This window comes from Micromonospora sp. RTP1Z1, from assembly GCF_033804685.1.
GTDB lineage: Bacteria > Actinomycetota > Actinomycetes > Mycobacteriales > Micromonosporaceae > Micromonospora.
The window spans coordinates 56,144-113,814 of record NZ_JAPFQV010000008.1 but is presented as its reverse complement, the minus strand read 5'-3'; the positions used below and the strand labels follow the sequence as shown (position 1 = coordinate 113,814).

The 57,671-nt window shown below is 72.4% G+C and carries 53 protein-coding genes (1 of these 53 cut by a window edge); 26 read left to right on the top strand and 27 right to left on the bottom strand.

Translation table 11 applies throughout. The annotated features are described in order from the left end of the window. Together SLP03_RS06735 and SLP03_RS06730 are read left to right on the top strand one after the other, a co-directional pair. A protein-coding gene (locus tag SLP03_RS06735; RefSeq protein ID WP_319459635.1) for a glycogen debranching N-terminal domain-containing protein crosses the window boundary here: on the top strand, positions 1-1,332 show its 3' portion. 723 nt of this gene lie to the left of the window's left edge; the window shows 1,332 of its 2,055 coding nt (coding positions 724-2,055); the start codon falls outside the window, past its left edge; it ends in the stop codon at positions 1,330-1,332. A 317-nt stretch (positions 1,333-1,649) separates the two neighbouring features. Further along, positions 1,650-2,693: a zinc-dependent alcohol dehydrogenase family protein gene (locus tag SLP03_RS06730; RefSeq protein ID WP_319459634.1), complete on the top strand. Its 1,044-nt coding sequence runs from the start codon at positions 1,650-1,652 to the stop codon at positions 2,691-2,693. A gap of 9 nt (positions 2,694-2,702) precedes the next feature. Here the strand turns inward: SLP03_RS06730 and SLP03_RS06725 are convergent, their stop codons facing one another. Together SLP03_RS06725 and SLP03_RS06720 are read right to left on the bottom strand one after the other, a co-directional pair. After that, positions 2,703-2,909, bottom strand: a complete 207-nt coding sequence (locus tag SLP03_RS06725) for a hypothetical protein (RefSeq protein WP_319459633.1) — start codon at positions 2,907-2,909, stop codon at positions 2,703-2,705. A gap of 259 nt (positions 2,910-3,168) precedes the next feature. Then, positions 3,169-3,348 carry a hypothetical protein gene (locus SLP03_RS06720; RefSeq protein ID WP_319459632.1) on the bottom strand — a complete coding sequence of 60 codons (180 nt, stop codon included), beginning with the start codon at positions 3,346-3,348 and terminating at the stop codon, positions 3,169-3,171. A 186-nt stretch (positions 3,349-3,534) separates the two neighbouring features. On the opposite strand from SLP03_RS06720, the gene SLP03_RS06715 reads away from it, so the two are divergent. Then, positions 3,535-4,461 carry a diacylglycerol kinase gene (locus tag SLP03_RS06715; RefSeq protein WP_319459672.1) on the top strand — a complete coding sequence of 309 codons (927 nt, stop codon included), beginning with the start codon at positions 3,535-3,537 and terminating at the stop codon, positions 4,459-4,461. Here SLP03_RS06715 and SLP03_RS06710 read toward each other — a convergent pair. After that, complete coding sequence (locus SLP03_RS06710) at positions 4,424-5,383, bottom strand: EamA family transporter (protein WP_319459631.1); 960 nt, start codon at positions 5,381-5,383, stop codon at positions 4,424-4,426. The two genes, SLP03_RS06715 and SLP03_RS06710, sit on opposite strands and share 38 nt — an antisense overlap. A 70-nt stretch (positions 5,384-5,453) precedes the next feature. Continuing rightward, positions 5,454-6,218 carry an HAD family hydrolase gene (locus SLP03_RS06705; protein WP_413644480.1) on the bottom strand — a complete coding sequence of 255 codons (765 nt, stop codon included), beginning with the start codon at positions 6,216-6,218 and terminating at the stop codon, positions 5,454-5,456. A gap of 86 nt (positions 6,219-6,304) precedes the next feature. On the opposite strand from SLP03_RS06705, the gene SLP03_RS06700 reads away from it, so the two are divergent. Further along, entirely contained in the window at positions 6,305-9,106 is a 2,802-nt protein-coding gene (locus SLP03_RS06700; RefSeq protein WP_319459630.1) for a DEAD/DEAH box helicase, read from the top strand. 45 nt (positions 9,107-9,151) lie between these two features. Here SLP03_RS06700 and SLP03_RS06695 read toward each other — a convergent pair whose 3' ends face one another. Continuing rightward, positions 9,152-10,072, bottom strand: coding sequence for a 5'-3' exonuclease (locus SLP03_RS06695; RefSeq protein WP_319459629.1), 921 nt, complete (start codon positions 10,070-10,072; stop codon positions 9,152-9,154). Positions 10,073-10,176: 104 nt separating this feature from the next. Between SLP03_RS06695 and SLP03_RS06690 the strand changes: the two genes are divergently transcribed. Then, entirely contained in the window at positions 10,177-11,250 is a 1,074-nt protein-coding gene (locus SLP03_RS06690) for a DUF4037 domain-containing protein (RefSeq protein ID WP_319459628.1), read from the top strand. Positions 11,251-11,324: 74 nt separating this feature from the next. Here SLP03_RS06690 and SLP03_RS06685 read toward each other — a convergent pair whose 3' ends face one another. The 13 genes from SLP03_RS06685 to SLP03_RS06625 form a co-directional block, all read right to left on the bottom strand. Beyond that, entirely contained in the window at positions 11,325-12,656 is a 1,332-nt protein-coding gene (locus SLP03_RS06685; RefSeq protein ID WP_319459627.1) for a low temperature requirement protein A, read from the bottom strand. A 145-nt stretch (positions 12,657-12,801) separates the two neighbouring features. Further along, positions 12,802-13,857: a GGDEF domain-containing protein gene (locus tag SLP03_RS06680; RefSeq protein ID WP_319459626.1), complete on the bottom strand. Its 1,056-nt coding sequence runs from the start codon at positions 13,855-13,857 to the stop codon at positions 12,802-12,804. A gap of 358 nt (positions 13,858-14,215) precedes the next feature. Beyond that, entirely contained in the window at positions 14,216-15,028 is an 813-nt protein-coding gene (locus SLP03_RS06675; RefSeq protein WP_319459625.1) for an ABC transporter permease, read from the bottom strand. Next, complete coding sequence (locus SLP03_RS06670; RefSeq protein WP_319459624.1) at positions 15,025-15,942, bottom strand: ABC transporter permease; 918 nt, start codon at positions 15,940-15,942, stop codon at positions 15,025-15,027. The genes SLP03_RS06675 and SLP03_RS06670 overlap by 4 nt, the downstream gene beginning before the upstream one ends. A 5-nt stretch (positions 15,943-15,947) precedes the next feature. Further along, the gene (locus SLP03_RS06665) at positions 15,948-17,147 is read right to left on the bottom strand and encodes an ABC transporter substrate-binding protein (protein ID WP_319459623.1); all 1,200 of its coding nucleotides are present in this window, start codon (positions 17,145-17,147) and stop codon (positions 15,948-15,950) included. Positions 17,148-17,187: 40 nt separating this feature from the next. Further along, positions 17,188-18,219: an ABC transporter ATP-binding protein gene (locus SLP03_RS06660; RefSeq protein WP_319459622.1), complete on the bottom strand. Its 1,032-nt coding sequence runs from the start codon at positions 18,217-18,219 to the stop codon at positions 17,188-17,190. A 791-nt stretch (positions 18,220-19,010) separates the two neighbouring features. Further along, a complete protein-coding gene (locus SLP03_RS06655) occupies positions 19,011-20,282 on the bottom strand; it encodes a hypothetical protein (protein ID WP_319459621.1) in 1,272 nt (423 codons plus the stop codon). A 183-nt stretch (positions 20,283-20,465) separates the two neighbouring features. After that, the gene (locus tag SLP03_RS06650) at positions 20,466-21,092 is read right to left on the bottom strand and encodes a response regulator transcription factor (RefSeq protein ID WP_319459620.1); all 627 of its coding nucleotides are present in this window, start codon (positions 21,090-21,092) and stop codon (positions 20,466-20,468) included. Next, positions 21,089-22,360, bottom strand: a complete 1,272-nt coding sequence (locus tag SLP03_RS06645) for a sensor histidine kinase (protein ID WP_319459619.1) — start codon at positions 22,358-22,360, stop codon at positions 21,089-21,091. Before SLP03_RS06645 ends, SLP03_RS06650 begins: the two co-directional genes overlap by 4 nt. Positions 22,361-22,365: 5 nt before the next feature. Further along, on the bottom strand, positions 22,366-22,821 hold the full coding sequence (locus SLP03_RS06640) for an ABA4-like family protein (protein WP_319459618.1): 456 nt from the start codon (positions 22,819-22,821) through the stop codon (positions 22,366-22,368). Next, positions 22,818-23,747 (bottom strand): hypothetical protein, encoded by a 930-nt coding sequence (locus tag SLP03_RS06635; RefSeq protein WP_319459617.1) that lies wholly within the window; start codon positions 23,745-23,747, stop codon positions 22,818-22,820. Before SLP03_RS06635 ends, SLP03_RS06640 begins: the two co-directional genes overlap by 4 nt. A gap of 445 nt (positions 23,748-24,192) precedes the next feature. Next, a complete protein-coding gene (locus SLP03_RS06630; RefSeq protein ID WP_319459616.1) occupies positions 24,193-24,639 on the bottom strand; it encodes a DUF1801 domain-containing protein in 447 nt (148 codons plus the stop codon). Between the two features lie 290 nt (positions 24,640-24,929). Continuing rightward, the gene (locus SLP03_RS06625; protein WP_319459675.1) at positions 24,930-25,127 is read right to left on the bottom strand and encodes a hypothetical protein; all 198 of its coding nucleotides are present in this window, start codon (positions 25,125-25,127) and stop codon (positions 24,930-24,932) included. 85 nt (positions 25,128-25,212) lie between these two features. Between SLP03_RS06625 and SLP03_RS06620 the strand changes: the two genes are divergently transcribed. Continuing rightward, on the top strand, positions 25,213-26,094 hold the full coding sequence (locus tag SLP03_RS06620; RefSeq protein WP_319459615.1) for a winged helix-turn-helix transcriptional regulator: 882 nt from the start codon (positions 25,213-25,215) through the stop codon (positions 26,092-26,094). A 99-nt stretch (positions 26,095-26,193) separates the two neighbouring features. On the opposite strand, the gene SLP03_RS31540 is transcribed toward SLP03_RS06620, so the two are convergent. Genes SLP03_RS31540 through SLP03_RS06600 form a run of 3 tightly spaced genes read right to left on the bottom strand, consistent with a single transcriptional unit; the run spans position 26,194 to position 28,635 of the window. Beyond that, entirely contained in the window at positions 26,194-26,385 is a 192-nt protein-coding gene (locus SLP03_RS31540; protein WP_413644479.1) for an ATP-binding protein, read from the bottom strand. A gap of 41 nt (positions 26,386-26,426) precedes the next feature. Further along, positions 26,427-26,558, bottom strand: coding sequence for a hypothetical protein (locus tag SLP03_RS06605; RefSeq protein WP_319459613.1), 132 nt, complete (start codon positions 26,556-26,558; stop codon positions 26,427-26,429). 37 nt (positions 26,559-26,595) lie between these two features. Then, positions 26,596-28,635, bottom strand: coding sequence for a glycosyl hydrolase family 28-related protein (locus SLP03_RS06600; protein WP_319459612.1), 2,040 nt, complete (start codon positions 28,633-28,635; stop codon positions 26,596-26,598). A gap of 257 nt (positions 28,636-28,892) precedes the next feature. Between SLP03_RS06600 and SLP03_RS06595 the strand changes: the two genes are divergently transcribed. From SLP03_RS06595 to SLP03_RS06565, 7 genes are all read left to right on the top strand, one after another. Then, on the top strand, positions 28,893-29,900 hold the full coding sequence (locus SLP03_RS06595) for a LacI family DNA-binding transcriptional regulator (RefSeq protein ID WP_413644478.1): 1,008 nt from the start codon (positions 28,893-28,895) through the stop codon (positions 29,898-29,900). Between the two features lie 243 nt (positions 29,901-30,143). Further along, complete coding sequence (locus tag SLP03_RS06590; protein ID WP_319459611.1) at positions 30,144-31,523, top strand: ABC transporter substrate-binding protein; 1,380 nt, start codon at positions 30,144-30,146, stop codon at positions 31,521-31,523. A gap of 86 nt (positions 31,524-31,609) precedes the next feature. After that, positions 31,610-32,566, top strand: coding sequence for a sugar ABC transporter permease (locus SLP03_RS06585; protein WP_319459610.1), 957 nt, complete (start codon positions 31,610-31,612; stop codon positions 32,564-32,566). Positions 32,567-32,579: 13 nt separating this feature from the next. Continuing rightward, positions 32,580-33,467 carry a carbohydrate ABC transporter permease gene (locus SLP03_RS06580; RefSeq protein ID WP_319459609.1) on the top strand — a complete coding sequence of 296 codons (888 nt, stop codon included), beginning with the start codon at positions 32,580-32,582 and terminating at the stop codon, positions 33,465-33,467. A gap of 170 nt (positions 33,468-33,637) precedes the next feature. After that, positions 33,638-35,293: a glycoside hydrolase family 13 protein gene (locus SLP03_RS06575; protein ID WP_319459608.1), complete on the top strand. Its 1,656-nt coding sequence runs from the start codon at positions 33,638-33,640 to the stop codon at positions 35,291-35,293. 288 nt (positions 35,294-35,581) lie between these two features. After that, complete coding sequence (locus SLP03_RS06570; protein WP_319459607.1) at positions 35,582-35,815, top strand: hypothetical protein; 234 nt, start codon at positions 35,582-35,584, stop codon at positions 35,813-35,815. 32 nt (positions 35,816-35,847) lie between these two features. After that, complete coding sequence (locus SLP03_RS06565; RefSeq protein WP_319459606.1) at positions 35,848-36,972, top strand: SPFH domain-containing protein; 1,125 nt, start codon at positions 35,848-35,850, stop codon at positions 36,970-36,972. Positions 36,973-37,039: 67 nt separating this feature from the next. Here SLP03_RS06565 and SLP03_RS06560 read toward each other — a convergent pair whose 3' ends face one another. Next, positions 37,040-37,516 (bottom strand): hypothetical protein, encoded by a 477-nt coding sequence (locus SLP03_RS06560; protein ID WP_319459605.1) that lies wholly within the window; start codon positions 37,514-37,516, stop codon positions 37,040-37,042. After that, entirely contained in the window at positions 37,509-38,891 is a 1,383-nt protein-coding gene (locus SLP03_RS06555; protein WP_413644477.1) for a molybdopterin-dependent oxidoreductase, read from the bottom strand. The genes SLP03_RS06560 and SLP03_RS06555 overlap by 8 nt, the downstream gene beginning before the upstream one ends. Positions 38,892-39,135: 244 nt before the next feature. On the opposite strand from SLP03_RS06555, the gene SLP03_RS06550 reads away from it, so the two are divergent. After that, positions 39,136-40,197, top strand: a complete 1,062-nt coding sequence (locus SLP03_RS06550; RefSeq protein ID WP_319459604.1) for an NAD-dependent epimerase/dehydratase family protein — start codon at positions 39,136-39,138, stop codon at positions 40,195-40,197. Positions 40,198-40,252: 55 nt separating this feature from the next. Here the strand turns inward: SLP03_RS06550 and SLP03_RS06545 are convergent, their stop codons facing one another. Beyond that, positions 40,253-41,650, bottom strand: coding sequence for a hypothetical protein (locus SLP03_RS06545; protein ID WP_319459603.1), 1,398 nt, complete (start codon positions 41,648-41,650; stop codon positions 40,253-40,255). A 134-nt stretch (positions 41,651-41,784) separates the two neighbouring features. Here SLP03_RS06545 and SLP03_RS06540 point away from each other — a divergent pair, with 134 nt between their 5' ends. The 4 genes from SLP03_RS06540 to SLP03_RS06525 all read left to right on the top strand — a co-directional run bounded on the left by SLP03_RS06540 (position 41,785) and on the right by SLP03_RS06525 (position 48,508). Beyond that, entirely contained in the window at positions 41,785-42,459 is a 675-nt protein-coding gene (locus SLP03_RS06540) for a glycosyltransferase family 2 protein (protein ID WP_319459602.1), read from the top strand. Next, positions 42,456-43,136: a DUF2064 domain-containing protein gene (locus SLP03_RS06535; RefSeq protein ID WP_319459601.1), complete on the top strand. Its 681-nt coding sequence runs from the start codon at positions 42,456-42,458 to the stop codon at positions 43,134-43,136. Before SLP03_RS06540 ends, SLP03_RS06535 begins: the two co-directional genes overlap by 4 nt. A gap of 20 nt (positions 43,137-43,156) precedes the next feature. Continuing rightward, positions 43,157-43,864 (top strand): class I SAM-dependent methyltransferase, encoded by a 708-nt coding sequence (locus SLP03_RS06530; RefSeq protein WP_319459668.1) that lies wholly within the window; start codon positions 43,157-43,159, stop codon positions 43,862-43,864. A gap of 207 nt (positions 43,865-44,071) precedes the next feature. After that, positions 44,072-48,508, top strand: a complete 4,437-nt coding sequence (locus SLP03_RS06525; protein WP_319459600.1) for a HAMP domain-containing protein — start codon at positions 44,072-44,074, stop codon at positions 48,506-48,508. A 666-nt stretch (positions 48,509-49,174) separates the two neighbouring features. On the opposite strand, the gene SLP03_RS06520 is transcribed toward SLP03_RS06525, so the two are convergent. Beyond that, complete coding sequence (locus tag SLP03_RS06520) at positions 49,175-49,993, bottom strand: SAM-dependent methyltransferase (RefSeq protein ID WP_319459667.1); 819 nt, start codon at positions 49,991-49,993, stop codon at positions 49,175-49,177. Between the two features lie 366 nt (positions 49,994-50,359). Here SLP03_RS06520 and SLP03_RS06515 point away from each other — a divergent pair, with 366 nt between their 5' ends. The 5 genes from SLP03_RS06515 to SLP03_RS06495 all read left to right on the top strand — a co-directional run bounded on the left by SLP03_RS06515 (position 50,360) and on the right by SLP03_RS06495 (position 53,279). Continuing rightward, positions 50,360-51,076, top strand: coding sequence for a DedA family protein (locus SLP03_RS06515; protein ID WP_319459599.1), 717 nt, complete (start codon positions 50,360-50,362; stop codon positions 51,074-51,076). 153 nt (positions 51,077-51,229) lie between these two features. Then, positions 51,230-51,703 (top strand): molybdenum cofactor biosysynthesis protein, encoded by a 474-nt coding sequence (locus SLP03_RS06510; protein ID WP_319459598.1) that lies wholly within the window; start codon positions 51,230-51,232, stop codon positions 51,701-51,703. 95 nt (positions 51,704-51,798) lie between these two features. Beyond that, positions 51,799-52,311, top strand: coding sequence for an ATP-binding protein (locus tag SLP03_RS06505; protein WP_319459597.1), 513 nt, complete (start codon positions 51,799-51,801; stop codon positions 52,309-52,311). Beyond that, entirely contained in the window at positions 52,308-52,631 is a 324-nt protein-coding gene (locus SLP03_RS06500) for an STAS domain-containing protein (protein ID WP_319459596.1), read from the top strand. The genes SLP03_RS06505 and SLP03_RS06500 overlap by 4 nt, the downstream gene beginning before the upstream one ends. Before the next feature lie 303 nt (positions 52,632-52,934). Beyond that, positions 52,935-53,279, top strand: a complete 345-nt coding sequence (locus tag SLP03_RS06495; RefSeq protein WP_319459666.1) for an SRPBCC domain-containing protein — start codon at positions 52,935-52,937, stop codon at positions 53,277-53,279. A gap of 59 nt (positions 53,280-53,338) precedes the next feature. Here SLP03_RS06495 and SLP03_RS06490 read toward each other — a convergent pair whose 3' ends face one another. After that, entirely contained in the window at positions 53,339-54,541 is a 1,203-nt protein-coding gene (locus tag SLP03_RS06490) for a D-alanyl-D-alanine carboxypeptidase (protein ID WP_319459595.1), read from the bottom strand. A gap of 42 nt (positions 54,542-54,583) precedes the next feature. Between SLP03_RS06490 and SLP03_RS06485 the strand changes: the two genes are divergently transcribed. Continuing rightward, the gene (locus SLP03_RS06485) at positions 54,584-55,096 is read left to right on the top strand and encodes a VOC family protein (protein ID WP_319459594.1); all 513 of its coding nucleotides are present in this window, start codon (positions 54,584-54,586) and stop codon (positions 55,094-55,096) included. Positions 55,097-55,195: 99 nt separating this feature from the next. Here the strand turns inward: SLP03_RS06485 and SLP03_RS06480 are convergent, their stop codons facing one another. After that, entirely contained in the window at positions 55,196-55,714 is a 519-nt protein-coding gene (locus SLP03_RS06480; RefSeq protein ID WP_319459593.1) for a MarR family winged helix-turn-helix transcriptional regulator, read from the bottom strand. Positions 55,715-55,921: 207 nt separating this feature from the next. Here SLP03_RS06480 and SLP03_RS06475 point away from each other — a divergent pair, with 207 nt between their 5' ends. Both SLP03_RS06475 and SLP03_RS06470 read left to right on the top strand, forming a co-directional pair. After that, complete coding sequence (locus tag SLP03_RS06475; protein WP_319459592.1) at positions 55,922-56,803, top strand: class III extradiol ring-cleavage dioxygenase; 882 nt, start codon at positions 55,922-55,924, stop codon at positions 56,801-56,803. A gap of 53 nt (positions 56,804-56,856) precedes the next feature. Beyond that, entirely contained in the window at positions 56,857-57,648 is a 792-nt protein-coding gene (locus tag SLP03_RS06470) for a maleylpyruvate isomerase family mycothiol-dependent enzyme (RefSeq protein WP_319459591.1), read from the top strand. The last annotated feature ends 23 nt before the right edge of the window (positions 57,649-57,671 follow it).

Genomic DNA, 57,671 nt, shown 5'->3' with positions numbered 1-57,671 from the left:
ACCACCACCTATCAACGGAGCCTGGTCGACCTGGCCGCGCTGCGGTACTCCCCGCTGACCCTCCCGGACGAGGCGATGCCGGCCGCCGGCCTGCCGTGGGCCGCCACCGTCACCGGGCGGGACAGTATCCTGACCAGCTTCCAGGCGCTGCCGGTCGCCCCGGAGCTGGCGGTGGCCACCCTGCGGATGCTCGGCATCGACCAGGGCTCGGTGCTCGACGACTTCCGCGACGAGGAGCCGGGCAAGATCCTACGCGAGTTCCGGTACGGCGAGCTGGCGGCCTTCGAGGAGTGTCCCGAGTCGCCGTACTACGGCAGCGCCGACGTCACTCCGCTCTACGTGGTGCTGCTCGACGAGTACGAGCGGTGGACCGGCGACGCCGACCTGGTGCGGGAGTTCGAGGACGAGGCCCGGGCGGCGCTGAACTGGATCGACGAGTATGGCGACATTCTCGGCGACGGCTACGTCCGCTACCGGCGGCGCAACGAGCGGACCGGGAGGGAGAACCAGGGCTGGAAGGACACGGCGGAGGCGATCTGCTACGCCGACGGGCGGCTGCCGGAACCGCCCCGGGCCACCTGCGAGCTGCAGGGGTACGCGTACGACGCGAAGCTGCGGGGGGCCCGGCTGGCCCGCGAGTTCTGGGGCGACCCGGCGTACGCGGACCGGCTGGAGCGGGAGGCGGCGGCGCTTCGGGAGCGCTTCGAACGGGACTTCTGGATCGCCGACCGGGGCTACTACGCGCTCGCGCTGGACGCCGACGGCCGGCAGGTCGACGCGCTCGCCTCCAACATGGGGCACCTGTTGTGGAGCGGCATCGTCGACGCGTCCCGGGCCGCGCTGGTCGCCGAGCACCTGCTCGGCCCGCGGCTCTTCTCCGGCTGGGGGGTGCGGACCCTCGCCGAGGGGCAGGCGCCGTACAACCCGCTGGGCTACCACCTCGGGGCGGTCTGGCCGTTCGACAACGCGCTGATCGCCTGGGGGCTGCGCCGGTACGGTTTCGCCGAGGAGGCCGGCCGGATCGCCGAGGGGATCATCGACGCGGCGCATTATTTCCAGGGCCGGATGCCGGAGGCGTTGGCCGGCTATCCCCGGGAGTTGACCCGCTTCCCGGTGCGTTATCCGACGGCGAACAGCCCGCAGGCGCTGGCCACCGGCGCGACGTTCCTGCTGCTGCGGGCCCTGCTCGGGCTGGAACCGGCCGGTGAGCACCTGGTGATGGCGCCGCGGGTGCCGGCCCGGTTCGGCCGGGTGGAGCTGCTGGACGTCCGCGGCCGGTGGGGCCGGATCGACGTGATCGGCAGCGGGTTGGCTCACGTGGACCGCGGATGACCGAGGGTCGGGTTGACGGTGCTCGAGGCCGGCGCCGCCGGTGACGAGGATCCTCAGGTCCGGCGGCCCCCTCGGCGGCCGGACCATGTCGTGCCGGCTGGTCCGCTCGCGGCATCACTCGTCGGACGGTTTCGGCGCCGGTCAGCGGGCCCGGTCCCGCTCCCTGCGCGTCGTGCTCGAAGCCGGTGGGCAACGGTGAGACCTGCCACCCTCGCGGCGCGGCGGGTTGGCGGTCGCTCCGGGCCGCGTCTAGCGTTCGCCGGGGCGCTCCGCTCGCGCCCGACAGCCCACCTCGCCCGACCGGAGGACATCCCTTCATGCGCGCCACCGTCATCCACGGACCGAACGACATCCGGGTCGAGGAGGTGCCGGACGCCGCCGTCCGCACCCCCACCGACGCCGTCGTACGCGTTGTGCTCGCCTGCATCTGCGGCAGCGACCTCTGGGCGTACCGCGGGGTGGCCACGCGCCAGCCCGGGCAGCGGATCGGCCACGAGTTCCTCGGCGTGGTCGAGGCCGTCGGCGCCGAGGTGACCTCGGTCCAGGCGGGCGACCTGGTGGTGGCCCCCTTCGTCTGGTCCGACGGGGTCTGCGACTTCTGCCGGCAGGGCCTGCAGACCTCCTGCCCGCACGGCGGATTCTGGGGTGAGCCCGGCTCCGACGGTGGTCAGGGGGAGGCCGTCCGCGTCCCGTACGCCGACGGCACCCTGGTCAAGCTCCCCGCCGAGGCGGCCGGCGACGAGCGGCTGCTCAACGCGATGCTCGCCCTGTCCGACGTGATGTCCACCGGCCATCACGCCGCCCTGGCCGCCCGGGTCCGCCCCGGCGCCACCGTCGCCGTGGTCGGCGACGGCGCGGTCGGCCTCTGCGGGGTGCTCGCCGCCAAGCGGCTCGGCGCCGAGCAGATCATCGCGCTCGGCCGGCACACCGCCCGCACTGACATCGCCCGCTCCTTCGGCGCCACCGACGTGGTCGCCGAGCGGGGCGACGCCGCGATCGCCGCGGTGAAGGAGCTGACCAAGGGGCAGGGCGCGCACGCCGTCCTGGAGGCCGTCGGTACCGAGGAGTCGATGCGTACCGCGATCTCCATCGCCCGCGACGGCGGCGCGGTCGGCTACGTCGGCGTGCCGCACGGCGGCAGCGCCGGCGTCGACATCGGCCAGATGTTCGGCCGCAACGTCGCGCTCGGCGGCGGCGTCGCGCCGGCCCGGGCGTACATCCCCGAGCTGCTCGCCGACGTGCTGGCCGGAACCATCGACCCGTCGCCGGTCTTCGACCGGTCGGTGACCCTCGATCAGGTGCCGGACGGCTACCGGGCGATGGACGAGCGCACCGCGCTCAAGGTCCGCATCACCTTCTGACGAGGGCCGTCACCGGTCTGCGGCGAGCAGGAATCGCGCGACCTGGCGACCCGTGGCGGAGGTCAGATCGGGCGTGGCCCGCAGCAGGTCGTCGAGCAGGCCTGGAAGGTGCTCCAGGGTGTACGCCCGGAAGTTCCGTTCGACGCCTCGGGTCGACATGTCGAACCGGGCGTCGACGGCGGGCTGGGGTGAGCGGGCCCAGTCGGCGCGTCGCAACGCACCTGCGCGGCCGGCGGCCCCGGGGCCCGGCGGACGCGCGGCCTCGGTGGTGACGTCCTTTGCTCTGCTGCAGCCCTCGCAACACTCGGCGTCGCTCGGTGTTGCCTCCGCTGCAGCAGAGCAAAGGACGTGAGGGAACCGTCCTGGGTGGTCGCCGGTGCCCCTGACCACGCGCCGGCCGTTGCTGAGCATGCGGGCCGCCCGAGCGCCGAGTGGCGCACCGGCGGGGGCCGGGGCGCGCGCCGATCGTGAGCCCTCAGCGGCCGCTGGAGCGGCGGCGCCGGGCCCGCTCGTAGTCCTGGAACCGGGCCTTGGCGATCACCGACCGATCCGCCGTACGCAGCTCGGTGAGGGTGACCGGGCCGGCGAAGGCCACCACCTCGTCCCGCAGCCCGCCGTCGCGCAGGTCGGCGGTGCGGATGTCGAAGCTCGGCATGGTTCCTCCCCGTGGCGCCGCGCGAGCCCGCGGCGGGGCCGGAGGTATCCCGGCCGGACGCGTGGACGCCCGCCGATTTCCGGGCCCGCCGGAACGAAACGGTGGGGGAGATACGGGCCACGCCGCGACCCGCCGGGCGACCGGAGGGGCATCTCCCCTGGTGGACGGCGCGGGTTGTACCGTACGGTGCTCGCCGTGACCGCGCACGATCATGTTCCGCCCGGCCCCGTCGCCGTGCTCGCCAACCCCACCGCCGGCCGGGGCCGGCACCGTGGCCTGCTGCCCCGACTGCTGGACCGGTTGGGTGCCGGCGGCCGGCCGGTGGAGCTGCTCACGGCGGGTACCCCGGCGGAGGCGGAGGCGGCCTGCCACGCCGCGGTCGCGGACGGCGCCGGCGCGCTGGTCGCGGTCGGTGGCGACGGCACGGTCCACCGGGCGTTGCAGGCCGTCGCCGGTACGGCTGTGCCGTTCGGCCCCGTCCCCGCCGGCACCGGCAACGACTTCGCGGCCGACACGGGATTCCCGGCCGACCCGCTCGCCGCCGTCGACGTGATCGCCGCCGCGCTGCACGACGGCCGGACCCGCCCGGTCGACCTGGCCCGAATGACCGCCCCGGACGGCGGCGACCGCTGGTACGGGGCGGTGCTGGCCGCCGGCTTCGACTCGATCGTCAACGAGCGGGCCAACCGGATGCGCTGGCCGCGCGGCCCGCGCCGCTACGACCTGGCGATCCTGGTGGAGCTGGCCCGGCTGCGTCCGCGCAGGTACACGCTGCGCCTCGACGGCGAGGAGTTGACGCTCGACGCCGTTTTGGTGGCGGTGGGCAACTGCGCCAGCTACGGCGGGGGCATGCGGATCTGCCCGAACGCCGACCCGACCGACGGGCTGCTGGACGTGGTGGTCGGCGGGCGGTTCGACCGGCGCACGCTGATGCGGGTGAAGCCGCGCATCTATCAGGGCACGCACGTCGACCACCCGCTGGTGCGCAGCTACCGGGCGCGGACCGTGGAGCTGGCCGCCGAGGGCATCACCACGTACGCCGACGGGGAGCGGTCCCTCGACCTGCCGGTGCGGATCAGCGCCGCGCCGCGGGCGGTGCGCCTGCTGCGCTGAGCGACGCCTCGGCGTCGGGCCGGCCCGCCGGTTCAGTGGTCGGCGTGCCGGCCCGGACCGCGCCGATGCTGGCGGCGATCACCAGGCCGATCGCGAGGATCTCCACCAGGCGCAGTTCCTGGTGCAGGACCAGCCAGCCGGCGAGGGCGGCGATGGCCGGGCCGAGGCTCATCAGCACGGCGAAGGTCGCGGTGGGCAGCCGGCGCAGCGCCACCAGTTCCAGGGTGTACGGCAGCACCGAGGCGAGCACGGCGAGCCCGGCGCCCAGCCCGAGCACGGCCGGATGCCACAGCCGGGCGCCGGCGCCGACCAGCCCGATCGGCAGCGTGACCAGGGCGGCCACCGCGAGCGCCAGGGCCAGCCCGTCGGCGCGCGGGAACCGGCCGCCGACCCGCGCCGAGCAGACGATGTACGCCGCCCACATCGCCCCCGCGCCCAACGCGAGCGCGGCGCCGACCGGGTTGAGCCGGTCGAAGCCGCCCTGGCCGAGCAGGGCCACCCCGGCCAGGGCCAGCCCGGCCCAGCACCAGGCGGCCAGCCGGCGGGCGGTGCACACCGACAGCGCGAGCGGTCCGAGCACCTCCAGGGTGACCGCCGGACCGAGCGGGATGCGGTCGATGGCCTGGTAGAAGATCGAGTTCATGCCGGCCAGGGCCAGCCCGAAGGCCACCACCGACGCCCAGTCGGCGCGGTCGTGGCCGCGCAGTCGCGGCCGGCACACCGCCAGCATCAGCAGCGCGCCGATGGTCAGCCGCAGCGTCACCGCCCCGGCCACCCCGGTACGCGGGAAGAGCAGGGCGGCGACCGCCGACCCGAACTGCACCGACAGCGCGCCGCCCAGTACCAGCCCGACCGCGCCGAACTGACCGTCGCGCGGGCGGCGCGGGGCGTGGGTCGCCGACGGGTGCGGCCTGGTGGTCATGCCGGTGACGCTAGACGGGCAGGTCGGAACCGGGCTCGCCGGGCCTCGGGTTGGCGCCGGAAACCGCAGCTCAGGAGCCCAGTGCCAGGTCGAGCACCGCGCCGAGCCCGGTGGCCCGGCCGGCGTCCGCAGCCGGCAGCACCAGCACCGCGCAGCCGGCGTCCACCGCGCCCGCGTCGGCCGGCGTGTCGCCGACCATCAACGCGTGCTCGGGGTCGACGCCCAGCATCCCGCAGGCGCGCAGGAAGATCCCCGGGTCGGGCTTGCAGCGCCCCACCTCGTAGGAGAGCGCGTACGCGTCGACCAGGCCGTCGAGGCCCCAGGCGGCGAAGAGCGGCCGGATGTCGAAGCCGATGTTGCTGACCACGGCCACCTTCACCCCGGCGCGCCGCAGCTCCTTGAGGACCGCCTCGGTGTCCGGGTACGGCAGCCAGCCCTCGGGGACCAGCACCCGCTCGTAGAGCGCCTCGGCGAACCCGTCGATGCCGGCGTCCACCGTCTCCGCCAGCCCGGTGTACGCGCCCCGGTGGGCGTGCTCGTAGAGATCCCGGTCGGCCCAGACCTCGGCCAGCCGGGGCGGGACCCGCGCCGGCAGCGGGCCGCCGGCCCGCCCGGCGGTGAGCAGCCGGTCGGCCAGCGAGGTGGCCCGCACCCGGTCCAGCTCCACCCCGCACGCGGCGGCGGCCGCCAGCACCCAGTCGCGCGGCTCCTCCACCTGAGCGAGCGTGCCGTGGAAGTCGAAGAGGACCGCCTCCACGGGCCGGCGGGACATGCTCGGGCGGACGGCGTCGTCGGCGCCGCTCGAGGCGTGGGGCGGTTCGGCATGGTCCGGCACGTCGTGCACCCTACCGACCCCCTCCGACCGTCCCGCCGGACGGCCTTGTCAGGTGGCGGTCGGTCATACCGATTAATCTTGTAGGCATGTCGAGCCCCGCCGAGCGGTACGCAGCGGCACGCCGCCGGGCCGCGCAGGCCTCCGCCTTCCCGGCCCTGGACGAGTTCTCCTCCGAGCTGGAGTTCGATCTCGACGACTTCCAGCGGGAGGCGTGCCAGTCCCTGGAGCGGGGCAGCGGCGTGCTGGTCTGCGCCCCCACCGGCGCCGGCAAGACGGTGGTCGGCGAGTTCGCCGTACACCTGGCCCTGCGCGGCACGCCCGGGCGGCCGGCGGCGGCCGACGCGGCCGAGGCGCCGACCACCCGGCGCAAGTGCTTCTACACCACGCCGATCAAGGCGCTGTCCAACCAGAAGTACCACGACCTGGTGGACCGCTACGGCGCCGAGCAGGTCGGCCTGCTCACCGGCGACAACGCGATCAACGGCGACGCCCCGGTGGTGGTGATGACCACCGAGGTGCTGCGCAACATGCTCTACGCCGGCTCCAGCACCCTCGAGGGCCTGGCGTACGTGGTGATGGACGAGGTGCACTACCTCGCCGACCGGTTCCGCGGTGGGGTGTGGGAAGAGGTGATCATCCATCTGCCCGCCTCGGTCACCCTGGTCAGCCTCTCCGCGACGGTCTCCAACGCCGAGGAGTTCGCCGACTGGTTGGTCACCGTGCGGGGCGCGACCGCCGTGGTGGTCAGCGAGCATCGGCCGGTGCCGCTCTGGCAGCACATGCTGGTCGGCAAGCGGATGTTCGACCTGTTCCACGACGCGGATGCCGCCCGCAAGCACGACGTGCATCCGGAGCTGCTGCGCTACACCCGGGACACGGTGCGTCGCCTGGAGCTGGGCGAGGGGCGTAGCGCCGGCCCCGGCGCCGGGCGCCGCGGGCCGCGCTGGCGCGGACCGATGCGGCCGGACATCGTCGAGCGGCTCGACCGGGAGAACCTCCTGCCGGCGATTCTGTTCATCTTCAGCCGGGCCGGCTGCGCCGCGGCGGTCCAGCAGTGTCTCGCCGCCGGGCTCCGGCTCACCTCGCCGGAGGAGCGGGCGGAGATCCGCCGGGTGGTCGAGTCCCGGGTCACCGCGATCCCCGGCGAGGACCTGACGGTGCTCGGCTACTGGGAGTGGCTCGACGGGCTCGAGCGCGGTCTGGCCTCCCACCACGCGGGCATGCTGCCGGTGTTCAAGGAGGTCGTCGAGGAGCTCTTCGTCCGGGGACTGGTCAAGGCGGTCTTCGCCACCGAGACCCTCGCCCTGGGCATCAACATGCCGGCCCGCTGTGTGGTGCTGGAGCGGCTGGTCAAGTACAACGGCGAGGCACATGTCGACCTGACCCCGGGGGAGTACACGCAGCTCACCGGGCGGGCCGGCCGGCGGGGCATCGATGTCGAGGGGCACGCCGTGGTGGTCTGGTCCCCGGAGACCGACCCCCGCCACGTGGCCGGGCTCGCCTCGACCCGCACCTATCCGCTGCGGTCCAGCTTCCGGCCGTCGTACAACATGGCAGTCAACCTGGTCGGCACGGTCGGCGCGGAGCCGGCCCGGGCGCTGCTGGAGTCCTCGTTCGCCCAGTTCCAGGCGGACCGCTCGGTGGTCGGCCTGGCCCGCCAGGTGCAGCGCAACACCGAGACCATCGAGGCGTACGGCGTCGAGGCGGCCTGCCACCACGGCGACTTCGACGAGTACTTCGCGCTGCGGGTGGCCATCGCCGACCGGGAACGGGCCATCGCCCGGCAGGGCCAGACCCAGCGCAAGGCGGCGGCCGTCGCGTCGCTGGAGCGGCTGCGGATCGGTGACGTGATCCGGGTGCCGTCCGGGCGGCGGGCCGGCCTGGCCGTCGTCCTCGACCCGGCCACCGGCGGCTTCGGCGAGCCGCGCCCGCTAGTGCTCACCCAGGACCGCTGGGCCGGCCGGGTCAGCCCCGGCGACTTCACCACCCCGGCCGAGGTGCTCGCCCGCATCCGGGTGCCCAAGCATTTCAACCACCGGTCCCCGGCCGCCCGGCGGGACCTGGCCGCCGAGGTCAGCGGCGCCGGTCTGGACCGGCACGGCGGTCGCCGCGGCGGGCGGTCCCGGCAGACGGCCGGCGAGGACCACCCACTCAGCCAGCTCCGCACCGAGCTGCGCCGGCACCCCTGCCACGCCTGCCCGGAGCGGGAGGAGCACGCCCGTTGGGCCGAGCGGCGCCGCCGCCTCGAACGCGACACCGAGGAGCTGCGGCAGCGGGTCTCCGGCCGCACCGGTTCGCTGGCGCGGACCTTCGACCGGATCGTCGCGCTGCTCACCACCCGGGGCTACCTCTCCGCCGACGGCGGGGTCACCGACGCGGGCCGGATGCTCAGCCGGATCTGGACCGAGGCGGACCTGCTGGTCGCCGAGTGCCTGCGCCGGGGCGTCTGGGACGGGCTCTCCCCGGCCGAACTCGCCGCCGCCGTCTCCGTGGTGGTCTTCGAGGCCCGCCGCGAGGTCGACGAGCGGGCCTCGCTGCCGCGCGGTGCGGCCGCCGACGCGGTCGACGAGACGCTCAAGCTGTGGGGCGACATCGAGGCGGACGAGGCCGCCCGGGGGCTCACGGTCACCCGGGAACCGGACCTGGGCTTCGCCTGGCCGATCTACCGCTGGGCCCGGGGCGAGGCGCTCGCCAAGGTGCTCGCCAGCGGCCACGAGATCGACGGCGAGATGCCCGCGGGCGACTTCGTGCGCTGGGCCCGGCAGGTGGTCGACCTGCTCGGCCAGCTCGCCGACTCCGGCGGCGCGTCGAGAGAGCTGCGCGCCACCGCCCGGCAGGCCATCACGGCCGTCAACCGGGGCGTGCTGGCCTACCACACCTCCGCCTGACCGTCACTTTCGGTCATGGCGGCCGATCCCACCCCCGGCGTCTGATCAGGAACGGGCGGCGAGCGCGTCCACGAGGCGACGGCACGAGCCGGCCAGGTTCCACCGCTGCGCCAGCTCCAGCAGCCGGTCCGGGTCCGCGGGCGCCGTCGGCAGCGCGGTGCGCAGCTCCGGCAGCGGTACGTCCCGCGCCACCTCCACCACCTTCGGCGCGACCGCCAGGTAATCCCGGGCCGCCTCCAGCTTGGTCCGCAGCCCCGGCGCGAAGCCGGACGTCGGGTCATCCAGCGCGGCGAGGATGCCGGGCAGCCCGTCGTACCGGTCGATCAGCCGGGAGGCCGTCTTCTCGCCCACGCCGGGCACCCCGGGCAGCCCGTCGCTCGGGTCGCCGCGCAGCGCCGCGAAGTCGGCGTACCGGTCGGCGGGGACCCCGTACCGAACGCGGACCGCCGCGTCGTCGCAGTCCTCCAGCTTGGCCACCCCGCGCCCGACGTAGAGCAGCCGGACCTGGCGGGCGTCGTCCACCAGCTGGAACAGGTCCCGGTCGCCGGAGACCACCTCGACCGGGCCGGGCTGGGTCACCGAGAGCGTGCCGAGCACGTCGTCGGCCTCGTAGCCGGTGGCGCCGACGTAGGGGATGCCGACCGCGTCCAGCACCTCCAGGATCATCGGCACCTGCGGGGAGAGGGTGTCCGGCACCACCTCGCCGCCCTCCGGCGCCACCCGGTGCGCCTTGTACGACGGCAGCAGCTCCACCCGCCACGCCGGCCGCCAGTCGTAGTCCAGCGCGCAGACCATCCGGTCCGGCCGGCGGGTGCGGACGAGCTGGGCGAGCATGTCGAGGAAGCCGCGCACGGCGTTGACCGGCTGGCCGTCCCCGGTCTTCGCGGCCGACTCGGGGATGCCGAAGTAGGCCCGGAAGTAGAGGCTGGGGGAGTCGATCAGCAGGATCGGGGGTTGCTGTGCCACCCGGACAGCCTGGCACAGCCGTACGACGAGGTGGGGGACGGCCGGTTCGTGCCGAGGCGTCCGCGGCGGGAGACGGGTGAGTCACGGGCGGGGAGACTGACGGCATGACCTTCGTACCCGGGCTGGCGCTCGCCCGGCGGTTCCACGACGAGGTGGTGGCGCCGCTGCTGACCCGGCGGCTGCCCGGGCTGCACTACGCCGCCGGTTTGCTCGACGGCGGGTCGGAGCTGCTCGGCCTGGACACCGCGCGCTCCACCGACCACGACTGGGGCCCGCGCGGACAGCTCTTCGTCGCCGACCCGGGCGACGTCGCGCCGGTCCGCGCGCTGCTGGACGCCGAGCTGCCGGCGGAGTTCCTCGGCTGGCCGACGCGGTTCGTCGGCGGCCCCGACGTCCGGCTCGGCGTCGTCGACGCCGACGGGGATCGGCACGGGGTGAGCGTTGACGAGCTGGGTGGATGGCTGCGCGGCCGGCTCGGCTTCGATCCGCTCACCGGCGTGGGCGTGTCCGATTGGCTCTCGGTGCCCACGCAGCGGTTGGCCGAGCTGACCGGTGGCGCGGTCTTCCACGACGGCCTCGACGGGGCGCTCACCGCCACCCGGGCCCGGCTGGCGTGGTACCCGGACGACGTGTGGCGGCACGTGCTGGCCGCCGTGTGGACCCGGATCGGTCAGGCGGAACACCTGGCCGGGCGGTGCGCCGAGGTCGGCGACGAGCTGGGCAGCCGGGTGGTGACCGCCGGGCTGGCCCGCGACCTGATGCGTCTCGGCCTGCTGGCGCACCGCCGCTGGCCCCCGTACGCGAAATGGCTCGGCACCCTCTTCGCCCGGCTGCCGGGGGCGGCCCCGGTGGTCGGCGCGCTCTCCGCCGCCCTCGGACCCGGCGGCTGGGCGGACCGGCAGGCCGGGCTGGTCCGGGCCCTGGCGGCGGTCGCCGGCTGGACGAACGACACCGGGCTGGCCGCGCCGGTCGACCCGACGGTCCGGCAGTTCCACGGGCGGCCGTTCCTGGTGCTCGACGCCGGACGGTTCGCCGCCGCCCTGCGCGCCGCGATCGGCGACCCGGCGCTGCGCGCGCGTCCCCTGGTCGGCGCCGTCGACCAGTACCTGGACAACGTCGACGTCCTCACCCACCCGCAGCGGGTACGCCGGGTCGCGGCGGCAGTCCTTCCCGACTGAGCGGGCGGGTCGGCCGGTCGGGCGTGGGGGTGAGGCCTGCCGCTGAGGTCGCTGGTCACGGCCGTGCTGGCGGGTCACTCCGCCGACTGCTGCGGGCCGTCCTCGTGCCAGCGGGCGCGCCACGCGGCCTCGTTGGCCTCGTGGTTGGTCCGCTCCTCGAACACCGCTCTGCGCAGGGCGCGTCGGGAGTCGGCCAGCACCACCACCTCGATCACGACCAGCGCGACGCAGATGGCGGTCAGCAGCCCGAGCGCGCCGAGCGCGGGCAGGTGTCGACCGACGGGCAGGCCCGCCGCCAGCGCGAGGAGCGCGCCGACCCGGGTCCACGTGACGGTGCCCAGGGTGCGCAGCTGGAACGCCATGTCGGCGGCCAGGTAGACCATCACCCCGCCGAACAGCATCGGTACGGCGGGGCCGTGCCCCCGCTCGGCCACCCCACCCGCCGGGTCGGTGATCGTACGCAGGAGCTCCTCGGCGCCGATGGCGAACAGGACCACTCCGGCGATCATCGGCAGGTAGAGGTAGGCGTAGGCGTCGCGGGCCATCGCCACCCGCGGGCTGCCCTGCGCGGCGTGCAGCGCGATTCGGGCGGCGGGCCCGATCATGTCGAAGTGCACCCACCACAACGCCGCGGTGAACAGGAGCCCCAGCATGGCCGCCGGGACCGCCGGCCACGTCACCGGTTTGCCGATCAGGTTGCCACCGACCCCGACCGAGATCACGGACTCACCCAGCGCGATGATGAGGATCAGGTCGTACCGCTCGGTCCAGTGTTCGGCGGAGGTGACCTCCCAACCCTTGGTGCCGCCCGCCAGCCCGCTGCCGTACTGCAGGACGACCACGGCGATCCACAGCCCGTCGCGGAGCCACATCCCGAGGTCGGGGTCCTCGATCCTCGGCGGCAGGAGCGCCGCGATCAGCAGCAGGAGGGTGGTGATCACGATCTCCGGTACGAACTGGAGCAGCTTGCGGCGCGCGTCCGGCCTGCCCCGCGTCGCGTGGACGTACAGCACCAGGTGCACGGCGCGCACCACCACGTAGCTGATCGTGACCAGGACCGGCCCGGCCGTACCCTGGCGCAGGCCGCCGAAGGTCTGCGGCAGCGCCAGCGCGAAGATGAACAGCGCGATCATGCTGACCACGATCAGCACCGGGACGAAGCCCTCGCCGAGGCGGAGCTGGCTGGCGACGACGCTGTGCACCACCCAGCACCACCAGAGCACGGCCAGCACCAGCATGGCGTGCAGCAGCTGCCGCCCGGTGACGTTGGCGGCGGTGGCCCGGGTGATGATGAAGAACGACACGACGAAGACGAGGTCGAAGAACACCTCGAACTTGTCCACCCGGGCGGCCGGGGCGATCCGGACGGCAGGCCCCAGCCGCCCGCTCCACCGCTCGTCGCCCACTGGTCGAGTCTCGCAGCGCCCGGCCGGTCGCGGGTCGGAATCGCCCCCGGGCGGCCAGCGTCGGCGGGGGTGACCGCCGGCGGTTACCGGGGCGGTTCGACGCCGAATGGCTTGTCCGCGGCGGGTGCCGTGCGGGTTGGCTGAACTACCCGGGTGACCACCCCGGCAGTTGGCCGGCCGCCCGCACGCCGAGGGGGTCCGGGCGGCTGGCCAGCAGGCCGGGGCGGTCCTCCAGCGGTGGGTTGGCGGCGGGGCGGTGTTCCTGTTTCATGCGGTACAGGCGCTGGTCAGCCACCTGCATCAGGGTCTCGAGCGTATGGCCGTCCTGTGGCGCGGTGGCCGAGCCGATGCTGACGCGAGCGTGCGGAAGCACCGCCGCGTCGATCCGGGTCAGCACCGTCCGCGCGGTGACGTCGTCCGCGTCGACCAGCACGACGACGAACTCGTCACCGCCGACACGTGCGATCGCGTCCCCGGCGCGCAGCACTTCCCGTGTCGCCGCCACCGTCAGCTGCAGCAGCCGGTCGCCGGCGGCATGTCCGAGGCGGTCGTTGACCAGCTTGAAGTCGTCGAGATCCAGCCAGAGCAGGGACGGGCCCGGGCGACAGCCGTTCCGGAACAGGTGCTTGGTGAACTCGGCCAGGCCGCGCCGATTGAGGGCGCCGGTGAGCGGGTCGAGTTCCGCGAGCGAACGGAGCTGGGATCGCTGCCGCGCCAGTATCCGTGCCTGCGCGGAGCACACCGAGATCAGCACCACCATGGCCGCGACGTAGATGAAGACGTGCCCGGGGGGCGCCGGTCGTCCGGTGGCGGCGACCGCGAGGTAGGACCCGACGGTGAGCGCCGCAAGCCCCATCATCAGCCGCAGGTGCGGGGTGTGGCTGGCCACGAACACGGCCGTGGTCACGAAACCCACGGCGGCCGGTGAGGCGGCGCCGCCGTCCCAATACGCGCCGAGCGCCACCACGACGAGCGTGATCAGCAGGATCGTGAACGAGACGCGGTATCCCGAGGCCTTCGTGGTCACCGTCCTCGCTGTCCACAGGCCCACGATTCCGGACGCCATTCCACACCCGTAGGCCGCGAGCATGAGAGACCGATGTGGCTGGTGCAACGTCATGAGGCAGTAGCTGACGGCGACCCCGTGCGAGACGACGTGCAACGCCGCGCTGAGCAGCATCCTTCGCCGGCGCTCGGTCACCTGATTGTCCACCCTATCCACGGCAACCTGACGACGGCGCTCGATGACGTGGAAGCGGAATCGATCGAAGGGGCCATGACAGTGGTCCGTGTCGACGCCGCTCCGAGGCATCCCACCACTCCGACATTCAACGATGTGCATCAGGTCACGTCAACACCTCGGCCTGGACGCATCTGCGCTGCGTACGCCCACGATGGCTCACGGCGACCTCGCGCTCCCCGCCGTGGCCGTACGCATCCGGCGAGCTACCCGAGACCGAGGTGCGTCGGCGACGAGGCGAGCGAACGGAACCGCTCCGCACGGCTGACTCATGAACAGATCTTGGCACGGACGTCTCAGTGGAGCGGGTGCGTGCGGGTCAGAGGCGGCCACCGGCAGCGGTGTCGGAGACCCGCTGGGCGAGGTAGATCGGCACGATCGAGAGCACGATCAGCACCGCCGCGACGACGTTGATGACCGGCGCCTGATTCGGCCGGAAGAGGTTGTTGAAGATCCAGATGGGCAGGGTCTGGACGCCCGGCCCGGCCGTGAACGTCGTCACGATGATCTCGTCGAAGGAGAGCGCGAACGCCAGCAGCCCGCCGGCGAACAGCGCAGAGCGCAGCAGCGGGAACGTCACGTAACGGAACGTCTGGAAGGTGTCCGCACCGAGGTCTGAACTCGCCTCCTCCAGGTTGCCCCCCAGTCGGCGCAGCCGGGCCAGCACGTTGTTGTAGACCACCACGACACAGAACGTCGCGTGCCCGACGATCACCGAGAGCAGCCCCTTGCCGACCCCGAGTGGCTCGATCGTCGAGCGGAAGGCGGTGTCCAGCGCGATTCCCGTGACGATGCCGGGCAGGGCGATCGGCAGCACCACGAGCAGCGACACGGCGTCGCGCCCGAAGAACCGGTAGCGCTGTACCGCGAACGCGACCAGCGTGCCGAGCAGCAGCGCGACGGCCGTCGCGCCCAGGCCGGCCTTCACCGACGTCCACAGCGCCTCGCGGGCGCCCGCGTTCTCCCACGCCCGTACCCACCACTCGGTGGTCCAGCGCGGCGGCGGCCAGGCGAAGGTGCGGTCGGCGTTGAACGAGTTGACCAGCACGATGGCCAGCGGCACGTAGACGAAGGCCAGGCCCACCGCCATGGCTCCGCGCAGCAGCCAGCGCGCTCCGCGCGACAGCGTCACAACTCCTCCAACGCGCCGGACCGGCGCACCGCGACCAGATAGATGACCATGATGAGTACGGGGATCGTGGCGAGCGCCGCCGAGAACGGCAGGTTGTTCGCCGCGCCGATGTTGGCGTACACCAGGTTGCCGATGAGCTGCGTCTTGCCGCCCACGATCTGCACCGTGATGTAGTCGCCGAGGGACAGTGAGAACGTGAAGATCGAGCCGGCGATCACCGACGGCACGATCATCGGCAGCACCACCGAGCGGAAGGTGCGCCCGCCCCGGCCACCGAGGTCCGCCGACGCCTCCAGCAGCGAATCCGGCAGCCGCTCCAGCCCGGCGTAGATGGGCAGGATCATGTACGGCAGCCACAGATAACTCAGCACCAGCACGGTGGCGACCAGCCCGTACCCGGGGCCGTTGCCGGCACCCCCGAAGAGCCAGTCCACCGGGCCGCCGTTGGCGAGCATCACCCGCCAGGCGTACGCCTTGACCAGGTAGCTCGCCCACAGCGGGGTGAGGATCGCGATGACCAGCAACCGGCGGCTGCGTGGGGAGGCGACCTTCGCCATGAAGAACGCCATCGGCAGTGCGATGAGCACGTCGACGACGGTGACCGCGGCGGCGACGCCGAGGCTGCGCAGGGTGACCGTGCGATAGACCTCTTCGGTCAGGATGGTGCGGAAGTTCGCGAACGTCGGCTCGTGGACCAGGTCGCCGGTGAAGGTGTTGACCGTCCACAGCGCGGAGACGAAGAGCACGGCCAGCGAGCCGAGGTACGCCACGAGCAGCCAGAACAGCGGCGCCGCGAGCAGCGCCGCGAGGCGTACCCCGGCGTGGCGGTGCAGCCAGGAGGAGAGCCGGCGCACCGGCCCGCGGGCGATGGTGTCATCGCCCGCCGGCCGGTCCACCGTGGACAGAGCGGTCACGTGTCTCAGCCCTTGATCGTGGTCCAGGCCTGGGTCCAGGCCGCGTAGTCCTTGCACTTGACGTCGGTACGGCCGTCGAGGCACTGCTCCACCGGAGTGCTCCAGAACCAGACCTTGTCGAAGTACGCCTCGTCGGCGGCGTGGAACGTGGTGCAGTGGCTCTTGTCGGCCGTCTTGTCGCAGGAGAGCTTGTTCGCCGGGGCCTCGCCGAACCACTCCGCCACCGCGGCGTTCGCCACCGGGTCGATGATGTGGTTCATCCAGCGGTAGCCGCAGTTCGGGTGCTTGGCCTTGGCGGCGATCATCCAGGTGTCGGACCAGCCGGTCGCGCCCTCGGAGGGCAGGACCGCCTCGACGGGGGCGTTGTCGGCCTTGGTCAGGTTGACGATGACCTGCCACGCGGTGCCGACGACGGAGTCGCCGGACTTGAAGGCCTGCACCTCCTTGGTGTAGTCCGACCAGTACTCACCGATCAGCTCGTTCTGCTTCTTGAGCAGGTCCACGGCGGCGGCGAACTGCTTGTCGTCCAGCGCGTACGGGTTCTTGATACCCAGCTCCGGCTGGTGCTTCATCAGGTAGAGCGCCGCGTCGGCGATGTAGATCGGCGAGTCGTACGCCGTCACCTTGCCCTTGTACGGCGAGTTCGGGTCGAACACCGCGCTCCAGGACGTCGGCGCCGGGGTGACCTTGTCGGTGCGGTACATGAGCACGTTCGCGCCGCGGCCGTGCGGGATGCCGTACGCCGCCCCGTCGACCGAGTTCCACTGCTTGAGCTTCAGGCCGTCGAAGACGTCCTTGTAGTTGGGGACCAGGTCGGTGTTGACCGGGGCGACCTCACCGCCGTAGATCAGCCGCAGGGAGGCGTCGCCGGAGGCCGAGACCACGTCGTAGTCGCCGGTCTTCATCAGCGTGACCATCTCGTCGGAGGTGCCGGCGACCTTCACGTTGACCTTGCAGCCGGTCTCCTTCTCGAAGCCGGTGACCCAGTCGACCTTCGGGTCCGTGGAGCCGTTCTCGACGTACCCGGCCCAGGCGACGACGTTGACCTGGCCTTCGCCGGACCCGAGCGACGCCAGCTTGTCGATCTTGGGCGGTTTGATGCCGCCGGGGCCGGAGCCGCCGGGGGTGGCGCCGCCGTCGCCGCAGCCGGCCAGCGCGAGCAGGCCGGCCGCGGCGAGCGCGGTGAAGACTCGGGTGGTGCGCATCGGCGCTCTCCTTCTGGTTGTCGACTGGGGTCGGGGTGTTTCAACGGGGGCTGACGGGAACCGCGACGACGTGCTCGGCCCGCCAGGTCAGCCGGACCGGTTTGCCGCGCAGGGCCGCCACGTCGGCGGGGGAGGTCTGCTGGTTCTGCTGCATCGCGATGACGCGCGCCCCGGTGTCGAGGTCGACCACGAAGCGGGTGGCCGCTCCCGCGTAGATCACCTCGACGACCTGGCCCGCCGCGCTGATCTCCTCGGCGGACGCGGGCGCGCCGCCGAGTCGGATCTTCTCCGGGCGTACGGAGAACACGCCGTCGCGGCCGAGCACGGCGCGGGCGGTCTCATCCGCGAACAGGTTGGAGGTGCCCACGAAGCCGGCGACGAACGGGGTGCCCGGGCGCTCGTACACCTCGGCCGGCGTGTCGACCTGCTCGATCCGGCCCTGGTTGAACACCGCCACCCGGTCGCTCATGGTCAGTGCCTCCTGCTGGTCGTGCGTGACGAAGACGAAGGTGATGCCGACCTCGCGCTGGATGGCCTTCAACTCGACCTGCATCTCCTCGCGCAGCTTCAGGTCCAGCGCGCCGAACGGTTCGTCGAGCAGCAACACCGCTGGGCGGTTGACCAGGGCGCGGGCCAGCGCGACGCGTTGGCGCTGACCGCCGGACAGCGCGCCGGGCCGGCGCTCGCCGTACCCCTCGAGGCGGACCGTCCGCAGCGCCGCCGCCGCGCGCTCACGGCGCTCGGCGCGCGCCACCTTGCGCACGCGCAGGCCGTACTCCACGTTCTGCTGGACGGTCATGTGCGGGAAGAGGGCGTAGTCCTGGAAGACGGTGTTGACGTCCCGGTCGAACGGGGCGAGCCGGGTGACGTCGCGCCCGGCGAGCGTGACGGTGCCGGCGGTCGGCAGCTCGAATCCGGCGATCATCCGCAGCACCGTGGTCTTGCCCGACCCCGACGGCCCGAGCATGGAGAAGAACTCGCCGTCGGCGATCTCCAGGTCGATGCCGGCGACGGCCTCCACGGCGTCGAACGACTTACGCAGACCGGTCAGGCGGATCGCGGGTTCCGACACGGCGACGGGCTCCAACTCTTCAACGAATCATGAGAACACGAGCCGGCGTGGCGACGAATTCTTCAGCCGAAGGATAGAACTGCAACGGATACCGTAGTCAAGGGGTTGTTGCCGGATCGTTGGGTTGCCACCATGGCGCGGCGTCGCCCGCCGACGTCTGGTGCGCCCTGGGCGAAACACTGGACCGTTCCTTCTCGCGTCCCGGCATGGTCGGCTACGCGAGACTGGTGGGATCCGCCGACCGCACGGCGTCCGGGCCGCGGCCCCTTGCCGAGGGCTCGACGGTGCCCGGCTTCCGGGTGGTCGCCGCGGTCCCGGGACGTGAGCTGGTCCTCCAGGGACGCCATCGCTTCTCCTTCAGCACGACGGCGACATCGCCGTGGGCGAGCTCGCGGGCCACGCCCTCGAGGTCGTTGAACTCCGCCACCCGACTGGTCTAGGTCACGTCGTAGGGCGCGCCGACGTTCCCGTCGCGGCTGCGCGCCTGCCCGTCGGGGTCCGACCACGATGAGCGACTCGTCGACGGTGCCGTGATAGCAGTAGCTGTTGACCAGGATCCGCGGCCGTCCGGTGACCGCCCGCAGCAGCCGGATCGCCCACCGGTTGGCGTCGGTGGCGGTGAGGGCGAAGCTCCACTGCGGCAGCCCGAAGCGACGGGCCAGCTCGGCGCCGACGGCGGCGGCCTCCTCGGTGGGCAGCATCGTGCTCGCGCCGCCCAACTCGGCCAGGCGTCGCGTGACGGCCTCGACCACCGGTGCCGGGGAGTGCCCCGCCATCGCGGCCGTAGGCGCTCAGGGGGTGGCTGATGGACAGAGCAGCCGCTGTAGGGGGTTCACGCAAAGGTCGACCAAGGCGGTCGCGGGCGATGGTGAGCCGGAGGTCGGGGCCGGATCGGTGGTCGGGGGCGGTGTCGTGGTCGGGGCCGGACCAGTCGGGGCTGGCGTCGTGATCGGGGACGGACCGGTGGTCGGCGCGGGAGGGCTGGCCGGGGCGAGCCCGGTGGTCGGGGCCGGACGGGCGGCCGGAGCGGTGGCCGCGACCGTTGCCGCGGCGGAGGTGGCCCGGCTCGTCGTGCGCTGGCGCAGGACGGGTCCGTCTGCGGTACCGGCTCCCGGCGCGCCGGTCAGCGGCCCGTCCCTACCGCCGTCCGGCACCACCGGCCTGGCGGGGCTGCGCGGGGCGGTGGGGCCGATGGCGTGCACCGCGTCGGTGGTGGTGGCGATGCGGCTCGCGCCTGCGGCCGCCCGGTACGGCAGGCCGGCGGGCTCCGTCCGGAACGTGCCGGTAGGCAGCGTCGCGAATATCAACGCGACGACGGCCGTGACGGTGGCCACCCGGCGATCGGGACGCAGCGCGGTCAGCGGGGCGTGGCCCGGCTGGGCTGTCGGCGGCGGTGCCGGCCGGATGCGCTGGTGAGCGTCCCGCAGGGCGGCGGTCTGCGCGGCGACGGCGGCGCGTTGCCCGGTGGCGGCGGCGAAGGCGAGGGTGAGGTAGAAGCGGAAGTTCACGGTCGCTGCCCTCGGCACCAGCAGCCCGGCGAGCCGGCTTCCGTCGGTGGTGTGCAGCAGGGTGACGGGGAGGTCCGGGTGGTGTGCGGGCCCGACCATGTCCGCGTACCTCCATTCCCGCCCGCCGGCGCGGCCGGAGAAGGCCACCCGGTGGCTGGTCACGACGGCCATGCCGGCGTCGACGACCCGCAGCCCCGTCGGCAGGGCGCGGCCTGGTGCATCGACGCTGGCCGCGGCGACGGTCAGCCCCGGCGTGGGTAGTCCGGCGACGTGGCGCGCCTCGGCCTCGACCAGGTCCGCGGCCGGCAGCACCCGGTAGACGGCCTCGTCGTCGTCGAGGTCCACCGGCAGGCAGGCGCGCGGCAGCGTGTACCCGAGGAACACGGCGGCCTCGATCTGCAGCCGGATCAGGTGGTCGTTGCGGCGGTGCCAGACCTCGGTCGCGGTGTCGTGCGCCCGGCGTCGCCGGTCGTTCTCACGTTCCGACCAGGTGATCCGCCATCTGGGCTGCGCCGTCGACGGGACCGTGTCGATGGCGGGTGATTTCGCCGTCACACCCGGTACAACCGCTCGTGTTCCGACCAGGACACGCGCGGGGATCGATACTTCACGTTGTTTCCGATAGGAGAAGATTGAGCCGCGCCGGGACGTCAGCCGAGACGGTGAGCGCCGACGGGGCTGCCGCACCGAGCGGGTGCCACCGCCCGCCCGGCGGCGGCGGTCACGCGGGCAACCCCCTCAGGCGCTGCGGGCGAACAGGGCCAGGCGTACCCGGTTGGGGCTGCTGGTCTTGGTCATCAGGCTGGTGATGTGAGTCTTGACCGTGGTGACGCCGATGTGGAGCCGGCCGGCGATCTCGGTGTTGGACAGACCCTCGGCGACCAGGTTCAGCACCTCCTGTTCGCGTACGGTCAGTCCCTGGGTCGGCCGCGGCGTGTCGGCGCGGGCGTGCACCGCGCGCTGGACCAGACGCTGCAGCACCTCCTGGCTGAACGGGCTGTCGCCCGCGGCGGCCCGGCGGACGCCGTCCAGCAGGTCGGCGGGCGGTGCGTCCTTGAGCAGGAACCCGCAGGCGCCGGCGGTCAGGGCCGGATAGAGGTGGTCGTCGTCGCCGAACGTGGTCAGCACCAGGACGCGGGTGGCGGGGCGGTCGGCGAGGATGCGGCTGGTCGCGGTGATCCCGTCGACGCCGGGCATGCGCAGGTCCATGACGACGACGTCGGGGATGAGCCGCGCGGCGAGGGAGATCGCCTCGCGGCCGTTGTCAGCCTCGCCGACGACCTCGATGTCGGGCTGGGCGTCGCAGAGCATGCGCAGGCCCGCACGGATGAGGTGCTGGTCGTCGACCAGCAGGACGCGGATCATGCCAACTCCGGCGCGTGCGGCCCGGCCGAGGCTCCACGTTCGCGGGGCACCGGCGCGACGGCGGGCGGGAGGGGCGAAGCCGTCGGCACGGAGGCGGACGCGGCGGCCGCGGCCGGAAGGACGGTGCGGACCCGCCAACCCGCTCCGGTCGGACCTGCCTCCAGCTGGCCGCCGAGGACTTCGACGCGCTCACGCATGCCGGTGAGGCCGTGGCCGCCACCGGGCGGCACCGCCGGCACCCGGCCGCGCCCGTTGTCCGAGACCTCCCAATGGACGGCCCCGTCGACCACGGAGACCGACACGCGCGCCAGCGCTGACGTGCCCGCATGCTTGGCCACGTTGGTCAGCGCCTCCTGGGTCAGTCGCAGCACCGCCAGGCCCCGAACCGCATCGAGCGCACCGACCGCCGGGTCGATGTCGGCCTCCACCGTGACACCGGCTTGGCGGGCCCGATCGACCGCCGCGCCGAGAGCCGCCGGAAGCGCCGACGGCTCGATCGCGGTCAGCGCCGCGTCACCGCGTACCCCGTCGGGGTGGCGCAGCACCGCGACCAGCCGGCGCAGATCCGCCAAGGCCGCGGTCCCCGTGCCATGCACGTCGTCGAACACCTCGCCCACCCGCGGATCCAGGTCGGTGAGCACGTGCCGGGCCACGCCGATCCGCAGCACCATCGACGCCACATGATGCGCGACCACGTCGTGCAGCTCGCGGGCGATGGCGCTGCGTTCGTCGGCGCGCGCGGCGCGGCTCTCCGACTCGTGCCGGCGCTGCTCCTCCGCCGCCCGCTCCTCGGCCTGCCGGCCGAGTTCCCGGGTGGTCCGGATGACCAGACCGAGCAGCAGCGGCACGCCGACCTCGACAGTCAGCCCGAAGACGCCGGAGAGGAACCGTCGGAACGGATCGCCGATCGAATCGACCAGGTCGACCGTGGCCAGCAGCCCGGCGGCCAGCCAGATGATCCGGGGCCGGTGCGCCCACATGGCCAGCTCGAGCAACGCCCAACTGGCGCCCACCTGATTGATCATCGTGTCGTCGATGACCCCGATCGCGACCGCCAGCAGCGCGGCCTGCCCCACCAGGTTGACCAGCGGCCGGCGGTGGAAAACCAGTGCGACCGCGAACGCGACCGCCGCGAGGATCCACTGCGTGGCCGTCGGCGAGCGTCCGGCGTGGGTGCCGAAGACCAGATAGCCGACGCCGCTGAGGTCGAGCAGCAGCATCCGCACGCGCGTGTCGCGCGCGTCGAACAGCCGTCCCACCCACCCCACGGCGATCAGCCTAGGCGCTGCGGCTCGGGGACAGGAACGGCCGCCGGCCCGACCCACCTGGCCCGGACCCCGAGGTAGGCGGCCAGGCCGAGCGGTCCCAGCAGGATCGTCAGCACCAGCACCGGAGCCATGACCAGCGCGGGCACCCCCCGTTCCCGGCTGTCGAGCCACGCCCACCGGCCGGCGAACAGATCGAACGCGATCATGTGCGCCCAGGCCGCCGCCGCGCCGTCCGCGGTGCCGAGCAGATCGCGCACACCACCCAGGGTCGGCGACGTCACGGCCGGCAGCACGTCGTCGATCGCCGGGAGCACCAGCATCGCGTAGATCACCAGGACCGGGAGCACGATCAGCGGCGACCCGATGATCCGGGCCGTCCGGGACCAGTGCGGCAGCAGGATCATCAGCGCCCAGAACGGCGCGGCCACCGCGAACGTCAGCGTGAACAGCGTCGCGGTCATGCGGCCAGCGCCAGTTCCGGGCCGCGCCGGCGAGCCACGACCACGCCGGCGGCGGTCGCGGTCGCGACCACCAGGGCCGCCACGGCGGCCAGCGTGAGCGGGTCCGGACGCAGCAACGGCTGCCCGTGCAGGGCCTGCCAGGTCAACAGCATCGTGAGTACGCCGTAAGCCCCGCCCGCGACGACCAGCAGTCGCACCCGGGTGCGCCCATCCAGCCGCGTCCCGAGGAACCGGCTCAGCAGGATCGCCAGGATCGGCAGCGCCTGCAGGGCGTGCAGTCCCACGAAGTGCCCGATCCGCAGATCCCCGCCGGTGGTGCTCCAGCCGACCAGCGGCAGCCCCGGCCCGCCGTCCGGTACGCCCACGCTGTGCGCCCCGCTGATCCCCTCGATCCCGGTGGCCCGCCCGGGCAGCACCATCGGTACCGCCGCGAGCATGCCCAGCAGGGACAAGCCGAGCCCCAGCCCGACCGCGTACCGAGCGACCCGGTCGGCGATCGGCTGACGCAGTACCACGATCCCGATGACGAAGTGCGCGACGAACAGCACGATGATCGACGCGCCCATCACCTGCCACAGGGCGGCGTTCAGCGGGGTCGTCTCGTTGTAGTGGCTGGTCGTGCCCCGTAGCACCTGTCCGACGATCACCACCATCTCGGCCAGCGACATCGCGACGATGACGGTGCCTGCCCACTCCGCGATCCGGCTGCGTCGCGGCAGCAGGGAGAGCATCCAGGCGAGGGTGGTGCCGTACAGCACGAAGGACACGGCGAACTTGAACGGTTTGAGCCAGATCGGCACGCCGGTGAGGACGCGAGGGTCGGCGAAGATGCCGACCGCGGAGACGACGGCGAGCACCGCCATCGCCGAGACGAAAACCATCAGTGGGCGGTGCCAGTGTGCCGCCCGGTGCAGTGCGGTAGTCATACCTGTAGATGCTGGTGAACCGGCCCCCGGGCCGCGCCCGACCGCGAGCCGCGGTTGCGGCCGACGGTCGGAGCACGGTCTCCTCCCTGGGGAGGAGGCGGAATACCCAGCCCGGGAACGAGGTCGTCACCCCCGTTGCCCGCCTGACGACCGGCGTCATCCTGCGCGCCGTGCCGCCCTACTCGGAGGACCCAGCAGCGCCCACGCCATCGCCGCGACCCGTCAGATCTGCGCCGTCCCCGTGGCCGGCAGGAGGGTGCAGGCCGGCGAGACGGCATGGTCCGATCCCGTCCCGGGCGCCGGGGACTCGGTCCTGCCGCTGACCGCCGGGGACGGTGATGCACCGGCGCAATTCATGATCTACAGCGGTGAGCCGATCCGGGAACCGATAGCAACGTGACAGACATCGACGGCTTGCGCAGATAGGTGCCTCCCGCCACCGGCGCTATGGGCGGCTCTTGCTGGCCCGGTCGACGCCCTTGTGCACCCGCACGGTGCGGTCGATGAGCTCGCGCAGCGAGCTCTCGTCGACGTCGTCGAGCCGTTTCAGGTAGAGGCATCCCTTTCCGGTCTTGTGCGGACCGAGCCGGTCGAGCACCGACGCGTGCCGCTCCTCGAACCCACCCACCAGGTAGACGACGAGTTGCTGCTTACGCGGCGAGAAGCCCGCCAGCGGCCAGTCGCCCGTGCGGCCGCTCTGGTAGGTGTAGCGGTAGCTGCCGAAGCCGACGATGCTCGGGCCCCACATCACCGCGGGCTCGCCGGTCACCTCGCGCAGAATGGTGCAGAGGCGCTCCGCGTCGGCCCGTCGGCGTTCGTCAGGAACTGCGGCCAGGAAGTCCTCGACGCTGGCGTCTGTCGGCACGGTCACCGGCTGCTTGGATGTCGCCATGACGCCATGCTCCCACGCCCGCTCCTGCGTCCGCTTCGCGTGGGTGATGAGCGGAGCTGCACATCGGACAGTCTGGCATCGGTCTATGACAGAGTTGGAAGCGACCGCACTGGCAGCCCCGCTGGCCCCGATGACGGCCACCAACTCGCCTGGTTCGATGCTCAGCGAAACGTCGCGCAGGATGTGGTGCCCGCCGCGGACCACCTGCCCGAGCCGCTCGGCCCGTACCCGCACTCCAGGTTGGCGGGAGGGTCCTGCGGGATTGGTCGGATCGGTGGCGCTTGCCCGCGTCAGCGCGCGACCGCGACGGGTTCCCGCGCGGTCGGTCCGTCGATTCCCAGGTCGGTCAGGTCGCGCAGCCGGCGGACGGGGGAGAGGAGCAGGGCCAGCGGCGCCAGCGCCACCGCCCCGACCGCCGACCCGACCAAACTGGTCGTGCCGGCGGCCCACCAGCGCCAGAACACTCCGGCCCCCTGCCTGACGGTCATGCCGTCGACCCCCGTTCACGAGCCAGTGCGTCCCAATTTGAAACGGACTATAGTCGACGAGGTCGGTCAGGTGGGTAGGTGGCACATGAAGCGGGCGGACCTCGGCGACGCCGACTGCGGGATCGCACAGGCCCTCGGCGTGCTCGGCGACTGGTGGACCTTCCTGATCCTCCGCGACATCGCCGGCGGCACCACCCGGTTCGAAGCGTTGCAGGGTGAGCTCGGGGTCAGCCGACGGGCCCTCACCGAACGCCTCGTCGCCCTGGTCGAGCACGGGGTGCTGCACCGGCAGCCGTACTCCGCCCACCCGCCGCGCTACGACTACCTCCTCACCCGCAAGGGCGAGGGACTGTTGCCGGTGCTGGTCGCCCTGCAGGACTGGGGAACCCGGCACGTCATGGGCGACGGCGACCTCACCGCCACCGCCGACGCCGGCTCCGCCGAGGCGCGTCGCGTGCATCAGCTGATCGGCCGCCGACTCCCGAAGCTGACGCTGCTCCGGCACGACGGCGTCGCGGAGGCGCCGGCCGTCGTCGGCCGGTGGACCGTGCTCTACCTCTTCCCCGGGGCGTTCGCGCCCGGCGCCCAGGGCCTCCCGCCGGACTGGGAGAACATCCCCGGCGCCGTCGGGTGCACCCTCGAATCCCGCACGTACGCCGACCGGCACGAGCTCCTCCGCGCCGCCGGTGCCGAGGTACGCGGGGTCAGCACCCAGCGCCCCGACCAGCTGCGCGAGTTCGTCGAGCACGCCCGGCTGCCGTACCCGCTGCTGTCCGACCAGGACGGTCGGCTCGCCGCCGGCCTGCTGCTGCCGACGTTCCGGGCGGGCGGGGTGGACCGGTTCAAGCGGCTGACCCTGTTGGTCGACCCGGGTGAGGTCGTCCGCGCCGTGCAGTTCCCGGTGACCGACCCGGCCGGCTCGGTCGACGAGATGCTGGACCACGTCGGGCGGCAGCCCAGCCGCTGAGCGCCCGGGGGAAACCCGGGTGCCGGCTGGGGCCCGGTCGCCGAGGATGTGCGCAGTGAGCGGGCGTGGGGACGGAACCGGAGACGGGGGAGGACTGGTTCACCGCCTGGCGTGCCATGGATCCCGCCGTCCGCGCGGTGATGCGCTCGTACACCGTCCGGGAGTCCGCCCGGAGCGGAAGATGCGGGGGCTGAGCTCGGGCGGGATACCTGGGCCGGTGTCCGCGACCTCCACCACCAGCTGGTCGCCCGCGCGTCCGGGATGCAGCGTCAGCACGCCCCGGTCACCCATGACGGCCGGCGCGTTGTCGATCAGGTTGGTCCAGACCTGATTCAGCTCGGCCGCGTATGCGGGGACCGGCGGTAGCGCTCACCGTGCCGACGGCGGACGTCCCGGGCGACCGCCCGGGACACCACCGGATCGTCGTTGACGGTCAGGATCACCGGGTTTGCCATGGCGCCCATGAAACCGTCCTGGACCTACCGCCCGCGCCTGCTCCGGTCACCACGCCGACGGCGCCGGCGGCGGCACGACCGGGGGCCGGTCGTCGCAGGTGATGGTGTTCGGCAGCAGCCACGGCGCGAGCCACCCGCCGTCGTTCCCACCGAGATCGGCGAGGCTGAACTCGGAGCCGGCCGGGGTGAAGTGGAACGAGCCGCAGTTGTTGACGCCCACCGCCCCCACGTTGCGCGCTTCCACGTCGGCGAAGGACGCCGAACCCGCCGCGCGGGCGCTGACGACCGAGGTGCCGGTGCCGTCGACCCGGATGTCGCGGAAGTGGATGCCCGTAATCGAGTATTTGTCCTTCACCGGCCAGTCGCTGACCAGCATGATCGCGTTGTACGTGTTGTCGAGGAAGGCGTCCCCGGCCACCTCGATGTCGGCGTCGATGCTGCGGTCCAGCGCGTAGAACCAGATCGCGCCGAGGCCGATGTTCCAGTTCAGCTCGTGGCCGCCGGCGCGGACCGTGGTGTTGTCGGTGATCCAGAGCCCGCCGGTGAACGGCTCGGCGCCGAACCGGGATCCGACCTGGATGGCGCTGCCCTCGCGCACCGGATCGGCGACGAGGTTGTTCGACACCGTGTTGTCGGTGCCGCCGTAGAGGGCGATGCCGTTGGCCAGGACCGGGGACTGGACGGTGTTGTGGTCGAACGTGTTGTGGGCGTTGCCGGTCTTCTCCGACCACATCGCCAGCCCGTCGTCGCCGGTGTTGCGGACGAAGGTCTGCGACACCCTGGAGTGGGTGACCCCGGTGTGGAAGTTCAGGCCGTCGGCGATCTGGTCGGCGATGAGCGTGTTACTGACCCGCAGGTCGGTCATCGGCCCGTCGAACCACATTCCGACCTTGGTGTGGTGCAGGTAGAGCCCGTCGATGGTGGAGTGGTTGAATGCCCCGCCGATGGCGTTTACCTGGTCGGTGTCGACGCGTTCCCGGACGTCGCCCTCAATGGCGAACCCGGAGAGGTGGACGTCGCTGCTGCCGCCGACGGATGCGTCCCGGCCGTAGAGGCCGACCCCGGTGTGCACCGAGCCGTCGGCCGCCGGGGTGTCCAGGGTGACCTCACGGCCCTTGAGCACGGTGTACCAGCTGCCGGCGCCCTCGATCGTCACGTCGTCGACGACGATGTGCCGGTTGACCTGGTAGGTCCCCGGCGGGAGGTAGACGGTCCGGTGCGTCCGGCGGGCGAACGAGATCGCCCGGTCGAGCGCGTCGGCCGAGTCGCGCCGGCCCGACGGGTCGGCACCGAAGGCGACGACGTTCACCGCGCGCGGCGCGAGGTGCGGCGGCCCGACGAGCTGCGAGTCCAGCAGGTCGATGACCGTCCACGCGGCGTTGCTGGCGGCGGGGGCCGTCAACCGGACGACCTCGCCGGCGGGGTGGGCGCGGCCCAGCAGCAGGCGCTGTTCATCGTAGAAGTGGTGGGGCCGGAACGGTGTCGTGATGGTCGGCGCGGGTGTGGTGGACGCCGGGACGCAGGAGCACTCGGTGATCCACCAGTCGGGGTGGAGCAGCCCGGCGTCGGGGTCGTTCGTGAACGGGTACTGGTTGTAGAGCCACGCGTACTGCGAGGTGAGGGTCATCGTCCGGGCCCGACCGTGGCCGACGGTGACGTCGAGGGGCGCGGTGATGCCGACGCCGTCGGGGGAGTCCGGGATGCTGTAGCGCACGGTGATCGCGTTCGCCGCAGCCGGCAGGGTGAACTCGACGTACTGCCCGGGGGCGAGCCGCACCGCCCGGCGGCCGGAGGCCTCGCCCGGCAGCGTGTATGCCGTCCGGTCCGGACCGATGACGGTGCCGGTCGTGCGCGCGTTCTCCGCCTCCTGTTCGATGAAGTCGACGGCGGCGCCCCGTCCGGCGACCAGCGCCGGGTCGAGGCCGGCCCGGGTCACCACCGGTGCCGGGCCGGTGGGTCCCGAGCCAGCGGCGGCGGTGCCCCCGGTCAGCACGCTGAGGCCCACCGCCGTGGTGGCAGCCGCGATCCGTACGGCAAGGGGGCGCCCACGCCCCGGTGCCGCGTTGTCGTCGTAGCTTCCGTACATCGGATGACCCACTCTCTCGGGCTGGTCTGACGGAGGTTCGCTCATGTTATTGCTGAGCTTTGTAAATATTCAAGCATCACTTTGTCGATAAATTGCGAACTGGGCCGTGCCTCCCGCCGCGGAGGACCGATGAGGAGATCAGGACCTCCGCCGACGCCGCTCGCTGCCGCGCGGAGTGCCAGGGCGTGCCGAATGATTGACATTTCCGGGCATCTGACGGTGCAGTTCTTGCAAGAATCCGACGTACGATTGCCGCCGTGACGAAACGGTTGACTGAGGTGGCCCGCAAGGCGGGCGTCAGCGAGGCCACCGTGAGCCGGGTGCTCAACGGCCGCGGCGGCGTCTCCGAGGCCACCAGGACTGCGGTGCTGACCGCGCTCGACGTGCTCGGCTACGAGCGTCCCACCAAACTGCGTGGCGAACGCGCCCGGCTGGTCGGGCTGGTCCTGCCCGAGCTGCAGAACCCGATCTTCCCGGCGCTCGCCGAGGTGGTGACCGGCTCGCTCGCCCAGCGGGGCTTCACCCCCGCGCTGTGTGCCCGCACCATCGGCGGGGTGTCCGAGGCGGACTACGTGGAGATGCTGCTGGACCACCAGGTCTCCGGCGTCATCTTCGCCGGTGGCTCGTACGCCCTCGCCGACGCCCCGCACGAGCACTACCGGCGGCTGACCGACCGGGGGCTGCCGGTGGTGCTGGTCAACGCGGGCGTGGACGAGCTGAGGTTCCCCCGGGTCTCGACCGACGACGCGGTGGCCGTGGAGCAGGCGTACGGGCACCTGCGTTCGCTCGGGCACGAGCGGATCGGCATGGTGCTCGGCCCCGAGGACCACGTCCCGTCGCGGCGCAAGCTCGCGGCGATGGACCGGATCGCCGGCTGGAGCGACCCGGGGGAGTGGGTGGAGCGGTCGAGCTTCTCCATGGAGGGCGCCCGGGTGGCGGCCACCAAGCTGGTGAACCGGGGGATCACCGGCATCGTCTGCGCCAGCGACGTCCTCGCGCTGGGGGCGATCCGCGCGGTCCGCCGGCTGGGCCGCGCGGTGCCGGAGGACGTCTCGGTGGTCGGGTTCGACGACTCGGCCTTCATGACCTGCACCGATCCGCCGCTGACCACCGTGCGACAGCCGATCGAGACGATGGGTCAGGCGGCCGTCCACCTGCTGGTGACCCAGATTGAGGGCGCCGGCGTGCTCGGCGACGAGCTGCTCTTCGAACCGGAGCTGGTGGTGCGCGGTTCGACCGGGCCGGCGCGGGCCGCGACCGGGTAGCGCGGGACGGAGCACAAAAGGACGGACCCTCCCAGGTCCGTCCTTTTTTGCGTGCGGAACGGCGCCAGTCCTCGTCTTTCATATTTCGGTTCAGTTCTTGCGCGACGTGGTCCGGCTTTGTATCGTCATCGCCACGAAACATTCCGTGCCAGAGAACTAGATCAGTAGCAGGTTTGGCCGCGGTGACGATCGCCGCAGATCAGCGAAGGTCATGGAGACTCCCGTTCCCGAAGGGATGGACAGATGTCCGTACCGAAGTACCGGAAGGCTGCGGCGTTAGCGCTCGTGGCCGGCCTGGGGCTCAGCCTTGCGGCTTGCTCCACGAAGAGTGACGACGCAAAGACCGATGCAAGCGGCAAGGTCACCATCACCGTCGACTGCCAGCCGGTCGGCTCCCAGAAAGAGCTGCTGAAGAACTGGAACGACGATGTCGTCGAGTTCCAGCGGCAGAACCCCAATATCCTCGTCAAGAGCGTCAGCGTCGGCGAGCAGTGCAACAACCCGCCGGACTTCACCGCTCGCCTCGCCGGCGGCACCGTGACCGACCTGTTCTACGGGTACATGACCGATCTCCAGCAGGTGCTCGACTCCGGTCAGGCGATGGACATCACCGAGTTCGCCAACAAGGACACGGTCCCGACCTGGGACAGCGTCGACCCGGCGCTCAAGGAGGTCTTCACCGACGGCGGCAAGCTCTACGCCGTCCCGGTGAAGAACTACTCGATGGGCCTGGTCTACAACAAGGTTCTGTTCCAGCGGGCGGGGCTCGACGTGAACAACCCGCCCAAAACGTGGGGCGAGGTCCGGGCCGCCGCCAAGAAGATCTCCGCGCTTGGCAACGGCATCGCCGGCTACTCGGAGTACAGCGCCGGCAACACCGGGGGCTGGCACTTCACCTCCTTGCTCTACTCCCAGGGCGGCCAGATGCTGACCGCCGACGGCAGGAAGGCCGACTTCAACAACGCGATGGGCAAGCAGGTCCTGCAGAACCTCAAGGACATGCGGTACGGCGACAACAGCATGGGCGACCGCCAACTGCTGCAGTGGGCCGACCTGCTGACCAATGCCGGCGCGGGCAAGGTCGGCATGTTCGTCGGCGCGCCGGACGCCACCCAGGCGATCGTCAGCCAGTTCCAGGGCAAGTTCCAGGACTGGGCGATGGCCCCGCTGCCCGGCCAGGACGGCCCCGCGAAGGGGACGCTCGGTGGTGGCGAGGGTTACTTCTTCAAGAAGGGCCTCTCCCCCGAGCAGGTCAAGGCCGGTCTGAAGTGGATCGCGTACCAGAAGCTGACGCCGGGCAAGGGCCAGTTCGACTACGTCCGGGCCAAGCCGCAGAACTACCCGGTGGGCCTGCCCCAGCCGCTGCTCTTCGCCAACGGCAGCGACGCGCAGAAGCAGGAACTCGAGTTGCGCAAGGCGAACGCGAACGTCGACACCGCGAACTTCGCGGTCTTCGAGGCGAACCCGGTCCCGATCAAGGGTGAGCCACGCAACGCGCAGGCGATCTACGCGGTGCTCGACGCCGCGATGTCCGGCGTGCTGACGAACCCGAACGCGAACATCGACGTGTTTCTCAAGACGGCCGAAGGAAAGGTCAACCAGCTCCTGGCCGCCGAAAAGTGATCCGAAGGTGTGGGGGCTGGCCCGCCGCCGGCCCTCACACCGTCCGCGTCGCACCGTCGGCGTCACTGACTCACGCAGGAGTTGCCTTGGCGATCACCACCGTCCCGGGGACCAAGACAGAACCGGGTCGCCCCGCGTCGCCGTACCCCGCAGGGTCGCAGCGGACGAGCGTCGGCCGCAAGGTACGCGACAATCTCACCGGGCACGCGTTCCTGATCGGCGCGGTGATCTGCTTCGCGTTCTTCTCCTGGTATCCGATGATCCGCGGCGTCGTCATGAGCTTCCAGCGCACCCGGCGCGGAGTCACGACCTGGGTCGGCTGGGACAACTACGACCGCATCATCGCCGACCCCAGCTTCTGGACGGCCTGGAAGAACACGTTCTACTTCACCATTCTCGCGCTGATACTCGGGTACGCGGTGCCGTTCTTCGTAGCGATCCTGCTCAACGAGTTTCGCCACGCGACGGGCTACCTGCGGATCCTGGTCTACCTGCCGGTGATGCTGCCGCCAGCGTCGGCGCTTTTTCTCTTCAAGTTCTACGCGTACGACCCCGGCGACGCGGGACTCTTCAACTCGATCCTCAAGGCGCTGCACCTGCCGACATCGCAGTGGATGCAGTCCCCCGAGATTACGATGCCGGCGATGGTGATCGCGTCGACCTGGATGAACATGGGCGGCGCGGTACTGATCTACCTGGCGGCACTGCAGAACATCCCCGGCGAACTCTACGAAGCGGCCGAGCTCGACGGCGCCGGGATCTGGCGGCGGATCCGCAACGTCACGATCCCGCAGACCCGGCTGATCCTCGCGCTCCTGGCGATGCTGCAGATCGTCGCCACGATGCAGTTCTTCATCGAACCGCTGATCCTCGCGAACGGTACGGGCGCGGAGGACTCCGCGACCTCGGTGGCGTACCTCATCTACCAGCACGGGTTCTTCCAGAACGACCTCAACGGCGCCGCGGCGCTCGGCGTGATCATGCTCGTGGTGCTGGCCGGCTTCTCCGCCGTCTACGTGCGGCTCAGCTCGAAACAGGACTAGGACGGGACGACCCATGGCACAGGACTCCGGGACCCGGACCCTCATCTCCCAGGCTCAGCTTCGACGGGGGAGCGGCAGGGTTATCTACTGGACGCTGCTCGCCGTCGTCGTCGTGGGCTTCACGCTCGTCTTCCTCGGGCCGCTCTACTGGATGGTCACCGGCGCGCTCAAGTCCGGCCAGGAGATCGCGCAGACCCCGCCATCGCTGTTCCCGAAGGATCCCCAGTCGCAGAACTACGCTGATGCGTGGAACAACCTGAACCTCGCCAAGCTGCTGTTCAACACGTTCTACTACGCGGCTGGCGCGCTGCTGTTCCAACTCGTCCTCGACACCGCCGCGGCGTACGCCTTGTCGAAGCTTCGACCGGTGTTCGGCAACGTGATCCTCGGCCTGATGCTGGCGACGCTGATGATCCCGGCGATGGTCCTCATCGTTCCGCAGTACGTGACCGTGATCGACCTGCCGATCCTGCACATCAACCTGCTCGACTCGCCGTTTGCGATCTGGCTGCCCGCCGTCGCGAACGCGTTCAACATCTTCCTGCTGAAACGGTTCTTCGACTCGATCCCAGAAGAGCTGATGGCGGCGGCCCTCATGGACGGGGCGACGCCGCTGCGCACGCTGTGGTCGATCATCCTGCCGATGTCGCGCCCCATCCTCGGCGTCGTCTCGATCTTCGCCGTGACGGCGGTCTGGAAGGACTTTCTCTGGCCGAAGCTGGTCATGCCGTCGCCCGAGACCCGGACGGTCAGCGTCGGCATCTACGCCTTCTCGGGTGGTACGCCCATGAACGTGGTGATCGCCGCGTCGGTCATCGCCGCGATCCCGACCGTCATCGTCTTTCTGATCTTCCAGCGGAACATCATGTCCGGTCTGACCACAGGCAGCCTCAAAGGATAGCCCCGAAGATGCAGACGCTGAGCATTGCAGCCCTCAGGCGGGCTCGATGAAGGGCTGACCGCACCGCCGCACCACCAGCGCAATCTCCCGCGGCGAACAACGACCGTCCGCCTGATGCACATTCAGGTCCGGCGAACCCGCCGACGAACTGACGCAGAAAGCAGGTGCTCGTGTCCACACCAGACAATGGTCCGTGGTGGCGTGGAGCGGTGATCTACCAGGTGTACCCACGTAGCTTCGCCGACGGCAATGGCGACGGCATCGGCGACATCGCCGGCATCCGGTCCCGGCTGAATCACCTGTCCGCGCTCGGCGTCGATGCGATCTGGTACAGCCCCTGGTACCCCTCCCCGATGGCCGACGCCGGCTACGACGTGGCCGACTACCGCGACATCGACCCGGTTTTCGGCACCCTGGCCGAGGCGGAGGCGCTGATCACGGAGGCACACGCGCTCGGCATCCGGACCATCGTCGACGTGGTGCCGAACCACTGCTCCGACGTGCACCCCTGGTTCCAGGCGGCACTCGCCGGCGGCCCGGAGGCGCCCGAGCGCGAGCTGTTCTGGTTCCGCCCGGGTCGCGGCCCGGACGGCTCGCAGAAGCCCACCGACTGGGTCTCGCCGTTCGCCGGCGACACCTGGACCAGGACCACCAACCCGGACGGCACGCCGGGCGACTGGTACCTGCACCTCTTCGCCCCGCAGCAGCCCGACTTCAACTGGGACCACCCCCGGGTGCGCGCCGAGTTCGAGGACATCCTGCGGTTCTGGCTCGACCGGGGCGTGGACGGCATCCGGATCGACTCGGCGGCGATGCTGGCCAAGGACCCGACGCTGCCCGAAGCCACCCCGGACGGCCCGAACCCGTTCGTCGACGTGGACGCGGTGCACGAGATCTACCGCAGCTGGCGGCGGATCGCCGACAGCTACCCCGGCGAGCGGGCGCTGATCGGCGAGGTGTGGCTGCCCGACCATGAGCGGTTCGCCAACTACCTCCGCCCCGACGAGCTGCACGCGGCCTTCAACTTCGACTTCCTCGGCTGTGCCTGGGAGCCGGCCGTGCTGCGGGCCTGCATCGACGCGACGCTGGCCGCGCACGCCCCGGTCGGCGCCCCGGCCACCTGGGTGCTCTCCAACCATGACGTCACCCGGCACGTCACCCGGTACGGCCGGGCGGACACCACGTTCAGCTTCGCCGCCAAGCGCGAGGGGACCCCCACCGACCTGGAGCTGGGCACCCGGCGGGCCCGGGCCGCCGCGTTGCTCTCCCTCTCGCTGCCCGGCGCGGCCTACGTCTACCAGGGCGAGGAGCTGGGCCTCTGGGAGGTCGAGGACATTCCCTACGAGCTGCGCCACGACCCGATGTTCGCCCGCTCCGGCCGGGTCGACCCCGGCCGGGACGGCTGCCGGGTGCCGCTGCCGTGGACCGGCGACGCACCACCGTTCGGGTTCAGCCCGGACAGCGCGGCGGTGGCCCCGTGGCTGCCGCAGCCGGCGGACTGGAAGGACCGCACGGTCCGCGCGCAGACCGGCGACCCGCACTCGATGCTCGAGCTGTACCGGGCCGCCCTCGCCATCCGCCGGACCAACCCGGCGCTCGGCGACGGCGACCTGACCTGGCTGCCCGCGCCCGCGGGGGTGCTGGCGTACCGCCGGGGCGGCGGATTCCGCTGCCTGGTCAACCTCGCCGACGCGGCGGTGCCGCTGCCGCCGCACGAGCGGCTGCTGCTGGCCAGCGGGCCGCTCGACGATGACCTGCTGCCGCCGGACACCGCCGTCTGGCTGCGTACCGCCGAGGAGCCCGGCGGGCCGGCGGTCCCGGCCTGACCCGCGCCGCGGCGTCGGCGGTCCGTCCCGACCGCCGGCGCCGCGCCCCAGAACGGAAGGAGGTACGAGGGAGCACCCGCCACGCCGCACGTACACGGGGGACCTGGCCCGCCTGACTAGGTGCGGCGGGCTCGTGGTCGCCCCCGAGGCTGGCACGCCACCCCGAACGTCCGGCGCGTCCTGGCTCCTTTCCCTGGGGCCCGAGCCCGGCGCACAATGAGCCGAGGCCGGCGGAGGATGATCCGCAGGCGGCGCGGACGCGGTCGGCGCCCAGTCCCGGGGAGCATGGTGGACGGTCAGTCGCTGGTCGGCAGGATCGCGCGGGTGGTGCACCCGCTGCGCGGCGGTGACCGCCCGGGGGAGGTGCGCGTCGTGGTGGACGGCATCGCCCACTATTACCTCGCGTACACGTCGGTGCCGGTCCCGGCCGGCGCCGAGGTACTGATCATCAACAACCGTGGCGCGCGTCAGGTCGACGTCGAGCCATGGCCCACCGTGGCCGGGAGCGGTAGCTCCCGGTAGGCAGAAGGGTCACTCCAGTGTTCGGATACCGCGTGCCCGCTCCCAACGAGGCGTTGCTCATCAGCGGACGAAAGCAGCGGGGAGCGGATGCGCTGCCCTTCAAAATCGTCACCGGACACGGCGTCTTCGTGGTGCCGGTCCTCTCCAAGGCCACTCGGCTGACACTGGCCATGCAGGAGGCCGAGGTGACCGAGGACTGCTACACCAAGCAGGGCATCACGCTGACCGTGCAGGCCGTCATCGCGTTCAAGGTCGGCGACGACCACGAGTCCATCGCCGCCGCGGCCCGCCGCTTCCAGGGCGACCAGACCCAGATGCCGACCCTGGTCGGGCGGATCTTCAGCGGTCACCTGCGCAGCATCATCGGCAGCATGACCGTCGAATCGATCATCCGCGAGCAGCAGACCCTCGCAGACGCCATCGTGGACGCCAGCAAGACCGAGATGGCCCGGATCGGCCTCGCCGTCGACTCGCTGCAGATCAGCAGCATCGACGACAAGGGCGTCGGCTACATCAACGCGCTCGCCTCGCCCCACCAGGCCAAGGTCAACCAGGACGCCAAGGTGGCGCAGGCCGCCGCGGACCAGGCCAGCGCCATGGCGCAGCAGGAGAGCGTGCGGCACCAGGCCGAGTACGCCCGGCAGACCGCCATCGCCCGGGCCCAGTACCAGGCAGAGATCGACCAGGCGCAGCAGACGGCGGCCCAGGCCGGCCCGCTGGCCGCGGCCCGCGCCCAGCAGGAGGTGCTGGGCGAACGCGCGTTGGTCGCCGAGCGTAACGCCGAGCTGCGACAGGCCGAGCTGATCGCCGAGGTGATCCGACCCGCCCAGGCCGAGGCCGAGCGGATCCGCACCCTGGCCCAGGCGCAGGCCGACGCCACCCGGCTCTCCGCCGAGGCGGCCGCCGCGCAGGACCGGATCGCCCTCGACCAGCGGCTCATCGAGCAACTGCCCGACCTGCTGCGCGCCGCCGCCGCCGGACTGCAGGGCGCCAACGTCACCGTGCTCAACGGCGCCGAGGGGCTCAGCAGTGTCGTCGCGTCATTGGCCGGTCAGGGCATGGCGCTGTTGGACGCCGTCCGCAGCGGGGTGACGCCGGCCACCGGCCCGACCGTGGACCGTGCCGCGGTGAACGGCACGCCGGTCACCCGGGCCTGATCCCGGATCACCCGGCCATCATCGTCGGCCGGCGCTCGTCGGGCCGCCGCCGTTCGGGCGCCGGGCCCTACGCGTTCCGTGCCCGCCACCGCCGGTACGCGTACAGGACTCCGCTGGCCAGGAAGAGGGCGGCGCTGACGAGCAACCAGCGGGCGAGGAACGGCTGCTGGTCCTGCCCGGTCGCGGCCAGGTAGGTCTCCCGGCCCTGCCGGAGAATGCCGGGCAGGTAGACCAGGAACAGCAGCGCCGCGGCCAGCGCCGGCACGCGGAGGTGGTTCAGCAGCGACGGCCCGGACGCCGGCCGGGCCCGTCGCTCGCCCACCGCCGCCCGCAGCGCCCGGTCGGCCGAGCCGTAGATCGGGAACAGGACGAAATCGTGGGCGATCGCCGCGCCGACGAACCAGAGCAGCATCCGCCCGGCGGTCGCCTCCCCGGCCAGCCGCAGGGCCACCCAGCCGGCGACGGCGAAGCAGCCGACGAGCAGCAGCAGGTGCCGCCCGGGCGCCCCGTACGCCGCCCGGAACCGCACCGCGACGTCACGCATCGGGTTGCCTCCGGAACTCGATCTCCGCCACCCACTTGGTGCAGTGCACCCCGGGCAGCGCCGGGACGATGACCCGCGCGGGATAGCCGTGGTCCGGGGTGAGGTCCACCCCGTTGACCCTCAGCGCGAGCAGCGAGTCGGGGTCGAGGACCTGGTTGGCCTGCAGGGTCGCCTGGGCGAACTGCCCCGCCTTCTCCAGCGAGCGGACGTGGGCGGAACCGGGCTGACCCGCTCCGACCAGCGCGGCGAGGTCGCGCAGCCGTACCCCGGTCCAGGTCTGCAGCGTCGACCAGCCCTCCACGCAGGCGATCGGCAGCCGGGCGGTGTGCTGGGGCATGGCCAGCAGGGCGGCCCGGTCCAGGCTGGCCTGCCGCCCGTCGGCCCGCAGCGCCAGCCGCCAGCCGGCCCCGTTGTCGGCGGCCCTGACGCCGGCGGCCGCCGCCGTCCGGTTCACCGGGAACCCGGTCGGGCCTTCACCGGGCTGCCGGCCCCGGGGCAGCAGCAGCGCGGTGCTGCGCCACCGGCCGTCGAAGTTCTGCCCGACGGTCAGGCCGGCCAGCAGCAGCGACAGGCCGCCGACCAGGGCGAGGGCGCCGCGCCGGGTCACGGTGGCCGGCCCGGGCCGGGCGGCCACCAGCCCGTCGGGGTCCGGTGGCTCGGGTCGGGTGGCGTCTCGCGGGACGGCCAGCTCGGCGAGCACCGGGCGGGACCGCAGCGCGGTGAGCATCCGCCGCAGCTTGAGCGCCACGTGCGTGACGAGCGCGGCGACGAACACCCACGCGCCGAAGTAGTGCGCGGTGTAGAAGTCGAACCCGAACAGGTACGCGTACTGGATGTTCAGCAGGCCGGTGGCGATCTCGAAGAGGATCCCGCCGACCAGCAGCACCAGGGAGAGCCGTTCCAGCAGCTGTGCCACCGATCGGGCCGGCGGCCAGTCGAACAGTTTCGGGATGACCGACCAGAGCTTGCCCAGCACGATCGGGATCAGCGTGATCCCGAGCGCCACGTGCAGGCCCTGGGTGACCCGGAACAGCCAGGACGGGCCGGTCGGCCAGTCGAACGGCGGCAACCGCAGCCAGCCGACGTCGTGCGGGAGGGCCTGACCGAACTGCGGGCTGTAGGCCAGATAGTCGAGCAGGCCGGTGAGGAACACCAGCGGTAGGCCGACCAGCAGCGCGAGGCCGTACACCGCGGTGAGCCACGGCCCGCGCAGCGGGCTGCGCCACCGTTCGCCGATGCGGCGTGCGCCGGGCGGTGGATGCTCCGCCAGCAACGCCCACCCACGGCGGGGAAAGCCGTACGCCGGGCGGCCGGGCGGCTCGGTCTGCGGGGGAGGGCCCGGGTGGTCCCCGGGGGACGTACGGTCGGCGCTCACCGGCCCTCCTCCTGGCTGCTCGATGTGCCGGCCCACCGGCGCTGGCGGGAGCCGCGCGTCCGGTGGCCGGCGCGGGGCCTCCCTTTCGGCAGGCTACGGGCGGTGACGCCGGCCCGGCGGGACTTGCCCGATTACGGATGGCTTACCGGCGCCGGTGGCGCTGCCGGGCGACAGATGTTGTGGATTGACTACGGCTGTCGCAACGCGGCCCGCCGTGCCGGCCTGCAGACCTACGCTGGCGGGCATGCGGGTACTGGTCACCGGCGCGGCCGGTTTCATCGGATCGCAGGTCGCCGACCTGCTGGTCGCCGAGGGGCACGAGGTGGTGGCGATGGACGCGCTGCTGCCCCAGGCGCACGGCGGGGGGCTGCCGGAGTGGTCGCGGCGGCACGACCCGGTGGTCGGCGACGTTCGCGATTCCGAACTGCTCGACCGGCTCCTGCCCGGCGTCGACGCGGTGTGCCACCAGGCCGCGATGGTCGGGCACGGGCTGGACCCGTCGGACGCGCCGGCGTACGCCAGTCACAACGACTACGGCACCGCCGTGCTGCTCGCCGCGATGCACCGGGCCGGCGTGACCCGGCTGGTGCTGGCCAGCTCGATGGTCGTCTACGGCGAGGGGCGTTACGAGTGTGCCCGGCACGGCACGGTCCGCCCCGCCCCGCGCCGGTCGGCCGATCTGGCGGCCGGCCGCTACGACCCGACCTGCCCGCACTGCGCGTCGACGCTCACCCCCGCCCTGGTACCCGAGGACGCCCCGCTTGAGCCGCGCAGCACGTACGCCGCCAGCAAGCTGGCCCAGGAGCACCTGGGCGCCGCGTGGGCGCGGCAGACCGACGGCCGGGTCTGGGCCCTGCGCTACCACAACGTCTACGGCCCCCGAATGCCCCGCGACACCCCGTACGCCGGGGTGGCCTCGATCTTCCGGTCCGCGCTGGCCGCCGGCCGGCCGCCCCAGGTGCTCGAGGACGGCCGGCAGCGGCGGGACTTCGTGCACGTCAGCGACGTGGCGCGGGCGAACCTGCTGGCGCTGACCACCCCGGCGCCGCGGCACCTGACGCCGGTCAACGTCTGCTCCGGGGAGCCGCACACCGTGGGTGAACTGGCCGCCACCCTGGCCACCGCCATGGCCGGGCCGGTGCCGCTGGTCGTCGGTGGCGCCCGCTCCGCCGACGTTCGGCACGTCGTCGCCGATCCGCGCCGGGCGACCGACCTGCTCGGATACACCGCCCGGGTCGGGTTCACCGACGGGGTCAGCGCCTTCGCCACGGACCCGCTGCGCGAGCCGGCGGCCCTGACGGTCTGACCGGCACCGGCACCGGCCCTCGCCCCGCCGGCGGCCGGCTGGCACGCTGCCCGGGTCAGGAGACCGTCCACAGCAGGTGGTTGACCGCGAGGGCGGTGCCGGCCTGCCCGAGGAGCCACCAGCGGCGGGTCGACGGGGGCAGGTGGGCGGTGGCGACCAGCAGCCAGACGGCGAACGGCAGCCAGATCCGCTCCACCTCGGCCTTGCTGAGCCCCGACAGGTCACCGGCGAGCACCGCCGCCGCCGCGGCCACCGGCAGCAGCACCGCCGGCCCGGCCGCGAGCATCTGCCCGGCGCGACCGCGCCAGCCCCCACGGTGCCGGATCCCGGACCGGGTCGCCCGGGCGCCGGCCGTCACCGCCCGAAGCAGCGCCGGTCCGAGCACCGGGCCGGCGGAGAGCAGCAGCGCCGCCAGGTTCGCCCACATCCAGTAGCCGTACGGGCGGTCGGCCGCCCAGCCCTGGTAGTAGCGCTCCACGACCAGCCGGTAGCCGTCCCACCAGCGGAAGCCGGCCACGGTGAACGCCACCGCCACCGCCGCGACACCGGCGGTCCCGGCGAGCAGCGCGGCGACCCGCCCCGCCGGCCGCAGCGCCAGCACGGCCAGCGCCAGCACCCCGACCAGCACGAAGCCGTACGACAGGTACAGCGCGAAGCCCAGCAGCAGCCCGCCCGCGGCGGGCGCCGCCCGCCCGCGTACCGCCAGCAGGGCCAGGCCCGCTGCGACCACGCCGGTGAAGAGCCCGTCGGCGGAGGCGCCCACCCAGACCGCCCCTGGCAGCAGCACCAGGAACGGCAGGACGGCACGGGCGGCGTCGGCCGCGCCGAGCGCCCGCAGCGCCACCGGTACGGAGATCGTGACGCTCGCCCCGATCAGGGCGCACGCCAGCGCGGCGGCGACCCCGCCGCCCAGCCCCACCCGGTCCAACCCGACGAAGACCAGCAGCGCACCCGGCGGATGACCGGCGGTGTGGGTGGACCACGAGTCTGGCTGGAAGTCCAGGATCCGACCGGCGAAGCCGGCCAGCATCGCGCGCACGTCGGTGACCTGGGGCACCTCGTGCAGGTACTCCGCCTGCGGCGTGAGCCGCTCGGCGAACCCGGTCGACCAGCCGTCGACCAGGGCCAGCGACAGCGTCCACGCCACCGACGCCAGGTAGGCAGCGCCGAGCAGCGCGGCCCAGCCGGCGGTGCGGGCCCACCGCGTACCGACGCCGATCACCGCGCCCGCGACCAGGACCGCGCCCGGGCTGCCCCAGCCCAGGTGCGGCCGCCAGGTCGCGTAGAGCGGGGCGGCGTCGGCGTACAGGCCGACGCCGCGGGCGTTGAGGACCGCGCCGACCACCGCGGCGAGCACGACCAGCGCCGCCTCGACGCCCAGCACGACCAGATCGGCTCGGGATCGGCGCACCGGAGCCCGGACGGCGGCCGCGGGCAGCGTGGTCGCTCTCATGTCGACCGGACGGTACGGTGCCCGCCGCGCCGGCGGTGGCCGAACGGCGCAACGTCACCGTCGCGTGGGAAGCAACGTGGGGGTAAGGCCCGTTCCATCCCCCGTCGGACGGGTCGGGTCCTAACGTCGGCGGTATGCCGACGCAGATCGACGTGGTGCTGCCGTGCCTGGACGAGGCCGCCGCCCTGCCCGGGGTGCTCGCCGCGATCCCGCCCGGATACCGGGCGATCGTGGTGGACAACGGCTCCCGGGACGGCTCGCCCGAGGTCGCTGCCCGGCACGGTGCCCTGGTGGTGCACGAGCCCCGGCGGGGCTACGGCGCGGCCGTCCACACCGGGCTGGAGGCCGCCGACGCGGAACTGGTCGCGGTGCTCGACGCCGACGGCTCCTTCGACCCGGCCGAGCTGCCCGCCCTGGTCGCCCCGGTGGCCGGGGGCGTCGCCGACCTGACCGTGGGTCGGCGTCGGCCCGTCCGGGCCGGGGCCTGGCCGTGGCACGCCCGCGCCGGCACCGCCCTCGTCGCGGCACTGCTGCGGCACCGGGGTGTACCGCTGCGCGACCTCAGCCCGATCCGGGTGGCCCGCCGCGACGCGCTGCTCGCCCTGGGCGTCACCGACCGGGCCTTCGGCTACCCGCTCGAACTGCTGATCCGCGCCGCCACCGCCGGCTGGCGGATCCGCGAGCTGGACGTCCGCTACGCCCCTCGCGCCGCCGGCACCCGGTCCAAGGTCTCCGGCTCGGTCCGCGGCACCCTGCGCGCCACCCGCGACTTCGCCGGCGTCCTGCGCACCGTTGGCGGCCCCCGGTGACCGTCCTGCTGGTGCTGGCCAAGGCGCCGGTGGCGGGAGCCGTGAAGACCCGACTGTGCCCGCCGGCCACCCCGGCCCAGGCCGCCCGGATCGCCGCGGCCGCGCTCGCCGACACCCTGGACGCGGTCCGCGGCACGCCCGGGGTGACGCCCGTGCTCGCGATGAGCGGACGGTTCGAGGAGGCCGAGGAGGGTGTCGTGCTGACCGCGGCCCTGGCCGGCTGGACCGTCCTGACGCAGCGCGGCGACGGGCTCGGCGACCGGCTCGCCAACGCCCACGCCGACGTGGCGGCGGCCTGGCCGGGCCGCCCGGTCCTGCAGATCGGCATGGACACCCCGCAGCTGACCCCGTCGCGGCTGGGTGCGGCGGTCCGGCGGCTCGCCGCGACCGACGCCGTGCTCGGCCGGGCCGTCGACGGCGGATGGTGGGCGCTCGGGCTGCGCGACCCCCGGCACGCCGAACTGCTCCGCGCGGTGCCGATGTCCACCTCGCGGACCTGGCGACGCACCTGGGCGGCGCTGGGTGACCGCGGGCTGCGCACCGCGCCGCTACCGGTCCTCCGTGACGTCGACGAATGGCGCGACGCGCTCGCGGTGGCCGCCGAGGCGCCGGCTGGCCGCTTCGCCCGTCAGGTGGCGGCGCTGCGTCCCACCCCGCTGTCGGGCGGTCGTCGGTGACGGTCCACGCCCGCGAGGAGCTGTCGGAGCCGCGCGCCGGTGCGGCGACGACCGAGGAGGACGGCTTCGCCGCCGCACTCCACCGCCGGCCCGGCGTGCACTGGCTGGTGCACAGCGACGGCCGGCGCAGCCCGTTGCCGGTACGGCGCTGGCACGGCCCGCCCGAGCCGGCAACGGCCGCCGTCGTGGCCCGGTGCGCCGACCCCACGCTCGACGTCGGGTGCGGCCCCGGTCGGCTCACGCTCGCGCTCGCCCGCGCCGGCCGCACCGCCGTCGGCGTGGACGTCTCCGCCCACGCGGTACGACTGACCCGGGCCCGCGGCGCGGTCGCCCTCCGGCGGGACGTGTTCGCTCCCCTCCCCGGCGAGGGGCGCTGGGGGCATGCCCTGCTGATGGACGGCAACATCGGTATCGGCGGTGACCCGGTCGCGCTGCTGGCCCGGTGTCGCGAGCTGCTCCGCCCGGAGGGCACCGTGATCGTGGAGTTGGAGCCTCCCGGGCTCGGCCTCTGGCGCGGACACACCCGGCTCGCCACCCTGCTGCCCGACGGTGAGCTGCGGCGTGGTGGCACGTTCCGCTGGGCCCGCCTGGACACCGTCGCGGTGCACGACGCGGCGGCCGCGGCGGGGCTGGTGGTGCGCGAGGTGTTCCGGGCCGGCCGGCGGTCGTTCGGCGAACTCGTCGTCCCGGCCGGCTCCGGCCCGAGCCGGTTGAGGTTGCGCCGTTGAGGTGGAGCACTGGGCCGTCGGGCCCGGCTGACCTCCTCGATGTGGGTCCGGACCTTGCCGGCCCGCTGCGGCCGGGCGACCACTGTGCATACTTGCGCGGTTGATGTTGATCCGGCGGCCTCCGCCGGCCGCTGGTATGGGTGGTTTGTGGTGGTCGAGACGACGACGGGGCGGCGACGGTCGACGGGGAGCGATGCGGGCGCGCCGGTGGCGGACCCGGGCCTGCGGCAGTTGCTGGCGGGCCTGACCGCGGTCCGCGACGGCGACTTCGGCACCCGGCTGCCGGAGGACGCCGACGGGCTGCTCGGCGAGATCGCGACCGTCTTCAACGGCATGGTCGACCAGCTGTCCCTGTTCACCTCCGAGGTCACCCGCGTCGCCCGGGAGGTCGGCACGGAGGGGCAGCTCGGCGGTCAGGCCGAGGTGCCGGGGGTGTCGGGCACCTGGAAGGACCTGACCGACTCGGTGAACGCGATGGCCGGCAACCTCACCGACCAGGTACGCGACATCGCCGAGGTGGCCACCGCGGTCGCCCGGGGTGACCTGTCGCAGAAGATCACCGTCGACGTGCGGGGCGAGATCCTCGAACTGAAGATCACCATCAACACGATGGTGGACCAGCTGTCGTCGTTCGCCGATGAGGTGACCCGGGTGGCCCGGGAGGTGGGCAGCGAGGGCCGCCTCGGGGGCCAGGCCGAGGTGCCCGGCGTGGCCGGCACCTGGCGGGACCTGACCGACTCGGTGAACTTCATGGCCGGCAACCTGACCAGCCAGGTCCGCAACATCGCCCAGGTCACCACCGCGGTCGCCCGGGGAGACCTGTCGCAGAAGATCACCGTCGACGCGCGGGGTGAGATCCTCGAACTCAAGAGCACCATCAACACGATGGTGGACCAGCTGTCCTCGTTCGCCGACGAGGTCACCCGGGTGGCCCGGGAGGTGGGCACCGACGGGAGGCTCGGCGGACAGGCCCAGGTCAGCGGCGTCGCCGGCACCTGGCGGGATCTCACCGACTCGGTGAACTCGATGGCCGTCAACCTGACCGACCAGGTCCGCAGCATCGCCCAGGTCGCCACCGCGGTTGCCCGGGGCGACCTGTCGCAGAAGATCACGGTCACGGCGCACGGAGAGATCCTGGAGCTGAAGAACACCATCAACACGATGGTGGACCAGTTGTCCTCGTTCGCCGACGAGGTGACTCGGGTGGCCCGGGAGGTAGGCACCGAGGGCCGCCTCGGCGGCCAGGCCGACGTCAAGGGCGTCTCCGGCACCTGGAAGGACCTCACCGAGTCGGTCAATGTCATGGCGGACAACCTCACCGCCCAGGTGCGCAGCATCGCCGAGGTGACCACCGCCGTCGCCAAGGGTGACCTGACCCAGAAGATCCGGGTCGACGCCCGCGGTGAGATCCTGGCGCTCAAGGAGACCATCAACACGATGGTCGACCAGCTCTCCGCGTTCGCCGACGAGGTGACCCGGGTGGCCCGCGAGGTGGGCACCGAGGGGCGCCTCGGCGGCCAGGCCCGGGTGTCCAACGTCGGTGGCACCTGGAAGGACCTCACCGACAACGTCAACGAGATGGCGAACAACCTCACCAACCAGGTGCGCTCGATCGCGCTGGTGGCCACCGCCGTCGCCCAGGGCGACCTGAGCCGGCAGATCACCGTCGAGGCCAAGGGCGAGGTCGCCGTCCTCGCCCAGACCATCAACACCATGGTCGGCACGCTCGGCGCCTTCGCCGACGAGGTGACCCGGGTGGCCCGCGAGGTGGGCACCGAGGGCCGCCTCGGCGGTCAGGCCCGGGTGCCGAACGTGGCGGGCACCTGGAAGGACCTCACCGACAACGTCAACTCGATGGCGAACAACCTGACCGGCCAAGTCCGCAACATCGCCCAGGTCACCACGGCCGTGGCCCAGGGTGACCTGACCAGGAAGATCGATGTCGACGCGCGCGGAGAGATCCTCGAGCTGAAGACCACGATCAACACCATGGTGGACCAGCTTTCCAGCTTCGCCGCCGAGGTCACCCGGGTGGCCCGGGAGGTGGGCAGCGAGGGCCGCCTGGGCGGCCAGGCCGAGGTCGAGGGCGTCTCCGGTACGTGGAAGCGCCTCACCGAGAACGTCAACGAGCTGGCCGGCAACCTCACCCGGCAGGTCCGCGCCATCGCCGAGGTGACCAGCGCCGTGGCCACCGGTGACCTCACCCGGTCCATCACCGTCGACGCTCCGGGCGAGGTCGGCGAGCTGAAGGACAACATCAACTCCATGGTGGAGTCGCTGCGCGAGACCACCCGGACCAACCAGGAACAGGACTGGCTCAAGACCAACCTGGCCCGCATCTCCGGACTCATGCAGGGCCACCGCGACCTCGACGTCGTCGCCGGCCTGGTGATGAACGAGCTGGCCCCGCTGGTCGCCGCGCAGCTCGGCACGTTCCTGCTGGTCGAGGAGACCACCGCGGGGACCGCCCTGCGGGTGGTCGGCGGCTACGGGCACGACGCCACCCGCCGCCGGTACGCCCTCGGCGACTCCCTGGTCGGGCAGGCCGCGGTGAGCAAGCGGGCGATCGTGGTGGACGCCGTACCCGCCGACTACGTCACCGTCTCCTCCAGCCTCGGCGCCGCAGCCCCGCTGCACCTCGTGGTGCTGCCCGTGCTCTTCGAGGACCAGGTCCTCGGGGTCATCGAGCTGGCCAGCATGACCCGCTTCACCGAGATCCAGCGCGACTTCCTCGACCAGCTCACCGAGACCATCGGCGTCAACGTGAACACCATCGTTGCCAACGCCCGTACCGACGTCCTGCTCACCGAGTCCCAGCGCCTCGCCGCCGAGCTGCGGGCCCGCTCGGAGGAGCTGCAGGCCCGGTCCGAGGAGCTGCAGCGGTCCAACGCCGAGCTGGAGGACAAGGCGGCCCTGCTGGTACGGCAGAACCATGACATCGAGACGAAGAACTCCGAGATCGAGCAGGCCCGGCAGGAGCTGGAGGCCCGGGCCCAGCAGCTCGCGCTCGCCTCGAAGTACAAGTCCGAGTTCCTGGCCAACATGAGCCACGAGCTGCGTACGCCGCTGAACTCGCTGCTCATCCTCGCCCAGCTGCTGGCCCAGAACCCGAACCGGAACCTCACCGGCAAGCAGGTGGAGTACGCCACCGTCATCCACTCCGCCGGCACCGACCTGCTGCAGCTCATCAACGACATCCTCGACCTGTCCAAGGTCGAGGCCGGCAAGATGGACATCAACCCGGAGACGTTCGACCTGTCGGTGCTGCGCGACTACGTCGACGCCACCTTCCGCCCGTTGACCACGCCGCGAGGCCTGGAGCTGGACATCGTCACCGGCCCGGACGTGCCCACCCAGCTGCACACCGACGAGCAGCGGCTGCGCCAGGTGCTGCGCAACCTGGTCTCCAACGCGGTCAAGTTCACCGAGCAGGGCAGCGTGCAGCTGCGCATCGAGCGGGCCCGGCCGGACGAGCTGCCCGGCGGCATTGAGCTGGGGGAGGAGCCGATCGTCGCCTTCCGGGTCATCGACACCGGCATCGGCATCGCCGAGCAGCACCTGACCGCCATCTTCGACGCCTTCCAGCAGGCCGACGGCACCACCAGCCGACGGTACGGCGGCACCGGCCTCGGGCTGTCCATCAGCCGGGAGATCGCCCAGCTGCTCGGCGGCCAGATCACCGCGCAGAGCGTTTTCGGTCAGGGCAGCACCTTCACCCTGTACCTGCCAGTCACCGCCACCGGACCGCTCGCATCCGACACCGCCCCCGTCGCGGTCGCCGGCCACCTGGCCGCGGCGCCGGAGCCGGGCACGCACCGGCGCCTGCTGGTGCTGGAATCCCACGACAAGGGGTTGCTCACCCTGCTGGCCCAGGGTGTCGCCGCGGAGGCCGGCAGCGTGGTCGAGGTGTCCACGGCGGTGGACGCCGCCTCGGCGGTGGAGGCGCTCACCGCTCACCGCCACCGCCTGGTGGTGCTGCGCCTCGACCCGGCCGACGACAGCGGCACCGCCCTGCTGAAGGCGCTGAACGAGAACCCGGACCTGCGCGGCGTCCCCGTGCTGGCGTACCACGGGCATCCGCTGACCCCCGGCCAGGAGACCCTGCTGCTGGCGCTGGCCCAGGACCGGCCGATGGAGATCCTGCGAAGCCTCGACGAGCTGCGTGAGCGGATCGCCCTGCACCTGACGGCGGACGCCCCGGAACGCGTCGTGCCGTTCATGCCACCGGCCGCCGGCCGGCTGCCCGTCAGCGACCCGCTCGCCACGGCGCTGACCGGCCGCAAGGTCCTCGTCGTCGACGACGACGCCCGCAACGTCTTCGCCCTGACCAACATCCTGGAGCTGCACGGCATCGACGTCGTGTACGCCGAGAACGGCCGCAAGGGCATCGAGACGCTGATGCGCCATGACGACATCGACCTCGTCCTGATGGACGTGATGATGCCGGAGATGGACGGGTACGCGGCCACCGCAGCGATCCGGGCCATGCCCCGCTACGCCGATCTGCCGATCATCGCCGTCACGGCCAAGGCCATGCGCGGCGACCGTGAGAAGAGCATCTCCTCCGGGGCCAGCGACTACGTCACCAAGCCGGTCGACGCCGACGACCTGCTGCACTGCATCCACCGGTGGCTCACCAGCTGAACCCGGACCGCCGTCCGTCCCGGGGCCCGGCGTCCCGGAGGCGGCGGCGACGATCACGTGGCGGTACCCGCCGGGCGTGGCCCGGATGTCCGGAGGGGCGGGACCGCTGCCGGAGCAGGGCCGTGCCGGCCCGGCAGGCGTCGTCGAGTGGGGCGGTGTCCGGCCACCCGAGCCGTGGGTGACGGGCATCCGGGCTCAACGAGGATGCTGTCGGGTTCCGTTCCGATTTCGGGCAGCTCTCGCACCCATCCGCCGGCGGCTCGGCGGCGAATCAGTGGCGTGGCGGAGGATCCCCAGCAAGTCGGGCGGTACCGGCTGGTGCGCTGTATCGGCCAGGGTGGCATGGGTCGGGTGTGGCTGGCCCGGGACGAGCTGCTTGACCGCGTCGTCGCGGTCAAGGAGGTGTGGCACCGGGAGGGTCCGTCCGCCGGGGATGTGGCGGCGCTGCGGGGCCGCCCCCGACGCATCAGCTCGGCCGCGGCCACACCCATCCAAGGACGGTTTCCGAGCGACGTCGTGTACGGGCCGACCGACCATGCCGCGCTGCGCCTGATCACCTTCGGGGGTGAGTTCGACCAGGCCCGGCGCAGCTACCGCGACAACGTCGTGGTCTGCGCCACGCTCGCCCACGAGCAGTGCAAGGTCGGCCCGCGTCCCTGGACGTGGTCAGGGTTTGCGGGCGACCGCCGCGTACATCGAGGCCTGTGCCGTGGGTGTGCGCAGCTCCGGCGGGTCGTCCGGTCGCCACTCGGTGACCGGGATGATGCCGGGTGGGAGCAGTTCTAGGCCGTCGAAGAACGACGCGAACTGGTCCCGGGTGCGGAACGCCATGTCGATCATGCTGGTGGTCGTGGACGGTGCGGCGGCGGCGGCGATGTGTCGCGGCACCAGATCCGTGGTGGCGTGGGAGATCGTCACGTAGCTGCCGGAGGGGAGGGCCTCGATCAGCCGGCGGGTCACCCCGTACGGGTCGTCGCCGTCGGGGAGGAAGTGCAGGATCGCGACCAGCATCAGCGCGACCGGCCGGGTGAGATCGAGCGTCGCCCGCAGGTCGGGGTCGCGCAGGATCCGCTCGGGGTCGCGCAGGTCCGCGTCGACGTAGGCGGTGGCGCCGTCGGGCGCGCTGGTCAGCAGGGCGCGGGCGTGCGCCAGCACGATGGGGTCGTTGTCGACGTAGACGACCCGCGACTGCGACGCGACGCGCTGCGCGACCTCGTGCATGTTGGGGCTGGTCGGGATGCCGGTGCCGATGTCGAGGAACTGCCGGATGCCGGCCTGCTCGGCGAGGTGGCGGGTGGCCCGCTGCATGAACCGCCGGTTCTCGATCACGGTGGTGCGGATCGCCGGGTACGCGGCGGCCACCGCGTCGCCCGACTCCCGGTCCGCGGCGAAGTTGTCCTTGCCGCCGAGCCAGTAGTCGTAGCGGCGGGCCGCGTGCGGCACGGTCGGGTCGATCCGTGATGAGGGCGGAGCGTCCTGCGGCAGGGGGCGCTCGCCCGATCCGACTGAATCGGACGTGGTGTCGGCCACCGCGACCTCCAGGGGCTGTGGGAACGGCACGGTGATCGTACCGACCGGACGGCCGTACGGCGGTCCCACCGTATCCGTGACGGTGGATGTCGGCGGGCGGACCGCCGGTACGCGGGGCGGTGCCCGCCGTGTCCTTCCCGATCGCCGGGGTTTCTGCGCCGGTGGTGGCGGGTAGCGCTGTAGGTGTGGCCACCGTCATCGGATCCGCCCGGGCGTCGACAGGTGTGTGCACTGTCCGGGCACCGCCGTCGGCGGCCGCCCCCCGTCCGTTCCCTCGTCGGCTCGCTCACCGGCCCGCCGCACCTACTCGGAGGTCCCGTCGTGTCGACGTCCCTGGCTCTGCCGGCAGTGGGTCCCGGCTTCCTCAATCCGGAATGGTTGATCTCCACCTTTGGGCTGATCGGCATCCTGGCCATCGTCTTCGCCGAGTCCGGCCTGCTGATCGGTTTCTTCCTCCCCGGTGACTCGCTGCTGTTCACCGCCGGGCTGCTCGTCGCCGACGGCCGGTACCTGCACCAGCCGCTCTGGCTGGTCTGCCTGCTGGTGGTCGTCGCCGCGATCGCCGGGGACCAGGTGGGCTACCTGTTCGGCAAGCGGGTCGGTCCGAGCCTGTTCCGGCGGCCCAACTCGCGGCTGTTCAAGCAGCAGAACGTGCAGCGGGCCAACGACTTCTTCGCCCGGTACGGAGCCCGCTCGGTGGTCCTGGCCCGGTTCGTGCCGATCGTCCGGACGTTCACGCCGATCATCGCCGGCGTCAGCCGGATGCGCTACCGCACGTTCCTGATCTACAACGTTCTGGGCGGGGCGCTCTGGGGGACCGGCGTCACGGTGCTCGGCTATTTCCTCGGCCAGATCGCCTTCGTCAAGTCCCACATCGAGTTCATCCTCATCGGCATCGTCCTGGTCTCCGTGCTGCCCATCGGAATCCAACTGCTCCGCTCCCGGCGGCGCGCCGCGGGTACGCCGGACCGGACGACGGGCCACGCCGAGGCGGTAGGGGCCCGGCCCACCGGGGCGGGAAGCGAGTCGGCGAGCTGACCGACGGCGGCCTCGTTGTGGGGCCGGTTCGGTCCGTACTCCTTCACCTCCTGACCGCGAGGCGGCCGGGACCGCCGACGAAGCGCCGGCCCGGGCCACCGAGCTGGTCGGTGTCGCGGCGGTGGGATCGGGCGGCTTTCTAGAATCGCTGCCATGCCGCGGATCGTGCAGTTGCTGGCCTCACCCGTGCACCGCTACGTGGGCCGGCCGGCGGACGGCCCGGCGCCGGCGCCACCCGGCGAACTGGTCGCGGAGATCCAGGTCCGCGCGGGCCTCGGCATCGTCGGCGACCGGTACTTCGGCAAGCCGGCGCACCGCGACGCGAGCGTGACCGTGATCGCGCAGGAGTCGCTGCCGCCCGGTGTCGATCTGGTGCAGGTTCGGCGTAACCTGCTCACCACCGGCATCGCCGTGGACGAGCTCGTCGGGTCCGTGCTCATCCTGGACTCGGGGGACGGCCCGGTCAGTCTGGCCGTCCGCCGCCCGGCGAACCCGTGCGCCTGGATGGATGTCACCATCGGCCCTGGGGCGTGGCGGGCGCTGCGCCGCCGGGGCGGGGTCCGCTGCACCCCGCTGACCGACGGCACCCTGCGCGTCGGCCCGGTCGAGGTCAGGATCGGCGGCTAGGCCGGCGGAGGCGGCCGTTGGTACCCGCCGTGGGCGGCGAATGGTTGCTTTTTGGCAATGGTCACGGAGTTTACGACGATGTGTAACCTCCTATCGTGAGCGAGGACCCCGTGGCATCCGACCTGAGCCCAGATCCGGCTCACGCCGCGGGCGGGGCGCTGATGTCGCAGGACTTCAGCGCCGCCACCGTCACCGCACTACGCCACCGACTGGCGGCCGCGGTGACCGGTGCGGGGCTCGCCGGCGACGCCGGCTACGACTTCATCCTCGCGGTGCACGAGCTCGTCACCAACGCCGTCCGCCACGGCGGCGGCCACGGCCACCTCGACCTCCGGCGCCAGGACGACGTGCTGATCTGCGAGGTCAGCGACGAGGGTGCCGCCCAGGGAACCCTGCCCGTGCGGCTGCCCGCCGTCGATGTCGCCGGCGGACGCGGGCTCTGGCTCGCGCACCAGCTGGCCGAGGGACTCATCCTCGCCCGGGGACTGAACGGCCTCACCGCCACCGTCACCGCCTGCCTGTCCCCGGCCGGCACCCCCGACGGCGCACCCATCGCCGCACCACGCCAGGACGAGTCAAGCGAGACCGTGGAGGACAACCAGCCATGACCCCACAGCTCGGTTGGCGGCACCGGATCCGCGTGGAGCCGGAAGCCACCGTCGTCGTGCTCGACGGGGAGATCGACGTCAACGGCGCCGCCGCGCTCCTGAACCTCCTCGGCGCGACCATCGACTCCGCCGACCGGGTGCACGTCGACCTGCACGCCGTGGATTTCATCGACTCCACCGCCATCAGCGCGCTCATCACCGCCCGGCACACCGCCATCGGCGCCGGCAAACACTTCGGCGTCGTCAATTCGACCGGCAACGTCGCACGGACCCTGCGCATCACCGGCGTCCTCGACGTTCTCTCGCCGCCCCGCGCCTAGTGCGGCCGTCGGGACAGCGGTTCCGGCGGCGCGGGGGTATGTTGTGCCGCGCCGGCTCAGGCGGTTGCCCCCGTGATCGCCTGAGTCGGCCCGTTGCTGTCCGGCCCGGTAGCAGTACGTGGTCACCAGCGGCTCGCTGTCGTCGACGAATTACGAGGACGAGCGCCGCGGAAATTCGACGACCTCCTCGACGAGGGCCGGCGCGCCGAGGAAGCGCCCGGACGCCTGGTTCGTCGCCCGCCGGAGGTTCGAGGGGGCGAACCGTCACAGCGGAGTCGGGTACGGCACCCGTAAAGTCCCGCCATTCTCGAGATCGACAACGAGGTCGGCCCGTCCCATCCCGCCGACCGGGTCTGGCGGACGTTGACGGACCCAGAGCTGCTCGCCCGGTGGTTCACCGAGGTGGAGGTGGTGGCCGGGGCGCGGGACCGCCTGCTGCTGTACACGGCCGGGCTGCCCGGCTTCGACGCCGCCGTCGACGCCGAGGTGACCGAGCGGCGGGAGCCGGAACTGCTCGCGATGCGGTGCGACGAGGCGGGCCGGCGCACCCGACTGACCTGCGCCGTCACCCCCACCGCGGAGGGCTGCCGGCTGTCGGTGCGCGAGGTCCGTGGAGCACGGGCAGCCCGGCGTCGTCGCGGTCAATGAATGGCGCTCGGAGGCAGCGGCCGTCCAGTTTGACCGGGCCGATGCGGGGCTGGGGCCTCCTACCGTTGGCTGGCTCCTCGCCGCGTACGCCGCCACAGAGCGACCAGGATCAGGACGGCCAGGACGAGGGCAGCGCCGAGGCCGAGCCCGGCCGGCCACGAGAACGATGACGACTCCGCGGCCCGGCCAGGGCGCTCGCCTTTGACGGGCACTACGGCACGGTCGTACTTCGTTTCTTCCGGCGCGACCAGGCGGCCGACGGACGCGTTGGGAGGAAGGGCGAAGCCCCAGTTGAGCAGGGCTGCGGCCTCTCCGAAACTCCCCAGCGGCGCAGTCTCCGCGCCGAGCAGGGTCACCGCGAGCCGTCGGCCGTTGCGTTCGGCCACGCCGACGTACGTCTGTCGCGCCAGGTCGGTGAAGCCCGTCTTCCCACCGAGCGTTCCGGGGTATATGCCCAGCAGCGTGTTGTCGTGGGTGATCTCGAACCCCGGCGTTCCCGGCTGTGCCGGTATCTGCGCCACCGTGGTCGCGATGTACCGCCGAAAGTCTTCCCGGGCGAAGGTGGCCCGCGCGATCAGCGCGAGGTCGTATGCGCTGGTGTACTGACCGGGGCCGTCCAGGCCCGAGGGGGTTGCGGCGTGGGTCTGGTTCGCGCGCATCCGGCGCGCTTCGTCGTTCATCGCCTGCACTCCGCCTTGCCTACCGGCGGCGCCGCCGCCGACGCGAGCCAGCACGTTGGCCGCGTCGTTCCCCGATCTGAGGAGGAGCCCCAGCCACAGGCTCTCGATCGAGTACCGGCCGCCCTCGACCACCCCCATCACCGAACTGGCCGGATCGAGATCGCGCAGATCCGCCCTGGTCACCTCAACGATTTGGGCCGGATCGAGGCGGGGCATCAGGGCCGCCGCCAGCAGCAGCTTCTGCACACTGGCTGGCGTTCGGTGCTCGTGGGGGCCGCACCCGCCGAGAACCTCACCGCTGTTGAGGTCCGCCACGAGCCACGAGGTGGCGGTCACTGCCGGCGCCGTCGGCGCACCCGCAGGAATGGCCAGTCCTGCCGTCGCCAGCGCCTGCCCCCCGACTGCCCCCTGGGCGGGGTCAACCGGTGACGGAGACGGTGCGGCGGGCGGGGGCGCCGGCGGCTTCACGGCCGGGCACGGCACGTACGGCGCGGCTGCCGCCCGCGTTGGTGGCACGACCGCGACTGTGGGCAGCACCAGGATGGCGCTGAGCGTGATGGCGGTAACCCGAGAGGTGGTCACGTTAACGTACGGTAATCCTCGGTAAGGGCTGGCCTGCCCTGATTGGCGAAAGCTCGCCGCGGCTGTTCGTCGAGTCCCTCCTGCGTACCGATTCCGCGGTCCTCCACCTCGGCGCGATGCTGGCCATCAGCCTGCCTGCGCTCGCCCAGAGCTGGTGCATCGGCCGTCGCCCCGAGCTGCGTCGACCGGTCCCGCGAGTTCTACCGGCAGGTGTTGGGCGCCACCGTGGTACGCGAGCGCCAGCCGGCGATCCTCCAGTTCCACAATAGCTACATCGTGATCAACAACGAGGGCGGCCCCACCGACGACAAGCCGGGCGTACGAGCGCAGGCGCCGCCGGACCCGGATTCGCTCAGTTCTGCGCTGAACGTCCGGGTCACCGACGTGCGGGCCGTCCACGAGCAGTGGCGGTCACGCGGCGGGCAGTTCCTCACCGAGCCGAAGGACCACGGGGTCGAGATTCGCTGCTACCTGCGTGACCTGGACGGCTACCTGATCGAACTCGGCAAGGGAACGGGAATCCTCGCCGAGATGGGGCACGCGCAGTCCGGCTGAGCCGATGTGGGCCGGGCCGGACCCGGCCAGCGCGGGCTTTCTGGGGCGAACCAGATGTTCCCGCAGGGCGAAGCCGGCGGGAGCGGGATCGGCCGGTCGCTACTTCGCCGCGCCGCAGTCGTCGGTGGGATCGACGTTGCTCAGGATGCGGGTGCCGATCTCGCGCAGTTGCCGTAGCTGAGGCGCGGTGAGCGCGTCGACGACGAGCGCGCGTACGGTCTCGACGTGACCGGGCGCGCTCGCGACCACCTTGCGGTAGCCCTCGTCGGTCAGTACCGCGTTGGTGTATCGGCCGTCCTCGGGGCAGGACTCGCGGCGGACCCAGCCCCGCTGCTCGAGCCGTTTGACCACGTGTGACAGCCGGGAAAGCGAGCCGTTGGCCAGGAAGGCCAGATCGCTCATCCGAAGGGTCCGCCCGGTCGCTTCGGAGAGGCCGGCGAGCACCATGTATTCGAAGTGGCTGATCCCGGCATCGCGCTGCATCTGGGCGTCCAGTGCGGCCGGCAGTTTGATCATGAGCCCGGCGAGCGGCATCCACGCGGCCCGCTCGGCCTGGCTCAGCCAGCGCGGCTGGTCGCCGCTGACGGCCATCGGGCCTGGGGCGTCGGTCTCGCTCATGACGTCCATGATACCCGCGTTACTTGACGCTTCAAGCAATCGCTGGCTACCTTCTTACTTGACACTTCAAGTAATCGATGACCACCCAGCCTCCGCCGTGCCGATCGTGCTCGCCTTCGCCCCGGTGCTGGCACCGCTGGCCGCCCTCGGCGTGGTCCCGGCCGCCCGGCCCGAACCAGACTCCGGGCCCGTCCCGGAGGACTCGACATGCCCAATCTGCTCAATCCCGCAGTCCCCGCCGGAGCCTTCGACGAGTTCGTCGTCGACGACGCCGCCAGGAGCCGTACCCAACGGGCCTGGACCCCGGACGACGGGCCAATGCCCGCGCTGTACCTCAGCCACGGCGCGCCGCCGCTCTTCGACGATGCGCGGTGGATGCGCCAACTGTCCGGCTGGGCGCAGCAGCTGCCCAAGCCCACAAGCATCCTGATCGTCAGCGCGCACTGGGAGTCCGCGCCGCTGAGCCTCTCGGCCTCCGCGGCGAACACCCCGCTGGTGTACGACTTCGGCGGCTTCCACCGCCGCTACTACGAGATGAGGTACGCCACGCCGGACGCGAGCGGGCTGGCCCGTCGGGTGGCGGCGGCGATGCCGGACAGCGAGCCGGTGCACCAGCACCCGAGTCGCGGCCTCGACCACGGCGCGTGGGTGCCGCTCAAGGTCATGTACCCGCTCGGCGATGTACCCGTCCTGCAGCTGAGCATGCCCACCCACGACCCGGACCGCCTCCTCGACCTGGGTCGCCGGCTGCGCTCGCTCCGCGACGAGGGCGTCCTGGTCGTCGGCTCCGGCTTCATGACCCACGGCCTGCCGTTCGTCACCCGGCAGATGCTCACCCACAACACGCCGCCGGCCTGGTCCGCGGACTTCGACGGCTGGGTCGCGGACGCCCTTGCCCGCGGCGACGTCGACACGCTCGCCGCCTACCGGTCCAAGGCGCCCGGGATGCCCTACGCCCATCCCACGGTCGAGCATTACACCCCGCTGTTCATCACCCTCGGCGCCGCCGCGCGGGCCGACCAGCCGGTGCGGACCACCATCGACGGCTACATGATGGGCCTGTCGAAGCGGTCCTTCCAGGTGGCCTGACGCCGCCACCAACCGGCCCGGTCGCCGTCCACACCTCACCTCACAGGAGAATCATGACCACCCCCGCAGACCAGACCATCGCCGCCCTGCGCTCGGGCCACGACGAACTCGCCGCGCTCGTACGCGGGCTGGCCACCGCCGACCTGACCCGCGGGTCAGGCGCGAGCGAGTGGACCATCGGCCAGGTGCTCAGCCACCTCGGCAGCGGCGCCGAGATCGGGCTCGCCGTCCTGGAGGCCGCCGTGACCGGCGGCGCCGCACCCGACGGGGAGTTCAACCAGAAGGTGTGGGCCCGGTGGGACGCGATGACGCCCGCCGAACAGGCCGACGGCTTCCGGTACGCCAACGAGCAGCTCGTGCTGCGGTACGAGTCGCTGGACGCGGCGACCCGGGAGGGCCTCCGCGTCAACCTGGGCTTCCTGCCCGAGCCGGTCGACGTGGCCATCGCCGCCGCCTTCCGGCTCAGCGAGTTCGCCCACCACCAGTGGGATGTCGAAGTCGGCTACAACCAGTACGCCGCCCTGGCCCCGGAAGCCGTACCGGTGCTGCTCGACCGCCTTCCGTTCCTGCTCGGCTTCATCGGCCGCCCGGACGCACTCGGCGGCCGACACGCCACCCTCGCGGTCGACCTCAGCAACCCGGACCGCTCGTTCGGGCTTGAGCTGGGCGAGAAGATCGCTCTCACCGACGCTCCGGAGCAGCCCGACGGCACGCTACGGGCCCCCGCGGAGGCGTGGCTGCGGCTCGCCACCGGCCGGCTCGCCGCCGCGCACACGCCCGACACCGTCACGGTCACCGGACCGGTCGACCTCGACGACCTCCGCCGGGTATTCCCCGGCTTCTGATCCGGGTTACGGCATCGCCCGGC

What these genes read in the sequence shown, in the direction of transcription:
- SLP03_RS06730 (WP_319459634.1), top strand. Translation starts at nt 1,650, where the DNA reads ATGCGCGCCACCGTCATCCACGGACCGAACGACATCCGGGTCGAGGAG.
- SLP03_RS06720 (WP_319459632.1), bottom strand. Translation starts at nt 3,348, where the DNA reads ATGCCGAGCTTCGACATCCGCACCGCCGACCTGCGCGACGGCGGGCTG.
- SLP03_RS06710 (WP_319459631.1), bottom strand. Translation starts at nt 5,383, where the DNA reads ATGACCACCAGGCCGCACCCGTCGGCGACCCACGCCCCGCGCCGCCCG.
- SLP03_RS06700 (WP_319459630.1), top strand. Translation starts at nt 6,305, where the DNA reads ATGTCGAGCCCCGCCGAGCGGTACGCAGCGGCACGCCGCCGGGCCGCG.
- SLP03_RS06690 (WP_319459628.1), top strand. Translation starts at nt 10,177, where the DNA reads ATGACCTTCGTACCCGGGCTGGCGCTCGCCCGGCGGTTCCACGACGAG.
- SLP03_RS06665 (WP_319459623.1), bottom strand. Translation starts at nt 17,147, where the DNA reads ATGCGCACCACCCGAGTCTTCACCGCGCTCGCCGCGGCCGGCCTGCTC.
- SLP03_RS06650 (WP_319459620.1), bottom strand. Translation starts at nt 21,092, where the DNA reads ATGATCCGCGTCCTGCTGGTCGACGACCAGCACCTCATCCGTGCGGGC.
- SLP03_RS06640 (WP_319459618.1), bottom strand. Translation starts at nt 22,821, where the DNA reads ATGACCGCGACGCTGTTCACGCTGACGTTCGCGGTGGCCGCGCCGTTC.
- SLP03_RS06635 (WP_319459617.1), bottom strand. Translation starts at nt 23,747, where the DNA reads ATGACTACCGCACTGCACCGGGCGGCACACTGGCACCGCCCACTGATG.
- SLP03_RS06630 (WP_319459616.1), bottom strand. Translation starts at nt 24,639, where the DNA reads ATGGCGACATCCAAGCAGCCGGTGACCGTGCCGACAGACGCCAGCGTC.
- SLP03_RS06625 (WP_319459675.1), bottom strand. Translation starts at nt 25,127, where the DNA reads ATGACCGTCAGGCAGGGGGCCGGAGTGTTCTGGCGCTGGTGGGCCGCC.
- SLP03_RS06620 (WP_319459615.1), top strand. Translation starts at nt 25,213, where the DNA reads ATGAAGCGGGCGGACCTCGGCGACGCCGACTGCGGGATCGCACAGGCC.
- SLP03_RS31540 (WP_413644479.1), bottom strand. Translation starts at nt 26,385, where the DNA reads ATGGGTGACCGGGGCGTGCTGACGCTGCATCCCGGACGCGCGGGCGAC.
- SLP03_RS06605 (WP_319459613.1), bottom strand. Translation starts at nt 26,558, where the DNA reads ATGGGCGCCATGGCAAACCCGGTGATCCTGACCGTCAACGACGATCCG.
- SLP03_RS06600 (WP_319459612.1), bottom strand. Translation starts at nt 28,635, where the DNA reads ATGTACGGAAGCTACGACGACAACGCGGCACCGGGGCGTGGGCGCCCC.
- SLP03_RS06590 (WP_319459611.1), top strand. Translation starts at nt 30,144, where the DNA reads ATGTCCGTACCGAAGTACCGGAAGGCTGCGGCGTTAGCGCTCGTGGCC.
- SLP03_RS06580 (WP_319459609.1), top strand. Translation starts at nt 32,580, where the DNA reads ATGGCACAGGACTCCGGGACCCGGACCCTCATCTCCCAGGCTCAGCTT.
- SLP03_RS06560 (WP_319459605.1), bottom strand. Translation starts at nt 37,516, where the DNA reads ATGCGTGACGTCGCGGTGCGGTTCCGGGCGGCGTACGGGGCGCCCGGG.
- SLP03_RS06550 (WP_319459604.1), top strand. Translation starts at nt 39,136, where the DNA reads ATGCGGGTACTGGTCACCGGCGCGGCCGGTTTCATCGGATCGCAGGTC.
- SLP03_RS06545 (WP_319459603.1), bottom strand. Translation starts at nt 41,650, where the DNA reads ATGAGAGCGACCACGCTGCCCGCGGCCGCCGTCCGGGCTCCGGTGCGC.
- SLP03_RS06540 (WP_319459602.1), top strand. Translation starts at nt 41,785, where the DNA reads ATGCCGACGCAGATCGACGTGGTGCTGCCGTGCCTGGACGAGGCCGCC.
- SLP03_RS06510 (WP_319459598.1), top strand. Translation starts at nt 51,230, where the DNA reads ATGCCGCGGATCGTGCAGTTGCTGGCCTCACCCGTGCACCGCTACGTG.
- SLP03_RS06500 (WP_319459596.1), top strand. Translation starts at nt 52,308, where the DNA reads ATGACCCCACAGCTCGGTTGGCGGCACCGGATCCGCGTGGAGCCGGAA.
- SLP03_RS06480 (WP_319459593.1), bottom strand. Translation starts at nt 55,714, where the DNA reads ATGAGCGAGACCGACGCCCCAGGCCCGATGGCCGTCAGCGGCGACCAG.
- SLP03_RS06475 (WP_319459592.1), top strand. Translation starts at nt 55,922, where the DNA reads ATGCCCAATCTGCTCAATCCCGCAGTCCCCGCCGGAGCCTTCGACGAG.
- SLP03_RS06470 (WP_319459591.1), top strand. Translation starts at nt 56,857, where the DNA reads ATGACCACCCCCGCAGACCAGACCATCGCCGCCCTGCGCTCGGGCCAC.